This window comes from Natrialba aegyptia DSM 13077 (genome assembly GCF_000337535.1).
GTDB classification, from domain to species: Archaea; Halobacteriota; Halobacteria; order Halobacteriales; family Natrialbaceae; genus Natrialba; species Natrialba aegyptia.
The window spans coordinates 1-55,286 of sequence record NZ_AOIP01000058.1; the positions used below are offsets into that span (position 1 = coordinate 1).

45 protein-coding genes and 5 pseudogenes are annotated in these 55,286 nt (G+C 56.7%); 20 read left to right on the forward strand and 30 right to left on the reverse strand.

Annotated elements, in window-relative coordinates; genetic code table 11:
* The 3 genes from C480_RS19895 to C480_RS19905 form a co-directional block, all read left to right on the forward strand.
* Positions 1 to 364 (forward strand): DUF5110 domain-containing protein (locus C480_RS19895; protein WP_006667453.1); only part of this gene is annotated, 364 nt, incomplete at its 5' end.
* 519 nt (positions 365 to 883) lie between these two features.
* Positions 884 to 1,948, forward strand: coding sequence for a CehA/McbA family metallohydrolase domain-containing protein (locus C480_RS22715; protein WP_083873446.1), 1,065 nt, complete (start codon positions 884 to 886; stop codon positions 1,946 to 1,948).
* A 90-nt stretch (positions 1,949 to 2,038) separates the two neighbouring features.
* Positions 2,039 to 2,812 carry an inositol monophosphatase family protein gene (locus C480_RS19905; RefSeq protein WP_049904089.1) on the forward strand — a complete coding sequence of 258 codons (774 nt, stop codon included), beginning with the start codon at positions 2,039 to 2,041 and terminating at the stop codon, positions 2,810 to 2,812.
* A 21-nt stretch (positions 2,813 to 2,833) separates the two neighbouring features.
* Here C480_RS19905 and C480_RS19910 read toward each other — a convergent pair whose 3' ends face one another.
* From C480_RS19910 to C480_RS19925, 4 genes are all read right to left on the reverse strand, one after another.
* Complete coding sequence (locus C480_RS19910; protein WP_006667456.1) at positions 2,834 to 3,652, reverse strand: inositol monophosphatase family protein; 819 nt, start codon at positions 3,650 to 3,652, stop codon at positions 2,834 to 2,836.
* Positions 3,653 to 3,727: 75 nt separating this feature from the next.
* A complete protein-coding gene (locus C480_RS19915; protein WP_006667457.1) occupies positions 3,728 to 4,543 on the reverse strand; it encodes an energy-coupling factor transporter transmembrane component T family protein in 816 nt (271 codons plus the stop codon).
* Entirely contained in the window at positions 4,543 to 6,255 is a 1,713-nt protein-coding gene (locus tag C480_RS19920) for an ABC transporter ATP-binding protein (protein WP_049904091.1), read from the reverse strand. Before C480_RS19920 ends, C480_RS19915 begins: the two co-directional genes overlap by 1 nt.
* A 12-nt stretch (positions 6,256 to 6,267) precedes the next feature.
* Entirely contained in the window at positions 6,268 to 7,113 is an 846-nt protein-coding gene (locus C480_RS19925; protein ID WP_241433892.1) for a hypothetical protein, read from the reverse strand.
* 219 nt (positions 7,114 to 7,332) lie between these two features.
* On the opposite strand from C480_RS19925, the pseudogene C480_RS19930 reads away from it, so the two are divergent.
* Positions 7,333 to 8,217: pseudogene (locus C480_RS19930) on the forward strand (IS1595 family transposase).
* 231 nt (positions 8,218 to 8,448) lie between these two features.
* Positions 8,449 to 9,162, forward strand: coding sequence for a helix-turn-helix domain-containing protein (locus tag C480_RS19935; RefSeq protein ID WP_006667461.1), 714 nt, complete (start codon positions 8,449 to 8,451; stop codon positions 9,160 to 9,162).
* A gap of 192 nt (positions 9,163 to 9,354) precedes the next feature.
* Here the strand turns inward: C480_RS19935 and C480_RS19940 are convergent, their stop codons facing one another.
* The 8 genes from C480_RS19940 to C480_RS19965 form a co-directional block, all read right to left on the reverse strand.
* Positions 9,355 to 10,869: a sodium:solute symporter family transporter gene (locus C480_RS19940; protein WP_006667462.1), complete on the reverse strand. Its 1,515-nt coding sequence runs from the start codon at positions 10,867 to 10,869 to the stop codon at positions 9,355 to 9,357.
* The gene (locus C480_RS19945; RefSeq protein ID WP_006667463.1) at positions 10,866 to 11,369 is read right to left on the reverse strand and encodes a hypothetical protein; all 504 of its coding nucleotides are present in this window, start codon (positions 11,367 to 11,369) and stop codon (positions 10,866 to 10,868) included. Before C480_RS19945 ends, C480_RS19940 begins: the two co-directional genes overlap by 4 nt.
* 90 nt (positions 11,370 to 11,459) lie before the next feature.
* Positions 11,460 to 12,332: an SDR family NAD(P)-dependent oxidoreductase gene (locus C480_RS19950; protein WP_006667464.1), complete on the reverse strand. Its 873-nt coding sequence runs from the start codon at positions 12,330 to 12,332 to the stop codon at positions 11,460 to 11,462.
* 881 nt (positions 12,333 to 13,213) lie between these two features.
* Positions 13,214 to 13,537, reverse strand: a complete 324-nt coding sequence (locus tag C480_RS23580; protein WP_161607038.1) for an NEW3 domain-containing protein — start codon at positions 13,535 to 13,537, stop codon at positions 13,214 to 13,216.
* 110 nt (positions 13,538 to 13,647) lie between these two features.
* Complete coding sequence (locus C480_RS23350; RefSeq protein WP_394296357.1) at positions 13,648 to 13,734, reverse strand: integrase core domain-containing protein; 87 nt, start codon at positions 13,732 to 13,734, stop codon at positions 13,648 to 13,650.
* 3 nt (positions 13,735 to 13,737) lie between these two features.
* Positions 13,738 to 14,415, reverse strand: a complete 678-nt coding sequence (locus tag C480_RS19955) for an IS6 family transposase (protein ID WP_006667465.1) — start codon at positions 14,413 to 14,415, stop codon at positions 13,738 to 13,740.
* Between the two features lie 134 nt (positions 14,416 to 14,549).
* A complete protein-coding gene (locus tag C480_RS19960) occupies positions 14,550 to 15,845 on the reverse strand; it encodes a glycoside hydrolase family 27 protein (protein WP_241433893.1) in 1,296 nt (431 codons plus the stop codon).
* A 478-nt stretch (positions 15,846 to 16,323) separates the two neighbouring features.
* Complete coding sequence (locus C480_RS19965; protein ID WP_006667467.1) at positions 16,324 to 17,586, reverse strand: AGE family epimerase/isomerase; 1,263 nt, start codon at positions 17,584 to 17,586, stop codon at positions 16,324 to 16,326.
* A 160-nt stretch (positions 17,587 to 17,746) separates the two neighbouring features.
* On the opposite strand from C480_RS19965, the gene C480_RS19970 reads away from it, so the two are divergent.
* Positions 17,747 to 18,856, forward strand: a complete 1,110-nt coding sequence (locus C480_RS19970) for a Gfo/Idh/MocA family protein (protein WP_006667468.1) — start codon at positions 17,747 to 17,749, stop codon at positions 18,854 to 18,856.
* 19 nt (positions 18,857 to 18,875) lie between these two features.
* On the opposite strand, the gene C480_RS19975 is transcribed toward C480_RS19970, so the two are convergent.
* Entirely contained in the window at positions 18,876 to 19,913 is a 1,038-nt protein-coding gene (locus C480_RS19975; protein WP_006667469.1) for an SGNH/GDSL hydrolase family protein, read from the reverse strand.
* 183 nt (positions 19,914 to 20,096) lie between these two features.
* Here C480_RS19975 and C480_RS19980 point away from each other — a divergent pair, with 183 nt between their 5' ends.
* Positions 20,097 to 20,828 carry a sugar phosphate isomerase/epimerase family protein gene (locus C480_RS19980; RefSeq protein ID WP_006667470.1) on the forward strand — a complete coding sequence of 244 codons (732 nt, stop codon included), beginning with the start codon at positions 20,097 to 20,099 and terminating at the stop codon, positions 20,826 to 20,828.
* A gap of 101 nt (positions 20,829 to 20,929) precedes the next feature.
* Here the strand turns inward: C480_RS19980 and C480_RS19985 are convergent, their stop codons facing one another.
* The 6 genes from C480_RS19985 to C480_RS20010 form a co-directional block, all read right to left on the reverse strand.
* On the reverse strand, positions 20,930 to 21,163 hold the full coding sequence (locus C480_RS19985; protein ID WP_006667471.1) for a hypothetical protein: 234 nt from the start codon (positions 21,161 to 21,163) through the stop codon (positions 20,930 to 20,932).
* A gap of 120 nt (positions 21,164 to 21,283) precedes the next feature.
* The gene (locus C480_RS24695; RefSeq protein WP_006667472.1) at positions 21,284 to 22,330 is read right to left on the reverse strand and encodes an ABC transporter ATP-binding protein; all 1,047 of its coding nucleotides are present in this window, start codon (positions 22,328 to 22,330) and stop codon (positions 21,284 to 21,286) included.
* Positions 22,327 to 23,400 carry an ABC transporter ATP-binding protein gene (locus C480_RS24700; RefSeq protein WP_006667473.1) on the reverse strand — a complete coding sequence of 358 codons (1,074 nt, stop codon included), beginning with the start codon at positions 23,398 to 23,400 and terminating at the stop codon, positions 22,327 to 22,329. The genes C480_RS24695 and C480_RS24700 overlap by 4 nt, the downstream gene beginning before the upstream one ends.
* A complete protein-coding gene (locus C480_RS20000; protein ID WP_006667474.1) occupies positions 23,400 to 24,428 on the reverse strand; it encodes an ABC transporter permease in 1,029 nt (342 codons plus the stop codon). Before C480_RS20000 ends, C480_RS24700 begins: the two co-directional genes overlap by 1 nt.
* The gene (locus tag C480_RS20005; RefSeq protein ID WP_006667475.1) at positions 24,415 to 25,413 is read right to left on the reverse strand and encodes an ABC transporter permease; all 999 of its coding nucleotides are present in this window, start codon (positions 25,411 to 25,413) and stop codon (positions 24,415 to 24,417) included. Before C480_RS20005 ends, C480_RS20000 begins: the two co-directional genes overlap by 14 nt.
* Positions 25,414 to 25,481: 68 nt before the next feature.
* Positions 25,482 to 27,242: an ABC transporter substrate-binding protein gene (locus C480_RS20010; protein WP_241433894.1), complete on the reverse strand. Its 1,761-nt coding sequence runs from the start codon at positions 27,240 to 27,242 to the stop codon at positions 25,482 to 25,484.
* 495 nt (positions 27,243 to 27,737) lie between these two features.
* Here C480_RS20010 and C480_RS20015 point away from each other — a divergent pair, with 495 nt between their 5' ends.
* The 4 genes from C480_RS20015 to C480_RS20030 all read left to right on the forward strand — a co-directional run bounded on the left by C480_RS20015 (position 27,738) and on the right by C480_RS20030 (position 33,245).
* On the forward strand, positions 27,738 to 28,811 hold the full coding sequence (locus C480_RS20015; RefSeq protein WP_006667477.1) for a Gfo/Idh/MocA family protein: 1,074 nt from the start codon (positions 27,738 to 27,740) through the stop codon (positions 28,809 to 28,811).
* A gap of 97 nt (positions 28,812 to 28,908) precedes the next feature.
* The gene (locus C480_RS20020) at positions 28,909 to 29,703 is read left to right on the forward strand and encodes an IclR family transcriptional regulator (RefSeq protein WP_006667478.1); all 795 of its coding nucleotides are present in this window, start codon (positions 28,909 to 28,911) and stop codon (positions 29,701 to 29,703) included.
* Positions 29,704 to 30,122: 419 nt separating this feature from the next.
* A complete protein-coding gene (locus C480_RS20025) occupies positions 30,123 to 30,581 on the forward strand; it encodes a universal stress protein (protein ID WP_083873449.1) in 459 nt (152 codons plus the stop codon).
* 144 nt (positions 30,582 to 30,725) lie between these two features.
* On the forward strand, positions 30,726 to 33,245 hold the full coding sequence (locus tag C480_RS20030; protein WP_006667480.1) for a beta-mannosidase: 2,520 nt from the start codon (positions 30,726 to 30,728) through the stop codon (positions 33,243 to 33,245).
* Here C480_RS20030 and C480_RS24115 read toward each other — a convergent pair.
* Together C480_RS24115 and C480_RS24855 are read right to left on the reverse strand one after the other, a co-directional pair.
* The gene (locus C480_RS24115; protein WP_006667481.1) at positions 33,202 to 33,756 is read right to left on the reverse strand and encodes a mannonate dehydratase; all 555 of its coding nucleotides are present in this window, start codon (positions 33,754 to 33,756) and stop codon (positions 33,202 to 33,204) included. The two genes, C480_RS20030 and C480_RS24115, sit on opposite strands and share 44 nt — an antisense overlap.
* A gap of 100 nt (positions 33,757 to 33,856) precedes the next feature.
* Positions 33,857 to 34,054 (reverse strand): annotated as a pseudogene (locus C480_RS24855) (mannonate dehydratase); the annotation flags it as partial.
* Between the two features lie 842 nt (positions 34,055 to 34,896).
* Here C480_RS24855 and C480_RS20040 point away from each other — a divergent pair.
* Complete coding sequence (locus C480_RS20040; protein ID WP_241433895.1) at positions 34,897 to 36,057, forward strand: CBM35 domain-containing protein; 1,161 nt, start codon at positions 34,897 to 34,899, stop codon at positions 36,055 to 36,057.
* 208 nt (positions 36,058 to 36,265) lie between these two features.
* Positions 36,266 to 37,034: pseudogene (locus C480_RS20045) on the forward strand (IS6 family transposase).
* 122 nt (positions 37,035 to 37,156) lie between these two features.
* Here the strand turns inward: C480_RS20045 and C480_RS20050 are convergent.
* Complete coding sequence (locus C480_RS20050; RefSeq protein ID WP_006667485.1) at positions 37,157 to 38,260, reverse strand: tyrosine-type recombinase/integrase; 1,104 nt, start codon at positions 38,258 to 38,260, stop codon at positions 37,157 to 37,159.
* Between the two features lie 381 nt (positions 38,261 to 38,641).
* On the opposite strand from C480_RS20050, the gene C480_RS20055 reads away from it, so the two are divergent.
* From C480_RS20055 to C480_RS20070, 4 genes are all read left to right on the forward strand, one after another.
* Complete coding sequence (locus C480_RS20055; protein ID WP_241433896.1) at positions 38,642 to 40,210, forward strand: ABC transporter substrate-binding protein; 1,569 nt, start codon at positions 38,642 to 38,644, stop codon at positions 40,208 to 40,210.
* Between the two features lie 109 nt (positions 40,211 to 40,319).
* Entirely contained in the window at positions 40,320 to 41,303 is a 984-nt protein-coding gene (locus C480_RS20060) for an ABC transporter permease (protein WP_241433897.1), read from the forward strand.
* Positions 41,304 to 41,495: 192 nt separating this feature from the next.
* A complete protein-coding gene (locus C480_RS20065; RefSeq protein WP_006667488.1) occupies positions 41,496 to 42,209 on the forward strand; it encodes an ABC transporter permease in 714 nt (237 codons plus the stop codon).
* Between the two features lies 1 nt (position 42,210).
* A complete protein-coding gene (locus C480_RS20070; protein ID WP_006667489.1) occupies positions 42,211 to 44,298 on the forward strand; it encodes an ABC transporter ATP-binding protein in 2,088 nt (695 codons plus the stop codon).
* A gap of 23 nt (positions 44,299 to 44,321) precedes the next feature.
* On the opposite strand, the gene C480_RS20075 is transcribed toward C480_RS20070, so the two are convergent.
* The 5 genes and pseudogenes from C480_RS20075 to C480_RS24860 form a co-directional block, all read right to left on the reverse strand.
* Positions 44,322 to 44,723, reverse strand: a complete 402-nt coding sequence (locus C480_RS20075) for an acyl-CoA thioesterase (protein WP_006667490.1) — start codon at positions 44,721 to 44,723, stop codon at positions 44,322 to 44,324.
* Between the two features lie 152 nt (positions 44,724 to 44,875).
* On the reverse strand, positions 44,876 to 45,364 hold the full coding sequence (locus C480_RS20080) for a Zn-ribbon domain-containing OB-fold protein (RefSeq protein ID WP_006667491.1): 489 nt from the start codon (positions 45,362 to 45,364) through the stop codon (positions 44,876 to 44,878).
* On the reverse strand, positions 45,361 to 46,557 hold the full coding sequence (locus C480_RS20085) for a thiolase C-terminal domain-containing protein (protein WP_006667492.1): 1,197 nt from the start codon (positions 46,555 to 46,557) through the stop codon (positions 45,361 to 45,363). The genes C480_RS20080 and C480_RS20085 overlap by 4 nt, the downstream gene beginning before the upstream one ends.
* Complete coding sequence (locus C480_RS20090; protein WP_006667493.1) at positions 46,558 to 48,231, reverse strand: 3-hydroxyacyl-CoA dehydrogenase/enoyl-CoA hydratase family protein; 1,674 nt, start codon at positions 48,229 to 48,231, stop codon at positions 46,558 to 46,560.
* A gap of 116 nt (positions 48,232 to 48,347) precedes the next feature.
* A pseudogene (locus tag C480_RS24860) lies at positions 48,348 to 48,482 on the reverse strand (3-hydroxyacyl-CoA dehydrogenase NAD-binding domain-containing protein); the annotation flags it as partial.
* A gap of 127 nt (positions 48,483 to 48,609) precedes the next feature.
* On the opposite strand from C480_RS24860, the gene C480_RS24035 reads away from it, so the two are divergent.
* Positions 48,610 to 48,798, forward strand: coding sequence for a hypothetical protein (locus C480_RS24035; protein WP_006667495.1), 189 nt, complete (start codon positions 48,610 to 48,612; stop codon positions 48,796 to 48,798).
* Positions 48,799 to 48,849: 51 nt separating this feature from the next.
* Here C480_RS24035 and C480_RS20105 read toward each other — a convergent pair whose 3' ends face one another.
* On the reverse strand, positions 48,850 to 50,304 hold the full coding sequence (locus C480_RS20105; RefSeq protein ID WP_006667496.1) for a YjiH family protein: 1,455 nt from the start codon (positions 50,302 to 50,304) through the stop codon (positions 48,850 to 48,852).
* 703 nt (positions 50,305 to 51,007) lie between these two features.
* Between C480_RS20105 and C480_RS24410 the strand changes: the two are divergent.
* Positions 51,008 to 51,188 (forward strand): annotated as a pseudogene (locus C480_RS24410) (acyl-CoA dehydrogenase family protein); the annotation flags it as partial.
* 85 nt (positions 51,189 to 51,273) lie between these two features.
* On the forward strand, positions 51,274 to 52,923 hold the full coding sequence (locus C480_RS20115) for a long-chain fatty acid--CoA ligase (RefSeq protein WP_006667498.1): 1,650 nt from the start codon (positions 51,274 to 51,276) through the stop codon (positions 52,921 to 52,923).
* Positions 52,924 to 53,153: 230 nt separating this feature from the next.
* Here C480_RS20115 and C480_RS20120 read toward each other — a convergent pair whose 3' ends face one another.
* Positions 53,154 to 53,918 carry an IclR family transcriptional regulator gene (locus C480_RS20120; RefSeq protein ID WP_006667499.1) on the reverse strand — a complete coding sequence of 255 codons (765 nt, stop codon included), beginning with the start codon at positions 53,916 to 53,918 and terminating at the stop codon, positions 53,154 to 53,156.
* Between the two features lie 220 nt (positions 53,919 to 54,138).
* Positions 54,139 to 55,286, reverse strand: a 1,148-nt coding sequence (locus C480_RS20125) for an AMP-binding protein (protein WP_006667500.1), incomplete at its 5' end; no start/stop codon positions are given.

Sequence of the window (55,286 nt, forward strand, 5' to 3'; positions counted from 1 at the left end):
CTTCTACGAGGACGACGGCGAGACTCGCGCCTTCGAAGACGGGGAGTACAACGTCACTCACTTCTCTGTCTCGGAGAACAACGGCGGTGTCGTCACCTTTGAACGTGAACTCGATGTGCAGAACTACGACGATTCGGAACTCTCGTCGTACCTGCTAAACCTCGATCTTTCAGAGGCCCCTCGGAAAGTTCAGGCTGCCTCTACGAAGTATGAGGAGGTCAACGCTGATGAGGTGAAGGATATCCCTGCATCCTTCGCCTATGATGCTGACGCAGACGCAGTGCTGGTCCACATCCCTGTAGATGAAGAACAAGACGTTAAACTGTTCTTCAACGGCGGTGGCAACTCTGGACGCGGTCGGTAAGCGTACTCTGACGAGAATCAGGTCACAATATTTTTATTGCGCTTGTGACGGGGGTTATTTGTTAGTTATAGCGCAGTTTCAAGGATGGTTTTTAGCGTCGGTGAGCGACAGACCGAGTTTGATTGAGTCGTACCGTCTCGTCGGTCTTCGATCGACTGGTTTGCTCAAATTCGAGCAGAGGAAACGCCGCAAACTCCTCGGAGGTCTGTGGACCTGTCGGATATTGCGTTCGAGTTCGCAAGGCATCTTTAGCATACCTGGAATGAACCACCGGTCACTGCTACATACCAGTCGACCAGTACAAGATAATATCTCTATTAGCGCCACTATTTGTCTATGGAGAGAGGGGGTCTTTCAGAACCCGTATTGATTACGTGCTGATTGTGGATCCCTGAGTAACCGTTGAGCAAAAGGCACGTTAAAGCCCATATGAGGGCAATATTTCCAATGATTGTAAAATGACACTATTTTCATATCTTATTTCAGAACATTTTTAACAGCGGTGCCTTCTGGATATCTATGGAAAAATTCCACCCGTATAATGGAGTAGAGTGGGATGATTACGAACAACATCTAACACAGTTGCACACACACGAACCAAGAAACACGATACGCGACGACACGTGCATTCACGAACCGGGTATCGATGCAGAAACGATTCCGATCGATGCTCTCGGGAAAAACAACCTTTCGCCAGCATCCTCGCCGAGAACATTATTGAAGAAATATAGAAATATAGGATATACCGTTTTCTCGCTAACAGAGCACGAATACTATGTAGAACGATCGAAGTACAAAGACGTTTCCTATGAAGAGATGCCTGAGCGGCTCGATCAAACGAGTTGGCCTTGGACGAAGTGGGGTATCGATCCGGCAGAATTGGGTGTAATAACACTCTCAGGTACCGAATTACGGGCATTGCACCACGGTTCGCTTCACGATGTAATTGGACTAGACACGGATATCGGACACGGACAGCAAGCATCAATGACCACACTACTTGATCGTATCGCGGACCAGGATGGATTAGCGATTCTTCCACACCCTTCGAAATATAACGATGCATCCAATTACGGACAATACGTATCGGTATTCGAAGCCGCTGATATCCTCCTTGGACTGGAGATCTTCAATGCGAACGACCGATACCCGAGTCGCGCACTTTGGGATCGATTGCTCATGCACTTCGGACCCGATCGACCGATCTGGGCATTCGCCGGCGATGACTATCACGGCCGTGCCCGACCACGGGACGGCAAACGGTTCAACCGGTCACGGAACGTCTTGCTCTTGCCTACTCATTCAAAGGATGCCGTCCGGGAGGCATTGACTGAGGGCCAGTTTTACGTTCAGCACAACGGGGATCATCACGCGCCGTTCATACACTCAATCGACGTGACAGACGAGGCAATTTCCGTTGACGCCCCCGACGCAGTGGGAATAGAATGGATCGCGGATGGTGAAGTCGTTGCAACCGGAGAAACGGTTCTGAATGATCAACTCGTCGATCGGACGTACGTCCGAGCAGAAGTTCACGGAGACGGGCGGGCCGTTAGCTGTACTCAACCGTTCTATCCAATCTGAGCGAGAACATAGACCGAATAACTGGAGTGGTATATAGGTCCACATAGCACACATAGCAAACGAATAGGCGGTTAACTGGGCACAAACCGTATGGATCGGCATCCACACCTTTGGGCTGCGCTGTTAGCTGCCCGTCGCAGTGCTGAAGCGCTTGCATTTTGGGACGAGCATCACACCAATCGCGTAGCAGGCCAAGAAACGGATAGAACCTGTGATCTAGCCACTGAAAAAGCTATTTTAAACGAACTCGAGCGTCACTTTCCCGAACACAACGTGATTTCAGAGGAAAGCTATCCGGAGTTCGCAACGAAACCGCGATGGATCGTTGATCCGCTGGACGGACGGGTTAACTATCTCAACGGTATTCCTCACTATTCCGTGTCGATCGCGTTCGAGGGTGCGGGGACAGCAGACGTAAGCGTCGTCTATCATATTCCTTCGGATAAGCTATTTACAGCTATCGAGGGACAGGGGGCGTACCTGAACGGTCGCCCTATTTCGGTTTCGGAGACAACCACACTCTCGGATGCATTAGTGGTTACGGGGTTCGATCCAACGACGATCAAGTCACAAAACTTCAACCAGTTCCGTTCACTGCTTGACCAGACTCAAGGGGTAAGGCGGTTCGGATCCGCCGCTGCTGAGCTTGCAATGGTTGCCAACGGGAAGTTCGACATTTTCTTCGAGCGGGTGCTCAGCGTATGGGACACGGCCGCGGGGATACAGATCATTGAGGAGGCTGGCGGGAAAGTCACCCGGATTGAGCAACTGGACAGTAGTAACCGCGAGATGGTCCTTGCGTCGAATCCGCAAATTCATCAGGAAGCTGTCTCACTTATCTCTTCGAGCAATCAGGGTGATTGAGTAGCGTCCCGAAACGGCGATTCAGTTTGTATCGAGGCTCGTCGCTTCGTTTCGATAGAGTTGACGCAGCTCCCCGTGAACGCGTCCGTTCGAGGCGATAATGCTGACTTCCCGCTCCTCGGCCATGAAATTCACCGTCGATCCGTTCCAATCGGTTACCTTGCCACCGGCTTCCTTGACGAGCAAACTTCCCGCAGCAACGTCCCAGGGTGATGTATACTTGTCTAGAAAACACTCGAACGTTCCGTTCGCAACAAATGAAAGATCGCACGCACCGGCTCCGAGTTGGCGAAGTCCCTGCGATCGCTCGGGGGGAAAGAGGTGCTGATACAACCGACGTAGCCGGCTGTCATGGACGATCGGCGGCGAAATTCCGAATAGCACAGTACTCTCCGGAAGTGAGTCAACCGACGACACGGATATTCGTCGTCCGTTCCGTCGAGTTCCACCACCCGCGACCGCCGTGTACGTATCCTCGCGTTGGGGATGGACAACGACACCGACGATCGGTTCTCCCTTGTCCAGCAACGCGATTGACACGCAATAATGTTCGAAACCGGTAACGTAATTTGCGGTCCCATCGAGCGGATCGACGACCCACGTGAATCGCGCGGATCCATCTCGCTCAGCCTCTTCGCTAATAATCGCGTGCTCCGGGTGGGCCTCCATGATAATCGAACGAATCGTTTGCTCGGCACGGAGGTCAACCTCCGTTACTAGCGTCCCCTCCTGTTTCTGCGTAATGTCGTAGGTGGACTGAAAGTTCGCTCGGAGTAGCGTACTTGCCTCCGTCGCTGCTGTCTTCGCTGTCGTTAGGAATTCGTCGAATGCAGTTCTCATGTATTATGTTCGATTTCTGGTGTCTGCGTTCCGATTCTACTGGAAGCAATTGAATTGACAAAATATGACGAACGACTACACGAACGGAAGAATAATACCTACAATGACGATCAATGAGCCACCCATGAAGAGAACGTCAAACTGGCCGACGCGAAGGTCACCTAACTGCAACTCACGGCTTTTATCGTTCTCTAACGAATGAGAGAATCCTCTCGTTTCGAGTGCTTCGACCGTCACGCGACTTCGTTTTGCAACGTCGAAGATCATCGGATAGAACGCCCTAATCGAGAGTCGGATCAGGTACACGTAATATCGCCATTTGAAACGCCCGGGAGATTCCGGTGCACGGCTTCGAAGCCGGTAGACGTTCACCGTCTCGTGGTACTCCTCGATGAGAACAGGCAACATCCGGTATCCGTAACTGATCGCGAACGTGAACTGGCGTGGAATACCAATGCTCATGAATGCGCGGCTGATGTTCTTCGGAGACATCCCGGAGAACACGGCAATTGACGTCACCGAGATGATCGTCAGTTTCGTCGTGTATGGGACCAGCGCCATCGCACTCTGTACGAAACTCCCGCCCATCAGCACTGTTACGAACGCATACAAGAGTACGTTCGTGATGACGCCGAACGCAAGTAGCGCGATGAGGTACTTGCTGACCCGGGACACTACCGCGAGGACGGAAACAAATGTGAGCAGTCCACCGAGAATCCGCATATCGTAAAACAACCATGGAATGACGAGGAATGCGGCGTACCACGTGAGTAGCACGCGAGGATCGAGCCGATTGAAGATCGTTCCCTCGTTGTCGTACGCAGTGCGGAGCAAATCCTGCTTCAACGACTCGATCGACAGTGCATTACGGAACTCTTCTTGGTAGCTCATTAGTTGACCCCCTTGAGTTCCGGTGAGCGCCTGGAGAGTCTATCGGCCAACTCAGAGACGGTCATCGCAGGCGGTGAGATATCGAGATCGTCGCTCAGTCGAACGACTTGCGGTGCCCGCAGATTACACCGTTCGAGAAGGTCGAGGTTGGGAAATACATCTCTCAGCGTCCCGTCCGTTTCGACGGCACCATCGTTCAAAACGATCACCCGCGTCGCCCATTCGGCGACCAGTTCGAGGTCGTGTGTGGCAATGATAACCGTCTCTACGCGGTTTTCAGCGCGGTTTATCGTCTGTTCGACTTCACGGCGACTTGCTAGATCGAGACTCCCGGTCGGTTCGTCGAACAACACGATCGATGGATCTGTCGCTAGCCCGATCCCGAGCGATGCGCGACGCTGTTCGCCAACACTCAGTAATCGGCCGTCACGGTCCTGTAGCTGTTCGAGATCCAGAAACTCGATCACCTCATCAACCCGTTCCTCGACGTCCGCTGCGTCACGTTCTCGTAAATAATAGGAAATGTCTCCTCGGACCGAGTCCTGAATGAACATGTCCTCCGGATTCTGATCGACGTAGGTGATGTCTGCTGCCAGTTTTTCCGGAAGGACATCCTCGGTGTCGGTTTCGTTGATAGTTATGCGCCCAGCATTGGGCTTCTCGATACCGGTAATCAACCGTAACAACGTCGATTTCCCGGCACCATTCGCACCGACGAGAGCGATCCGTTCGTCTGGAAAGAGGTCCAACGAAAAGTCTTCGAGTACTTGCACATCTCCATCGCGAAGCGTCGTATACCCGTGATCGACGTGCCGGAAAGAGATGATTGGCTCATCTCTCGATTGCTCTCGAGCAATTTCGTGGTCGTCTATTTGACCTGTTTCGTGCTCGAACGATCGGTACCGATTGATCGCATCGGCGTATGTCGTCGGTAAACTCCCTCCCTTCTCGATCTTTCGGGCAACTTGAGTTACTTGGGGTGGTTGAATACGGTGCTCTCGTAGCTCTTCGATTCGATTGAGTCCCTCGTGAGTCGGTCGCTTCCATTTGACGGTGCCGTCAGCAACCAGTGCGACGGTATCGCAGTACTCGGCGATGAATTCGGTATGGTGCTCGATCGTCACGATCGTTATTCCGTTCTCGTTTAGCGTCTGTAACCGTTCGTACGTTTTGTGTGCACGAACGGGATCAAGTTGTGCTGCCGGTTCGTCGACAACGAGGATGTCCGGATCCATCGTCAATGCTGCACCGAGGGCAACCAGGTGCTGCTGACCACCGCTCAACTCCCATATGAACCGGCCATCGACCGTTTCGATGTCTAACTGAGAGAGCGTGTTGAGTGCCCGTTCGCGGTAATCGTCTTGCCCGTAATTGACCGGTCCGAATGTCATTTCGTCGTAGACGGTCGGCGTTACGAGCTGATTTTCGAACTCCTGAAACACGTAGCCGACATCACGGGAGAGGTCTGCAACGGACGCATCACGGGTATTCTGCCCGGCGACACGTACTCGACCGTCGAAATCGCCCTCGAAGAAGTTCGGAACGAGTCCATTGAACGTTTTACACAGCGTTGTCTTCCCGCTCCCGTTTCCTCCCAGGATAGCGATAAACTCGCCACGCTCGATACGCAAATCCGCATTCTCTAATATCGGATCGTCAACCCCTGGATATCGGAAGGTGACATCCGACACGTCGATAGCTGTATTTGCCATTTTCACACCTGTTTACGTGGAATGTTTTGCACGCTGCCAGAGGACGACCGCGACGAGAGCGGCCACAATGATTGGGGCCGCAATAAACGTCTCACCGTACGCGTCTAGGAATTCAGGTTCCCACACGATGTTCAGCCCGAAGCCGGATTCCTCAGCCGCCGCGAATCCGAACGCAAGGGGGAACGCAATCAGTACTGACAGCGCTGCCTTCCACGAGAAGCCACGTAACATGGACGCACCCCGCGTCCCATTGTATGGTTCCATCCCCATCAGCGGCTCAATCTTTCCGTGGAGTTTTGGATAGAGATAGAGTGCCGGAATAACCCCAAAGATGATTCCCGTAATCACCATCTGCGTGATAAAGTCGACACCCTCGAGAACGAGTATGCTCTCGGGGAGTCCCGGCACTGCTTCTAGTTCTTCAACGCCGATGTACACCTTTCCGATATCGACGAACATGGCGATGAACTCGTTGAGACCCTCAGCAATGAGAACGACTGCAGCGAGTTGACGGCGGTTTTTCGGGTCTTGGAACAGCAGTGCCGCGAAAAAGAAACATGTCGAAACGAGAAGCAAATCTTCCATTACTCCGAGCCCGTTGAAGTCGCCCAACAGAATGTCTTCGAAGACAACTTCCCCCATCGGAACCGCCAGTGCAGCCCAGAAGGTTCGAAACAGCAACACCAGCACGATCGGTATAAAGATGAAATCACCAACACCTAGTTCCAACGGTCCGACGTCGAATTCGGGTAATACCTCTGTTATTGCGTATTGTAGTCCACTGAGGGACATGACGAAAATGAACACCGTCATATCCCGTTGACCAAAGCTGAACCAGCTCGTATTCTCTGTAGCCATCTCCGACATACAGATCGGTCGTTGGCTGATATCGGTTTGAAGTTTGCTATTATCTATATATCTTGAGATAGAGATACATAGATCTCTAAATAGGATGGGGGTCTTTCGACGTGGCAGTCAATCCGTAAACGCTCTTCTGTAGGAGATTGTTGATACTGCTCAGCTGTCACTGTGGAATCGAAGAGAGCAAGGACACCGCATCAGCGGTGTCCGTTAGGCATGATTCCGCTAGATATGTTTGGGTCGGAATCGGTCGCAGCGGACCTGTTACAGCAGGTTCGCTGGCGTAACGGTGTTACTTGCCCTCGCTGCCGTTCTTGACCGTCAGGTCAGAACGGCAGCTATGGGTACTTTCAGCGCTATCTATGTAAGAATTGTGACCGCACGTCCAACGATAAGACCGGCACGATTTTTGCCCATTCGAAGGTTGTGCTCAGGAAGTGGCTGTTCTCGATTTATGCGTTTCTCCGGTTTAACACGAGTTTTCGCCAACTTCAGCTAGAGATCGATGGTCAGTACAAAACGATCTCCCAGCGCGTCGAGCGCTTCACAAAGGCGCTCGACGCACCGTCACTTGACCTCGTCAGGCCGGTCGAAATCGACGAGGTCTACGTTTCTGCAGGGTTGAAAGGCCGCGAGCGCGACCAAGAGTCGCGCTTGCGTGGCCTGTCCACGCGTGGGCGAGGATTGTACGACCAAGACAAACCGCCAGTGTTCACGATCGTCGATCGTGGTACCGGCAATCGGTACGCGATCCCAGCGAAATCCGTCGATGAATCGACGATTCGGCTCCTTCTCGCGGTTTGCGAGAAGGAGCCACTAACCATCTACACGGACGGATTTTGTGCCTACGATCCGCTGGCCGAGGACGACGCATTCGACCGCGAATACGTCGTCCATGGCGACGGCGAATACGCCGACGAAGACGTTCACGTCAACACCTGCGAGAGCCACGGATCGCTGCTGCGACCGTGGCTCTCGCCTCATCGAGGCATCTCAAAAGACAGGCTCACACAGTATCTCTGAGTGTTCCAACTTCGACGAAAGTTACTACGGAAACCAGGGAGAGAAGCTCTCAAAAACGCTGTCAAAGCTACGCTGTGAAATCAACAAAGTGCTACACAAGAGCGCCGTTGAAAAACTGTAGAGTACGTTGATTAGTTAGCCTGATTAATTAGGCTGATTAGTTAACCTAACTCGTACGTCCGACTGGTCGAATCGGCCACCGACAAGTACTGCTCGCGAGCGCAATCGAGTGAGTAGGTCGGATAGTTCACAAAACGCTATACGACTGGAATACAAGAGTTCTGCAAGATGAATGCGCTAAAGCTTGACATGGTCCAGTACGATTGTCCGTACATTCGGACCACTCGAGAACACGATGTCGCCTTTCACACCCAACACTGGGATTTCAACCAGGCGGATCGGACGCTCGAGACACGGTTGCTCGTGGTCGGGGAGAGCCCGGAAGAGTTACACGGCGCACTCGAGACGCTCAACGGCTACGAGATGCTTCGGGGGTACGAACTCCTGTCTCGGAAACAGAATACGGCGCTCGTCCGCTCGCGGATCGGTGAAACTGACGCCATGCAAACGATCCGTGAGAACGCCGGTTACGTGACCGGCCCGTTCGTGATTCGAAATGGCAGTGAGATCTGGAACGTCGGCTTCGATAGATCGAAGTCGGCAGAAGACGCGCTCTCAGAACTCGATGCTTCGAACGAGTTCACGATCAAGGGTAACGATTCGATCCACATCGATGACTTCTTCGATATCCTTCAGAACGTCGAATCCGTCGGTTCGATGCTTCGGGCGCTCCAGAATCTGACGGACAGGGAGCGCGATACGCTCGAGGCTGCAGTCGAGAAGGGCTATTTTTCGACGCCGCGGGGAGCGACCCTAGACGACGTGGCTGGGGAGTTCGACATCTCGAAGATGGGTGCCTCGAAGAACCTTCGTCGGAGCCAACGAAAGGTCCTCCGCCGGGTTGTTCGCGTGATGAACGACGTCGAAGCCCAAATGGAGTTAGAGGACGAACGATGGGATTAAAGGGTGACGTGTCGACCGCTCAGGAGCAGTAGAAACCCGTAGATGCTCCGAGGAGTGATCGGATCGTTCCCATCGAACTCTTCATGCAGAAGTCAGCGGGGCCCGCCTATATTTTCAAGAAGAGAACGATCAGGTTGATCACCATCATCGCGACGAAGCCAACGAGCCAGAGTTCCATATCTCTCACCTCCGTTAGAGTTTGAAGATCGGTTTAACGTGTTCTGGGACGTTCTCGCCGCTGGCCCCTTCGGTCAGATACGAGACGAAGATCGTCACGGCGATCGAAACGGAGATTGCGATGAAGTAAAAGTCCATCCCGATCGGGAACGCGTACCCGAGCTGTGTCGCAGCCAGCAGCGTGACGTTGAGGAAGAGCGACGCGGCAAGTCCAGCAGTGACTCCCTCTCTACTCGCGCCTTTCCAGAGCAGCCCGACGACCACAGCAGGGATCGTCCCGCTAACGAACGTGCCCCAGCCGAATGTTCCGAGGATCGCGACAAGGTGGCCGCCGTACAGGCCGAAGATCACCGAACCGATGCCGACGACGAGGACCGCCGACCGTCCCAACCACGTTTCCCGCTGTTCGGAAACCTCCCAGCTCATCGCCCGCACGAAGTCACGGGCGATCGCGCCGGAGGCGACCGAGAGGAAAAACGCCGCGGTGGACATGATCGCAGCGACCAGCCCCGCGTAAATGACCATCTGTAAGACAATGTGCAACCGATCGACGAACTCGAAGGCGGCCATGTCGGGGTCTGTGAGCGGTTCGACGCTTCCGGACGCAACCAGGTAAAGTGCAACGAAGCCGATGAGCAACCAGAGGATGCTCCCCACAGCATAGGTGACACCGCTGACGAGGCCGACGGTTCGCAGCCCCTTCGGATCGTCGATCGAGAACATTCGTTGGAGGACCTGTGGCTGTCCCATGACGCCGATACTGAAGACGACCGGCCAGATTAACAGCAGGCCAGGTGCAGACTCTTCAGCGAGTCCCCAGCCGTCAAGCATCTGGGGAGCAAACGCCTTCGTCACATCTGCGCCGGTGAGTTCGCCGGCCTCGACGACAGTCATCGTCGTGTTTTCCATCCCGCCGGCGATCTGGAAGAACCCGACGACGACGCCGACGACGCCCACGAGCATCACCGCGCCCGTGTACGCGCCCGCAAGCTGGGCCGACGCCATGCCACCGACGGCAACGTAGACGATGATCAGGCCGAACACGAGCCAGACGGCGGTTTCCATCGGGATACCGAGGATCACCGAGAGGACGTAGCCGCCGCCAGCGACCTGCGAGGCGAGGTACGCCCAACACGCGATAAAGAGAATCACTGCGAGTATCCCGCGGATCGCGCCGCTGTTGAATCGCTCGTCGGCGATGTCCCCGAGCGTGCCGATGTCGGCGATATCGGCCATCCCGCGGACGCGCTTCCCGACGATCCAGTAGGCCATTGCGAACCCGAGGCCGCTGGCGAAGGTCATCCACAGCGAGGACGTCCCCATCTGGTAGACGAGCCCCGGACCGCCGATAAATCCGAAGGCGCTCATAACCCCGGACATACTCGCCAGGGTGATGACCGCCGCACCGAACATCTTCGTCGCGCCATAAAACTCGTCGGAGGAGTCGATCAGGCGCTTGCTGTAGAGACCGACGGCGAACACCGAGAGGATAAACAACGCGACGAAGCCGGGGACGAGCAAATCGATCATCGATTACGCACCTCCACAGCCTCGTCGGCTTCCCGTCTCTCGCTCTCCGCGTTCACCCGTTCGACTTCCTCGAGGAACCGGTCCCACTCCCCTTCCGGCAGGAAGTGTTTGCGAAAGTAAATCCCGTAGCCGAGGGTGATCGTCATGAACCCACCGACCCAGTAGAGCCAGTAGACGGCGGCGAAGGACGGATGCATGCCGGTGACCAGAAACGCCGGTGAGCCGCCTGCGAACGCGTTCGAGTAGTACTCGGTCAGGACGAACGCCGATAGCTGGAGGACAGTCCATATTCCGAGGGGATAGACGAGCAACTTCGTCGAAATCGTCCCGTTTGAACTCGCGCCGATGATGAACCACGGATGAAAGAGAAACACCGAGACCAGCAGGGCGACGAACCAATAGCCGGCCAGCCCGAGTCCGAGCACGGCAGCCCATAGAACGCCGCTTGCGAGCATCAGTTCCGAGGTTACTCCCTCCACGTTGAACTCGCCGTCTAACATGCGCTTGCCCCCTCAACGGTCGACCCGCAGCTTCGATTCTCCCGTTCCACTTCGCACCGTGATAGCCGAGTTGTATAGTCCATGTGTGCATCACTCGTACGTGTTCACGAAACCGCCGTCCCAGAGCAAGTCACCGCCGTTAAGGTGTTTGCCGTGGCGTGAGAGCCCGAAAGCGAACAGGTTGCCCGCCTCGACCGGTTCCATCATCTCGGCGGCCCGCGCCTGCCCGAGCATCACGTCCTCGACGACCTCTCGCTCGGTAATCCCGCGTTCTTCGGCCGTATCCACAATCTGGTCCAGTACGAGCGGTGTCTTGACGTAGCCCGTGCTGACCGTGAACGCGCGGATATCTCCGTCACCTTCAGCCGCAGTCGACCTAGTAAGTCCTCGAAGGCCGAATTTCATCGTGTTGTAGGCGACCTTATCGCGGGTCACGTAGTGACCGTGGACAGACGCCATGTTGGCGATGGCACCGACGCTATCTTCGGCCTCGCGGATGTGTGGAAGCGCCAGTTTCGTGAGATACATCGGTGCACGGAGCATCACCTGGTAGAGCGAGTCGAACGTCTCCATCGGGAACGACGCGATCGGCGAGATGTGCTGTATGCCAGCGATATTCGCGACGTACCGAAGCTGTCCCGCATCGGCGGCCGTCTCGACGAGTGCCTCGATCTCGGTATCGTCAGTCAGATCACAGGCGACCGTCTCGAGGTCGCCCTCGACTGCGAGGCCGTCCGCTTTTTCGGCCGTCTCGTGGAGACCACTCTCGTCAACATCGGTTGCGATCGTCGTCAAGCCATTTGCCGCCAAGACGAGCGCCGTCGCACGACCGATCCCCGACGCTGCGCCAGTCACAATCGCCACGTTTTCGCTGGTAAACCGCGGATCGTCGATGCGATGGATTAAATCGGCGGTAAGCTCGGGTGGTTCGATACTATTGTGAGTGTCGGATTCCCCGCTCATGTGGCTAGAAAGACGGTCGGTATCGGGTTCAAACTGAAGGTTGATATGTAATCATCGCCGCCGGCTTGCGGTTTTGATGGCTATCGGGCGTACCCGTCGATAAACAGTCAATCGTCAGCGAAAACACCAACGTAAGCCCCCGACCAGTACCAGTAATACCGATATTACGACGAACGAGTACACTGAAAGCTTCTCGTTGTCGATGCATTCGAAACTGGAACACCGGATCTCGAATCGTACGTTTTGCGTAAGCTGTCGTCTCCCTAGAGGATGCTAACATAAATTGCACGGTTGCTCGAGTGAGTGATAAAGTGTTGGGCTCGTTGAAGTCTTGCTGAATCAAACAAGAACTGGTGAATACTACCCATCCAGCTCAGAATGGGTTCTGGATGTAGAGCTCAAATACAGTACAACGGGTTTCATCGATATTGTTGGATGTGTCGCTGGGGACTGTCTCGGCAAGGTCGAGATAGGGCTCAACCCCATAATATAAGCATCCGAGAGGAATGCTGATCATATTCCCACTGTGAAATTAATTGACTCATAATATCTCATGGATGAAAATACAGGGGTCTGGCGAATCACTAGGCTGCGGCAACCTTCGGTGAGGAACTACGCCGGTCAAAATGTTACTCTGGAAAATTCCGACTATAACCTCGACGGATTCGGTGATAATGAGGCGGTTGATCGTTTTCACAATGACATCCAAACTCGACGCAGCATGGTGATTCACCAGTGCCGAATGCAAGGGTCTTGACAAAGAGGACTTGATAAAATTCGGTGCGTTTCCCAACATGATAACTAACTTCTTGCTAGTTATACTTCAGGTGATATGAACTAGTCTGTTGGTTACTACAAGCTTGATCGATTCACATAGTCACTTATGATTGATATTCGATGTTTACAGTGAATGATTCCTCAATAGACATTCTATCTGCGTATTCTGCGGTGACCCCAAGTTCGTATTCCTGGGGCATTACATCTCTTGGAGGACGGACCATCCACTCAGTTTTGGCATCGTTTTGAGAATCAGATGCACCCAAACCTGCTGGCCCGGCTGCAATATCGTTGAATGTTGTTGAGGTAGATTCGGATTTCCATTCATCCGGCAAATTAAAGACAATACGTACATTATTGACAGCTATCGGTGAATAATTAGTGAATCGAACTGTTTGGGAGAGAGACTCACCTGGCGCAACGGTCACCTCATCCGCACTAAGTGACAATATTGAGAGTGGTTTGTTATTATCCGAGCTGCCACCACTGACACGGAATACTGCGAGACCATGTGGTGGAACCGTTGCACCGGCACTGTCTAGTTCTGCACCTCCTCGATCGGCGTCTTTCCGTCGAGAGCTTGATGCGGTCTCTGGCGATTGTAGTAGTGCATGAATTNCGGCACTGTCTAGTTCTGCACCTCCTCGATCGGCGTCTTTCCGTCGAGAGCTTGATGCGGTCTCTGGCGATTGTAGTAGTGCATGAATTGTTCAAACCATTCGCGTGCGCTCGACCGACTGCCCACCCACGAGTTGTGGAAGCGGTCGATCCGCATTTTGAGAGTGTGAAACCACTTTTCGATGAGGTTTCGCTCGGTGTAGTTGACCCGACCGCTCAATCCTAACCGAGCAAGGGCAGTCCGATACCCGAACTGATCGACGAGAAATACGGTGTCGGAGAGATCGTATTTCTCGTCGAGTCGATGCAGAAACGCAGCTGCCGGATCGGTGCCATGCCGACCAAACAACGCGACATCGAGAATCAGCTTCGTCTCGGTGTCTATTGCAGCATATAGCCAAGACCACTCGCCGTTGATTTTGACAGCGGTCTCGTCAACCGCGACCCTTGACGGCTTCGCCGTCGGCGGGTCGCACCCGCTGTCAGCCAGCCGATGTACCCAATTCCAGACCGCTCCATGTGAGCGTTCAACGCCTAATTCAGCTAAAATCGTTGTTGTCTCTCGAAGCGAACAACCTGTTTCGTGGAGGCGGACGGCGAACGCCCTGACGGGCGTCGCCGTCCGCTCGTTCTCCCAAGATTCTTCTAAATCCGCCGCATAGCTCTCGTTGAGCAGGTCTGCGAGCATCTTTGGACAAGAAACTCAACGACCTGCTCACTTCTCAAACTGACTCAACTAGACAGTGCCNTAGCTCTCGTTGAGCAGGTCTGCGAGCATCTTTGGACAAGAAACTCAACGACCTGCTCACTTCTCAAACTGACTCAACTAGACAGTGCCGTTGCACCAATTAGACCCGCAGTCTGCCAGTTAGTGCCGTTCCAGAGATTGCGAGCAACGTAGCATGACGCTTCATCAAGTCCGACCTCTTGAGCACTGGTCGTGATTGTTGTTCTCCTGTCACTACGATTCAATAATCCTACTGCTCGATCACCGTTTGCGAGTTTTTTCGCCCAGACTGAGCGCGACAGACCATCCTGACCAGTGGTCCGTTGAATTCGGATGGCTTGATTACCTGCTGGATCTTGGTTGATTTCGATCAGTTCATAATTAGTTAGGATATTGCGAGTTTCCTCAGACATATTTCGAATGTCATTACCAGCTATGAGCGGCGCAGCCATCATCGCCCACATGCCAAAGTGTGTTCGGTCCTCCGCTTCGGTTAGGTTTGGATACTCTGGAAGATCTACGCCGACCACAAGCATATCTGGATCATTCCAGTGACCGGGACCAGCGTACTCAGCAAGCGGTTCGTTCTGATCAATGATGTCGATAATGCCGTTTCCCCATAGATTCTCCTTGGCGCTCCAGAGCGGTTTAATATCACCAGTTGTTCGCCAAAGGTTGCCACCTGCCTCTGGGGCCCACATCCAAGGATCGTTATCTCCCCATTCACAGATACTGAGAAGGATATCCCGATCGGTGGCTTCAAGCGCCTTGTGCATTCGCGTATAGCGCTCAATCGCCGATAGACCATAATGTTCTCCGCAATTATCGTATTTAAGGTAATCAACTCCCCAGTCAGCGAACGACTGTGCATCCTTTTCTTCGTAACCGAGGCTGCCGGGAAGACCTTCACAGGTTGTCGTCCCTGCTGACTGATAGATCCCGAGCTTTAGTCCCCTCTTGTGAACGTAATCAGCCACAGCATCGATTCCATTCGGAAATGTCTCAGGATCCGGCTGAAGATTACCATTCACGTCGCGTTCGGATGCCATCCAGCAATCGTCAATACATATATACTCGTAGCCCACTTCTTTCATCCCATTTTCAACCATCGCATCAGCGGTGTCTTTGATCAATCCCGCATCAATATCACAGTAGAACGTGTTCCAACTGTTCCATCCCATCGGGGGAGTATCCACCAAGGTCCTGTCTGAACTCTCGCTTTGATTGGTGTTGTCAGCGGCTGTAGCCATTGAACTCGCGAAAAAACTACTCGCTCCAGTTGCTGCTGCCCCTTTCATCGTGGACCGTCGTGTTATCGGTGGTAGAATTGAGTTATTGTCATCAACTTGCTTTACTCTATTGTTAGCATCCTCTATGTCTTCCTCGTTCATGCTTTCATCACTTCATTTGAGTGTTTGTAACCACTCGAAATCACCAATAACATCTAATTACTTAAGACTAGGGTAAGGATTCATACAATAATTCGTTGATGTGGGAACTGCTTAGTCAGCATCTCTTCGGTCGGTGTTTGGTGCTAACACTTGATTCAGTCGATCGTGCTTGTACTAACATCTGACGGGGGCAAAGGAGATGAAATAGACGCCAGAATGATGAGGAATCACTCTATTGGATCTCGTGGTTTTCATCGAGCCGTTGGAAGAATGCTATCCTCCTAATGCGTTCGGATTCTGATGGGTTGCACGAGAGTCACACTCTCATCAACACCGCGAAGCCTGTCTCGTGGCTACTGAACAAGCTGATTTCGATCAGGGAGCTCCGATCTCGTTACAATCGCGGCACATGCCCACGTTTTCTCGTAATCGACTTCGACCTGTTTCCTGCAACTGAAACTCACAATCGACTCTTCCTTCAGAGGCGTTTTAGTGTCGCAATACACTCGAGCAGCGCACGGCCGTTGTGGTACGCCGCCTTGTAGACTGCGCCTTTGCGGCCGACAGGATCGAGATCGTCGTCAACGCCAGAATGCCACTCGCCATCTTTGCGGTCGATCTGATACTCATCAAGGAACTCCCATGTGTCGGCAAAGACATCGAGATACCGATCATCGCCAGTACACTCGTAGGTTCGTAGGGCACTAGTCATGCACTCGGCCTGCACCCACCAGGCTTTGACGCGAAAGCTCGCTGGTTCGTCAAAGCCACCGTAGAAGTAGAATCCACCGCGATCCTCGTCATATCCGTATTCGAGCGAGTAGTCCCATAGCGTCTCGAAGAACTCGCGGTACAGGTTCTGTGGGAGACCGAGCGCGGAAGTAGCCTCCATGACGAGCCAGACGTTCTCTAGATCATGTCCATACGAAACGACCTGGAACTCCTCATCGTCGAGTTTCGGGGACCAATCTGGATCGTACTTGTCCGTACAGAAACCGCGCTTCTTCCGGTAGACCGTGTTGGTGAGGATGTCGAGCAGTTCGTGCAAGCGATCGCGCCCGCGACTAGTGTCGAACGCCTCATAATAGGTCGTAAATGCCTCCATGAGGTGGAGGTGCGTGTTCATCAGTTTCAGCGTTGGATCGAGGACGCTGTCGCCCGACTCTTTGGGTGACCAGTCCGGTTCGATGTTTTCGAGGTACGTTTGACCCTCCGTAATAGGCTCCCAGTGGGGCGTGAAGTACTCAACATACCCTCCGTGTTCGTCGTCTTTGGCGTGTTCGTCCATCAGATCGACGAGTTCATGTGCGTACTCCGCCGCCTCGTCGCTCCCGGTTGCGCGGTAGTATTCGGAGAGCGCGTAGAGGCCGAACGACTGTCCGTACAAGTGTTTGTTTGGTTTGGTCGTCGTTCCGTCGCGTTGGACTTCCCATACGAAGCCGCCATCGGCTTCGTCCCACATCTCATCGATCAGAAACGCAAATCCGTGGTCGGCGATTTCGTGATACTCGTCGCCGTACCCTTCGCGGGCGAGCCGCGCTGTCAACCAGACCATGCGTGCCTGTGTGACAACTTGCTTGTTGCTGTTTCCTGCGAATTCACCGTCCTCATCGTAACTAGTTATAAAACCCCCGTGTTCCTCGTCGATGCTGCGAGGAAACCAAAAATCGAGGACGTTGTTCGTCAGCGTTTGCTCAAGTGATGAGAGATACTCGTCTTTAAGGGTGGCCACGTCTGGCATTACGGATAGACCATTGTCTACGTGGTGGATAATAATACCGGTAGCGGATTACCCTGCTAAACGGATGATAACCGGTCGGTGATCCGTTCGCCGAGACTCAAAACGCGAAACAGGAGGGAAATACATATACTATGGGGTGTTCCACCAATGAGTGACGTACATGAGTAGTTACACAGTCGCAGTTATCGGAACGGGTCCCGACCCGAACAACCCGACCGTGGATGGGTTTGCGATGGGCTATCGACACGGCGAAGCGTTCGAATCCGACACCCGTTGTGAACTCGTTGGTTGCGCGGACATCGTCGAAGAGAACCGTCTCGCGTTCGCCGACACGTTCGGATTGCCGGCCGAGAACGCCTTCGAGGAGTATGAAGAGATGCTTTCGGCGCTCAAACCGGATATCGTGAGCGTCGCAGTTCCGCCGGCGATACACAGAGACATCGTCGTGGAATGTGCCAAAAGCGGCGTCGTCGACGCTATCCACTGTGAAAAGCCCATGGCGAACGTGTGGGCGGACGCCCGACAGATGGCTCAAGAGTGTTGGCGTCACGACGTACAGCTGACGCTGAACCGCCAGCGTCGGTTCGGACGACTATTCACCGAAGCCAAACGGCTGCTCGACGACGGAAAGATCGGTTCACTCCGGAGAATCGAGATCGGATGGGGCGACTTCTTCGATACCGGCGCTCACACGGTCGACCTCGCCGGAATGTATAACGACGACCGGGCTGCCGAATGGGTACTCGCCGGACTCGATTACCGTGAGGAGGATCTTCGGTTTGGTGCGCACCAGGAAAATCAGATGTGGGCGCAGTGGCGGTACGAGAACGGCGTCTACGGTGTCGTCTCGACCGGTGAAGGCGGTGATTTCATCGACGCCGCGATGGTACTCCGAGGGACAGGAGGCACTATCCGCATCGACAAGACGGACGGGCCAATGCTTGAACTCGACTATAATGGGGATCGACGAGCGGTTGACGTGAACGGTGAGACAATGCACGCAACGAACGACGAAGCCGACGACCGCTACGGATCACAGTTTCACGACCGAGCGGTCAACGCAGTCGTCGACGGGGTAGAGAGCGGGGAAGAACCGTGTATCAGCGCGCGAACCGGCCTGACTACGGCTGAGATACTGTTTGCAGGCTACGAATCCGTCCGCCGCCGTGGCCGCGTCGATCTTCCGCTTGACGTTACGGACAATCCACTGGAGTCCATGGTCAATTCTGGTGCCCTCTCTCTGTCATCACCAGCAGTCGATGATAACTAGGTGACTGGCTACTATTCGGTCAGGGGGTTCGCGGTTCTCGGCTCCCTGACGCTGTTGCTAATTTCGCTGCGATTCCGCTCGCGATCGACCTCATCCCGGCGTCACCGGGGTGAAGCAGATCGGTGGTCAGTCCAGTTACGTCCGCAACGTCTGGACCGTCAATCAGCATCACGTTGTTGGGGGCTCTCTCGACCGTTTGTCGAACGACTGCTCGAAAATCTTCAGCCCGCTTAGTGTCGGTGTCTCGGAGTGCATCGACGTGATAGGGAAAGAGGGTGACACAGGCGATCGGACGACCGGACGTCGCCGCCGCAATGGTATTCACGAACTCCGTCACACGTTTCCTGAACTGCTCGACCGTGAAACCTCTATTCACCATGTTGATAGATAGTGCTAGCGTGGCAATGTCCCAGTCGTCACGATCTGCAACGTGTTCGGCAATTGCTGGTTCACAGAACGCTGATCCGGCGACGCCGAGATTCAACGCGTCGACATTCAGTTCGCGCGCAACTTGCGAGACGTACGTAAGGTGACAGCCTGTCGCCGATGCACCCTCGGTGATTGACGTGCCGTACGCTAGATACTGGAGCGACGGTAGTTCGGTCTCGTCCGGCGGTCGACATGGACCCGAGATGTCGTGGACTGCGACCGGCGCCCATGCGTCGAACCGAAGTCGACACACGCGAGGACCGAACGCGCCCATCACAGCAACGTCCGACTCAAGATGATCGATGTTGTCTGGCATCGAAAGTTCAAGCGTCCTGGGAACCGGACCGAGTTCATACGCCTCGGACCCTTGAAACGCACCCCAGAACGGGCGAACGACGGTTTCGGATGCCGCTGAAAGTGTGACCGACACCGTTGCTTCACTATCCACAGGGACGAATCGGAGTTCACACCCTGCTGGATGGCGGTACCGATCGCGTGCCGTGATGTTGACGTCAGCGGTGACCGACTCCGACACGCGGTAAAGCTGACGTCCGTCGTCCGTCCAGTTAGCAGTCGTCGTGGCTGTGACGTTGTGGAGGCTGACGGATGGATACTCGTCATCGATCATATGGGTAGGCATCCGATTAGGTGGTTATTTAGATAATTCTAGCGGACGCGTTTTTTGCTCAGGGAAACGCTGTATCGGAATTCCCTCGTACGGGAGTTCACAATAGCGGCACCTCGGGGATGGAAAGGGCAACCTTTGACTATTGGTGCACACTTACAGTGCTATCATCGGTATCCAAGGAGTATGACATCGATCGGATTCCAGCTGTATAGCTTACACGCAGTCGATGAGTCGCTCCCGACCGTAATCGAACGCGTCGGCGAAACGGGGTTCGAAGGCGTCGAGTTCGCTGGTCTCGACGATGCTGATGTCACGTCGGTGGATGCTGCGCTGGATCAAAGTGAGGTAGCCCCAGCAGGCGCTCATGTTGGTCTCAACGAAATCGAAGCTGACGCAGAAGGCATCGCTGAGACGTATCGTGATCTCGGCTGTGAGTCCGTCGCCGTCCCGTGGCTCGATCCAGAGCACTTCGCCTCTCGAGAGGCCGTCACGGAAACGGCCGGACGACTCGCGGATGCCGCCACGTTACTGGCGAACTACGGACTTGATCTACACTATCACAATCATGATCAGGAGTTCATCGACCTAGACGGCGGTCCCGCGCTGGAGTACCTGCTCGATACGACGGACGATGTGGGTCTTCAACTGGATCTTGGGTGGGCCGGCGCAGCGGGCTACGAGCCACTTTCGTTCCTCGAAACACATGCCGATCGGATCGATCTCGTACATCTGAAAGATTACGACGCCGCTGCGGGCGAGACGGTCGAGGTCGGTGAGGGTGACTTGGACATCGAGGCAACCGTGGAGTTGGTTAGAGATCAGGACTTCGAGTGGCTCGTCTACGAGGCCGAAGAACGGCCTGGTTCCTATGAAACGCTCGACCATGCCGCGGACATCGTTACCGAATACTGGTAGTGTCGAGACGGAAACCACCTTCTCGAGAGACGCCTGTTAACAGTAACCACAAAGCGACTTGCTGGATCGAACAGCCGTAACGATCTTTGTCTCAGTTCAGTTTAATGAGATCTCCCGTGGCGGATACTCATCCAGAACACAGCACTAACTATCGACCCGAAGCCCAGTACAATTGCGAGGTTAATCACCGCGAGCGTGTACGACTCGGTGCCACGCTCGCCGAATAGAAGCGTGATAACCGTAAGCACCAGCATGAATACGAGGAATAGCCAGAGCATCCCTAATTGCGTCTGGTAGTCACGGACGAGCGCCCAAAACGATCCCTTCCAAGACATGTGAGTTACCTGCGTCCGTTACCTGAATAAGCTTTTTCACCGTGTCCTGGTCATTCGATGAACGGATACTCACACCCAGACAGACAGCGTAATAGCGAGGAAAGAGGGGACAGTTCGAAATTAGTCAGTGAGTTCGGGGCTGTCCCAGTACTCGTGGTTCTCGTCTTCGCGGAAACAGGCGACCGTCTGCTCCCCGTGTTGGTAGTCGGATGGAGTTTCCTGACGGCAGGCCTCGGTTGCTTTCGGACAGCGCGTGTGGAACCGACAGCCGCTTGGTGGATCCACCGGATCGGGGACGTCGATCTTCCGCATGGGTGGCTCGCCAGTTCCGCGCAGTGCTAGGTCGGGCGTCGCCCAGCGTAATACGTTCGTGTAGGGGTGTTGTGGGTCGTTGATCATGTCCTCGGCAGGCCCGACCTCGACGAGTTCACCGAGATACATCACGCCGATTTTCCCGCCGCCGTGTCCGGAGAAATACCGTGCGTTCGAAAGGTCGTGTGAGATGAAAATGTAGGAGGTATCGAACTCGTCTTGCAGATCGAGCATGAGGTCCATCATTTCGACCCGCAGGGAGACATCCAGGGCGCTGATCGCCTCGTCAGCGAGGATAACGTCGGGGTTCATCAACAGTGCGCGACACAGCGCGACACGCTGTTGTTCGCCGCCCGATAGCTGGTGTGGGTATCGCTCCGCGAAGTCTTGGGGAGGATTCATTCCAACGCGCTCTAACAGAGAATAGATTCGGCTTCGCTTCTCCGAACGGCTGAGTTCGGGATTGACCTGACGCAACGGCTCGGAGAGGATCGAAACGATCCGTCGATTGGGGTTGAGCGATGCGCCGGGATCCTGGTGGATGATCTGGAGCGACGTGCGGATATCTTCCCACTCCGTCTCGGTTGTTGCGGTGCCGTCGCGAACGGCCCAGATATCCTCGCCTCGGTACGTTACCGATCCGCCGGTAGGCCGCTGGAGTCCAATTGCCGTCTTTCCGAGCGTCGTCTTTCCACAGCCACTCTCTCCGACGAGCGAGACGATATCGTTCTCTTCGATATCGAGCGAGACGCCGTCGACCGCATGGACCGTCTCAGGTTCGTCGAAATTCAGCAGATTCTCGTTGGTGAAGTGTACCTCGATGTCTTCGAGGGAGATGAGCGGATTGTCGCTCATTCATCTACACCTCCCGTAGTGTCACCAGGCGAGTTCTCGTGGAGGAGCGGGACTTCGTCGTACGATGCTTGCCAGTGGTAGCAAGCCGAGCCGTGATCTGTTTCAACCTCGTGATAATCCGGCACCTCGGTCCGACACTCCTCGGTCGCGAGCGGACACCGTGGGTGGTACGCACAACCGGTGGGCATGTTGATCGGAGCGGGGCTCTGGCCGTCGATTGGCTGCATTTCCGATAGCGGTGCATCGAGATTCGGCGTCGAGTTGAGAAGCGCACGCGTGTACGGGTGAGCTGCGTTCTCGACGATGTCTCGCGTGTCTCCTATTTCAACGAGCCGAAACGCGTACATGATTGCCATTCGGTCTGCCAATGCAGCAACGAGCGGCAAGTCGTGTGTAATGAATACCATCGTCAGGTTGTACTTCTCCTGTAAGTCCGAGAGCAATAGCAGAATGGACCGCTGCATCAGGAGATCGAGCGCCGCCGTCGGTTCGTCCATCACCAGCACGTCGGGGTCAAGGACTAGGCTGAGCGCGATCAGGGCGCGCTGTTGCATGCCACCGGAGAGTTCGTGGGGATAGGAGTCGAGAATGCGGTCGGGTTCGAGATACAGATCTTCAAGCAGTTCCTCGGCCCGTCCGAGACCCTTCTTGATATCGGCGTCGTGGGCACGTAGCGTTTCCTCGAAGTGCGTTCGGAGGTCCAGCGTCGGGTTGAACGAGTTCATCGCTCCCTGGAATACCATCGAGATGTCTTCCCAGCGCAGCGAGCGACGGTCGGCTTTCTCGAGTTCCAGAATGTTGATCGGTGCCTTCCCGTCGGGACGATACGTTATTTCTCCTGTTAGGTGTCCGGGGGAGGGGACCGCATCGAGCAATGAGGAAGCGAGCATCGATTTTCCGGAGCCGCTTTCACCGACGACGCCCAGTATCTCACCGCGTTCGAGTTCGAGGGATACGTGATCGAGGACGTACGACCTGCCCTCGTCGTAGGTCACGGCCGCGTTGCGGATCTCGATGATCGGATCGTCGGCGCTGTACACCCGTCTGTCGGTCGTCTGGTCGATCGCCATCAGGTCATCACCTCGGTGGGCGCAGCAGTGTCTTCGTCGTCCGTCTCCGATCCTGACTCTCCGGCGAGGCGGGTCCGAACGCGCGGATTGAAGACTCGATCCATCCCCTGCGCGAGCAGGATGAGACCGAGTGCAAGAAACATAATCGCAATCATCGGCACGACCAGCTGGTACATCGTGCCGCCGCCGCTGAGCGCACCAGCCTGACTGTAGGCGTTATCCAGTTGAATCCCCCAGTTCGCCACTGACGTCGGGAGGATACCCAGGTAGTACAGCCCGACGGACGCGAAGACGACGTACCGTGCGGCGTTAGCGAAGTTGACGAGCACGTACGGCATCATGTTCGGAATGATGTCCTTGAGCAGGATCCGTGGCGTACTCACGTTCATCGTCCGCGACGCTTCGACGTAGGAGTGTTCCCGGATCGCTAGCACCTGCGAACGAATGGAGCGAGCAAGCCCCGCCCAGTAGTTGATCGTGATGAGGATACCGATCACGGCGGCACGCTCCGGAGACACCACGACCGCCAGTACCATGATGAGCGGGAGTCCGGGGATCGACATCATCACGTCGGAGAACGTCGTCAGGACGCGATCCGTCGTCCCTCCTTTGTAGCCGGCAACCGTCCCGATCAGGACGGCGAGCCCGGTCGCGAAGATACCGCCGGACAGAATCATGATAAGCATCTCGGGTGTCGCATGAATCACCATCGCGAGAACGTCCTGCCCGGACCCCGTCGTACCGAGCGGGGCCTCCAGGGTCTCGAACGGTCGCAGGCTACGTGGCGATTGATTCGTACTCGGTTCGCGATAGAGCCACGCGCCGATGGTGCCGATGAAGACGTAGATACCCATGATGATCGCGCCGATTCGCGTCCGCCGGTCTTCCCACGCGACCAGTCCCGGTTTGTAGATGAACTCGCGATAGAACTCGCGGAGTCGATCCGCCGTTGTAACCTCGACTTCGGACTGGGCGGCGCCGAACGAGAACTCTCGTTCCGATCCGGTATCGGATTCAGTATGCTTCATTGGAATCACCCGATTTGACTCGGGGATCGATGAGCCCGTATGTCAAGTCAGCTATATACACCGACAGTACGAGTGCTGTCGTGATGACGAGGAAGATTCCCATCATGAGCGGATAATCTCGGTTGATGAGCGCTTCGAACATATAGTATCCGATCCCGGTGTAGGTGAATATCTCTTCGAGGATCACTGATCCACCGAGATTGAATCCGATAAGCGTCAGGAAACCGGTGTACATCGGCAAAATAGCGTTCCGTCCGACATAGCGTGTCGCGATCCGGCGATCCGAGAGCCCTCGCAGTCGTGCGACCCTCACGAAATCCTCGCCGAGAACCTGAATGCTGTTACCGCGCATTGCGAGCGTCTGCAGGCCAACCTGAGTGATCACGACCGATGCGATTGGGAGCGCCGCATGGTATAACGCGTCCTGGATGAATAGGAACGATAACTCGGGAGAGATGCCCGGACTCGTCCGGTATCGGGCCGGGAATACGCCAAACTTGTAGGAGAACACGACCACGAAGAGGATTCCGAGCACGTAGAAGGGAACTGATGACAACAAGATCGAGAGACCGCTCGAGGCCGTATCGAACGTGGATCCCTCCTTGTACGCGATGAGTGCACCCCAGACAACGGCGATAGCGAACAGGATTATCGTCGCCGTCACCATGACGAAGACCGTCCACGGAAGCGCATCAATGATGATATCAGAGACCGGCTCTCTGAAGTAAAACGACTCCCCCAGATTTCCGGACAGGAGCGACGACATGTACTCGTAATACTCGACGTAGATCGGTTGACTTTCCTGTTGTCGTGATTGAATAATCGCGTCGATTCGTGACGGATCGACTCCCTGTCGGACTAATCGCGCCCGAAGCATTTCTAGGGGGCCGCCGGGGATCGCCCGAATCAACCCGAACGTGAGCGTCACAGTCACCCACAAGGTGAGGACTGCACGCCCGGTTCGTTTAATATAATAGTTGTTCATGGAGTGGTTTGTGTAGTTCTGTGTTATAGGTTTTTTGATGATGTGTCTACGTGCGTTGTGCTGCGGCGTTATCCGGTATACTGCAGTTCTCCCTGCCGGATGAGCCACAGATGTGGCCACCGAACCTGTGAGACATCAGCACCTTGTTCAGGAACGGACCACTCATCGGTGGCGAGAAACGCCTGCTCTTGTTTTTCCATAACGGGGATTACGGGCAGATCCACGTTGGTCACCCACGCCTGTTCGATCGAGATCTCGCGAGTTATCTCCTCATCAGATGTATCGGACAGTTCCCGTAGTCGATCACTCGGATTGATCGTCATCGATCCCGAGCCGGTTCGGGATGGAACGGTAACGTCGCCGTTGGTCCCACCCCGGTTTTCATTAGCGGGCGTATAGTTGTACGTGAACCCGCGATAGTGTTCTACGAGTTGGTGATGAAGGGAAAAGTACGGGAAGGACGCACGTCCGCCGCCCGGAAGCCACCCGCCAGCCGAGAGAACGAAGTCTCCGTTTGGCCACACCGTCCCGTTTAGCGCACTGAAGTTCCGTGAGTCGATCTCGGACTCGAACCCGAAGTCGTTGAGTTGATCGACGACGGTCTCCGTTGCAGTGACCCAGTCGGACCACCCGGACGGAACAACGATAGGTAGTTCAACGACGGCCCCGCTACTGTCGACCCATGTATCGCCGTCTTTCGAATATCCCGCATCTCCAAGGAGCTGGTCTGCCTCGTCGGTCTGTCGTTCGTTCACGCCGTAGTCCTCGAACGAGTCGTAGGCGTCGCCGAGCCAGCGCTCCTGATCGTCGGCGGGAATTCCAACGGGCAGCGGCGGCGCCTTCTTCAACGTCTCACCGACGTTCTTGACAATGGTCTCCCGATCTAGCACGTGCGCGATCGCCCGGCGAACTGCCCTGTCTCCGGCGTGTTCGTGATCGTGTTGCGGGACTAGTCCGTACCCGACGTTCCCCGGAATCGTCTCCATCTGGATATGGTCGGGAAAATCGCTCACGACGTTCGGCGGCGCAAACACCATCACCGAGTCGAGTTCGTTCGCGTTGATCGACTGGTGGACGGCCGTATTACCGTCGAGGTAGCGAAACGCTATCCGGTCGAAGTTGATATTGTCCGCATCGGGATGGTCCTCCCGTTTTTCGAGGAGGATCTGTTGATTGCTCCGCTCTGCGATCGTGAACGGCCCGTTGGCAATGACATCCTGATAGGCATATCCCTGGATGTCGCTTTGGGCCTGCTCAGGATCGTCTTCGAACTGGTCGACGTACTCCCCGAATTCGCTCTCCTTCAGGGTCATAAACCGCTGTCCGAGCGTCTCGAACTCGACGATCTGCGGATTAACATCGCCGCTGAGATTGAGCACGACGGTTCGGTCGTCCGTCGCCTCGATACTGTCTGTGAACTCGTCAATCGGCCCCCCGCTCAGCATCGCGATGCGTAGCTGCGTCGCGACGTCTTCGGCCGTAACATCGTCCCCGTCCTCCCAGGTAACACCGTCACGGACGGTCATCTCGAACGTCTCGTCGACGAGTTCCCAATTCTGGATGAGATACGGAACGAACTCGCCCTTTGCAAAGTTGTAGTTCGCAAATCGATCGAAGAGGAGGTAGTGTGAGTACTGCGAATAGCTCGTTGGATTATTCGGATTGTACTGAATCTTCGTCGGCACCTGGTTCGTGTAGCTAATATGGGTGCCATCAGTCGCATTGCCGCCCATACAGCCCGCAAACGCAACTGCACCCGACGCGCCGGCAACTTCGAGGAATGCCCGGCGATCGATGTGGCTGTGATAATTACGATTATTGTCCGCCATTGTCCATCATGTGAGTGTAAGTCAGGGGTTATAAAGCCTGGCATATCATCCGTTATTTATACATATTGAGAACACGGAACAGCTATTCGATGTTTGAACGCGCGCTGACTACGGTGATCAAGGCCACGATAGCGGTTCGGTGGACAGAGAGCGGGCAACATTCGGTTGCCCGCAGCCAGGCTGTTTCTATCAATTCGAACAGTGGTTTTGTTTCACAGTGTCAAACGCTTCGTCGATAGACCGCATCAGACAATGCCGCAAAACCTGTGTACTATGATAGCTCATCTACTCTCCCCCTCTGATCGGTCTACTGGTTGTCTCGCATCGAGTACTGTCGATGTCGTCGATGTTTGACCAAGTGAAACGTCTGATGACGTCAGACGATTGGTTTACAGTCGTATGCCCGTCAGAAATCGGGAATATGACAGAGGAGCAACGATGAGAGAAATCCAGCAACCACAATTGATTTACCGACTGAGTGTGGGTGGATATAACATGGAATCCACGGCACTGACGGTCGGCATCGTCGGACTCGGAGCACACGGGACGAATCATGTGGAGCGACTCAGAGAACTCGGACACAAAGTGTACGGAGTAGATGCCAACACGACAGCGCGGCGGGAATTTCGGGAACGGTACAACGCAACAACCTTCGAAAGTCTCGACGAACTATATGCGCAAGATTTAGATGCCGTCATTATCTCGACACCGAACAAGTTCCACGAAACGGCGGCGGTCGATGCACTTGAAGCAGATCACAATGTTCTTCTCGAGAAGCCACTTGCACACACGTTAGCAAGCGCAGAGCGTATCGCCGACGCGGCGAACCGAACCAGTAATGTCTGCATGGTCGGCTTTCACCACCGCTACCGGAACGCATGTCAGGTTGTCAAATCGTACGTCGAAGACGGATATCTGGGCGAGATTACGCACATTGACGCCCAGTTCATTCGACGGCGCGGTGTTCCTGGGCGGGGTACGTGGTACACATCACAAGACATCGCTGGCGGTGGTGCATTAATCGATGTCGGCGCACACGTCCTCGACTTGCTTTTCTTCTGGACAGACTGGCCGACGATCACCGACGCAATGGCAGCGTCACGGTCGGACTTCGGCCAGCACGATGACTACACGTACCTGCACATGTGGGGCGAAGACGACCGCGGCAAGATGTACGATGTCGAAGACTCCGTAACAGCGTTCTGTGAGTTCGACTCCGGTATGACCGCGAATATCCAAGTCGCGTGGGCAGCAAATATGGCCTCAACGCACAGTTATCGGCTTCGGGGTACAGAAGCGGGCATGACAATCGATATTACGAACACGCTCCAGGAAGTCGAACCGGATATCGATCAGCGAAACGACCTCCAACTGTACGAAGCGCGATCTGGACGCCGTAACCATTTCGTCAACAGCGAAATTATCGTCTCGTCAAACGATCCGTACCGGGACGAGTTGGAGACGTTTCTTGATGCGGTCCAATCCGGCAAGCGGCCGAAGATGACGAACGTAGAACAGGCGCTCGATGTGCAGCGTGCCATCGACCGGATCTATCGAGCGAGTCAGTAACGTTCTGTACTCGTTACCCTACCGCCGATTTCACATCGGATCCGCTCCTAATCTACAGGTGCGCATGTTTAACTATCCGTAGATATTGGTAGCGAGTATGCCAGAGGAAACCCCAGGGGGTCGCGGAAAGACGATCCAGTCTGTCGAGTCAGCACTGGCTGTCGTCGAAGTCATTCGCCGAAAGGAACGGGCGGGTGTCACGGAGATAGCGAACGAACTCGATCGCTCCAAAAGTACGGTCCATCACTACGTGACGACGCTGGTCAAACAAGATTATCTCGAGAAAGTCGACGGGGAGTATCAGCTTAGTCTGCGGTTTCTCACGCTCGGCGGTCAGGTCCGCGAGCGCGAGCAACTGTATCATCTCGGAAAGGATGATGTCGATAAACTCGCACAGGAAACCGGCGAACAGGCGCGCCTCATCGTCGAACGTAACGGGTCCGGCATTACGCTCTATCAAGCGACTGGCAACCACGTTACGGAACCGATAACGCACGTGGGTAGTATCGAGGCACTCTACTGTACTGCGGCCGGCAAAGTATTCCTCGCTGAACTCTCGGAGGAGGAACTTGATTCGTACCTCGATTCGGTCTCCATCACTCCGTACACCGAAAACACGATCACTGACGCCGACAAGCTACGAGAGGAACTTGACAAAATCCAAGACCGAGGAGTGGCGTTTGACGATGAGGAACGATATGAGGGATATCGATGCGTAGCCTCCGCTATCAGCACCGAAGAAAGAGAACTGTTCGGCGCGCTCAGCGTCTCCGCACCGATCGACCGAATGGACGAAGAACGGTTTCGTACTGACATACCGAATCAACTCCAGAACGTCGCTGGTGTCGTCGAAATCAACACTACGTATTCGGAGTGGACGGACGTTCTCTAAGGCCGTCGGAGTCCCGTTTAAGGAACTGGGCGTTACAAAAGTACAATTGTAATCTCACTCCCGCTGAGTACGTGTGAGTACAACCCCACCTACTGCACCGTGTCTCGTTCGAGTCAGATCCCAACATCCATCGAACAACCGCGATGGCAAGACCAATTTGTTTGATGATCGTGAACAAAGAACGAGGTGAAAAGTAACTCGTGGCAGTTCCGTCTGGACCGGCCACGGTTCAAGTAGTTCATCAAAGCTTCTCAGAACCAATTTGCGTGTATCAGTGACCCTTCGAGCTGTTCACCAATCGGATAGTAGAGATGATCCATTTTTGTTTCCGTCTATCAAACAATTGCGCTGTTGCCTTCGATCACAGCCTCTCCGGTCGCGACAGTAGATTCTTGTAGAATAAGTCCGTGGGTCCGCGTATGCAACGTGGACTAGTCATTGCAGACGATACCGAGATGGGGCACAAACTACTTGCCGAAGCAGCTGCGACTGCTCGCGGTAGCGATTGTGGATTGGTCGTCTTGTCCGTTATTCGCCCGGAGTCATTTGCAGCGGACGTCGAAACTCTCGAAGCGATCGGCGACATTGAAGACACCCACTACGATGAGAGCAACGTCCTCGATGCTGAGCGGCGTTCCGTTCAGTCAATAGTCGCCGATAGTATTGACGACGCGGACTTGGAAATTACGTACCGGGTCAGTGTCGCGTCGGAAGACGAACACGTCGAGACAGTCCTCCAAACCACCCGGAAAACCGGATGCGACCACCTGTTCACGTGCGGGAACCAGCGCTCCCCAACCGGTAAAGCAATCTTCGGAGATCGGACACAGCAACTCCTTCTCGAGTTCCCCGGCCCTGTGACAGTGGCCCTTGACTAACCGACTAGATCAGTACCGTCTCGTCGGATACGTGTGCCATAGAAACTTACTCCCGCTTCTCCCATCGATTATTCACGAGAAAAGCGCCGTGAACCCATTATAGGGACCGATAGCGTTATTATGCTCTGCTGATACAGTCAGGGTATGCGGGTAGAGTCGCTCAACGGTAGTTGGAAGTTCCGTCAGTCGAAGACCGATCGCTGGTTCGATGCATCGGTTCCCGGCGGAGTCTACACGGACCTCTTCAATGCAGGTGAAATCCCAGATCCGTACTACGCTGACAACGAACTCGACCTTCAGTGGGTTGGGAAATCCGACTGGGTCTATCGGCGCACTGTGACACTGGACGATGACTTCCTCGACGAGGATCGTATACGCTTGCGCTGTGCAGGCCTCGACACCGTCGCGACGGTACGTATCAACGGTGAGATCGTGGGTGAAGCCGCTAACATGCACCGCAAATACGAGTTCGATGTCGACGACGTCCTCACTCCAGGAGAGAATCAGATAGCGATCGCGTTCGATTCGCCTATCGAGTACAGCACTCGCCGCTCGACGAACCACGAATACCGGGTCCCAACACTTCGGTATCCGATCGACCAGCCGGGGCGAAACTTCATCCGGAAAGCCCAGTGCCACTACGGCTGGGACTGGGGGCCGTGTCTTCCGACGGTCGGTATCTGGCGAGATATTGAACTCTTGGCGTACTCCGAACCGCGAATCGAGTACACGAAGACCGCACAAGATCACGATGTCGAGGGAGTTGACCTCAACGTGACCGTCGGTCTCGATGCCCCGTCCGACGACAAAGTGATTCTCACTGCCGAGGTTGCAGGTGCGGCGACACGCGAAGTCGTCGATGTACCCGAGGGGCACACCGAGGTACCGATCTCTTTCAACGTTCCCGACCCCGATCTCTGGTGGCCGAACGGGTACGGCGACCAGCCGCTATACGATCTCACCGTCGCTATCGACGCAGACCCCGAACTGGTACCGGAGGACATGGACACGATGACAGCCGACGGCGGTGTAACGACGGACGCCCCCTCACATGAAACCACTACCCGCCTCGGATTCCGAGAGCTTGAACTCGTTCGCGAACCGGATCGGGAGGGTGGCGGCGAGTCGTTCCAGTTCGAGGTCAACGGAGTACCGGTGTTCGCAAAGGGAGCCAACTGGATTCCGTCCGACGCACTGTATGGGCGGGTCACGCGCGATCGATACGATTCGTTACTGGACAGCGCCGCCGACGCCAACATGAATATGATTCGCGTCTGGGGCGGCGGGTACTACGAGCGCGACGGTTTCTACGAGGCCTGTGACGAACGCGGACTACTCGTCTGGCAGGACTTCATGTTCGCCTGTGCACTGTATCCCAGCGACGAAACGTATCTGGAGTCCGTCGAGGCAGAAGTCCGGTATCAGGTTCGTCGGTTAGCGGACCATCCGTCGATCGCGCTCTGGTGTGGAAACAACGAGGTCGAAATGGGCCTCGAAAGCTGGTTCGATGATGCCGACGAACTGGAACAGTTAAAGCGGAACTACGAGACGCTGTTTTACGACGTGATTGGCGATGCCGTCACCGAGGAGGACGCGACCCGAACGTACTGGCCGGGATCGCCGTCGAGTGGGACCGGGATGCAAGATCCCTATCAGACGGATAAAGGCGATATCCATTACTGGAATGTCTGGCACGATGGCGCGGACTTCGACGAGTACGAAACGGTCGAACCGCGGTTCGTCTCGGAGTTCGGATACCAGTCGTTCCCCTCGGTTGACGCTCTCTCAGCCGTGCTCCCGGACGAGGAGCTTAACCCGACCGCGCCGTTGATGGAGCATCACCAGCGAAACGAGGACGGCAATCGAACGATACTCCAACGAATGGCCTCATCGTTCCGTATCCCGTTTAGTTTTGAGGACTTCGTCTACCTCAGTCAGGTGCAGCAAGCTCTCGCAATGAAAGTTGCTATCGAACACTGGCGGCGACTAAAGCCAAATTGCATGGGCACGTTGTACTGGCAGTTGAACGACCTCTGGCCCTGCGCGTCGTGGTCGTCCATCGAATACGGCGGCGATTGGAAGGCGCTCCAGCATATCAGCCGTCGCATCTACGCGCCGGTCCTCCTCTCGACAACCACGACCACGAGTGACGATGGTGTCGAAATCTGGCTTACGAACGACGAACGCGATCCCCTCACCGGGACAGTCACCATCGAGGCCTCTTCTTTCGACGGAGAACTCGTTGGCAAGGTCGACGAGAGCGTCTCTGTCGAAGGGCTCGGAAGCGATTGCGTGGCAACTATCGATGCAGATCAGTTGATCGACGGTATTCCTCGAGAAGAAGCGTTCCTCAGTGTCACATTCGACGGGAGTGACGAGACATATCCAGCGTTCGAGTTCTTTGAGGAGTACAAGCAACTTGACCTTCCAGAACCGAACCTCGCCACCTCCATCAACGAGAACGAGGTGACGATTGAGACGGACGCTGCCGCGCTGTTCGTCACGCTTGACGTTCCGATCGCCGGCCGATTCTCAGACAACTACTTCCACCTGCGGCCCAATGAGGAGCGAACGGTCGCGTTCGACGCGACGGAGTCATCCGACGATCTTGAACAGAGACTCACCCAAACTCTGTCGTTGACCCATCTCCGAAAAACGTACTAATGAACAGCACCTTGGGGACGAGCCCGAACCAAGTCCACCCCGGTGGAACCTTCGACGACCGAAGCGAGTCGTTCTCGATCGGCCCAACGTAGACGACTGCTGTCCGATAACGGTCGTACAATCGTCCCGATTCATCGAACCCAATGTCACGGTACGCCTCGATCGCGGCAGCCATGTCAGTTGGCCCGTCGTCGTGCCAAGTCTCGGTGAAGTTGTCGGGAGTGCCTGCAACATCGCGGAAGTGGACGAAGTTGATTCGGTCAGTAAACCGGCGGATTGTCGCCGGCACGTCGACATCCATCGCCGAGAAGTTGCCGTGGCAGAACGTGATACCGTTGTACTGCGAGTCGGAAATATCGAGAACGCACTCGTACGCCCCCGGAGAGTTGATAATGCGCGGCATCCCGCGACTGTCTCTGGTGAGGGAATCGTCGGGGTGCAGTCCAAGTTTGATGCCCGCTTCCTCGGCGACCGGAACGACACGCTCGAGGAAGTAGTCCAGATTTGCCAAGCGTTCGTCGGCCGTCGTCGAGCGTGCTGTGGCAGGCAGGTCTGTACGAGGTGGTGAGTGAATTACCTCTGCTTGGCGCCGTGACGGAGGTCCGAACCCACCGTAGTCCTGCCATCCAGTCGTAATACACGACATCGATATCGAGTTCACCGAGATTCCGCAGCAATTGGCAAAACTCGTCGATTTCGTCGTCTCGACCGTCCTTCGCAAGGCGCGTAGTATCGATTAGCGGGAGGCTTCTCTCGAACGCGGCGGGTTCGATCCCGTGGTCACGAGACTTGTTGACGATGCGGAGCAGTTCGTCGTCTTCTGACGATCACCGACCGTCGCCGAGTTCGAGCGAGTGATACACGGCGTGGTCGACTCGATTTGCTTTGCTTGGCTCTGGTGAATCGCCATAGGGCGTTGGGTTGGGCCTACATTGCGGCACTGCGACAGAGTCTAATCGTTTCGCCAGCAGAGATTCGGTGGAAATTGAAGCCAGAATCATCCAAGAGTAGCGCATCGAGCCACTGATATAGAGTCGAAAGTCGCCGGCGTCTAGCGATTCACCATAGCCCTTTGCTTTCTCCCATCGTTCATCGGGTGTCGGTCGGAGAACGAGAGCGAGTTGCACACGAAATCTCCGGCAGAAATGCGTTTGGCTGCTAGCTGAGTTCGTGTGCTGATCGTGGCCGCCGTCCTCGGGACTGGCCTTCTGTTCCGCTTTGCCACTATCCGTTTTTCGATGGCTCGGAACCATATTGTCCCATGGTATGAACTCGCACAACTCTACCCCAGCAGGATGTTCGTCGGTCGATTTTCGGTCCGTGTGTTTCTGTTAGTGGCTCTACACCGTAATAGCGTGTCAACTGGATAGATGGATTTTGCGAAAGTACCGACAGCGGCTGGCTTTGGGACTCCTCAGAAACTGAGTTTAACACAAAGATTCAATATTATTGTTCTTCCATTACTGGTCGGAGTCTGGAAATGTACAAACGACGTGACGTACTCAAGTCCTCTGCGATAGGGACTACGATGGGTATTGGCGTACTGGCGAGTAGTTCGACGACAACTGCGACTGGAGCGTCGTTCGGCGACGGTGTTAATCTCCAACCCGCCTACTACTGCAGCGGCGAGCAGGATCTGGGATGGGATCTAATGAACGAATATCCTGATATCGAAACCGTCCGCATCGAAATCGAACCGCCGACTGGCGGTGAGACAAGCGCGACTCTCTCAGACATTCGGCGGTGGATCGATGAGGCGAACGCCAATGGATACCAGGTCATCGCGACCTATCACCACTGGCCGTCAAACGGATCTGGGGACCCACAGGACTTGCAAGATGCAGCGAACTGGTGGGTGGAAAATTACGACTACCTTTCGCAGAACTCCTCATTCACGATCAATCTCCACAACGAGTGGGGGACACACGAGGTATCAGTATCTGAGTACGGCAGTGCGTACGATAGCGCGCTCAGTAAACTGCGCGACAGCAACTACGACGGAACCGTGATCTGTGACGTACCCGGATACGGGCAGGAACCACAGATTGCTGCTGACAGCGTCGGTTACATCGGTGACGACAACATTGCGTTCTCTGTTCACGTGTACGCGAAGGCATGGAACGAGTACGCGGGAGAGCCGCTGAAGGAATCTCACCTCGACTATCTGAACTCGAACCAACCCTATCCGTGTCTGGTCGGAGAGTTCGGCCCGCTTGGACCGGACGACCGGACGGATTGGTCAGCAGTCGTCGATCACGCGAAGGAACTGGGCTGGCCAGTACTCGGTTGGGCTTGGAACGGTGACGGCGAATCCGACCCCATGAACATGATCTCGCCGTTCTGGGGCGACGATTGCAGTGCAACATCCTACTCAAAGACTTCGTATTTTGATACCGTGTACAATAAGCTGAGCGGCGGGGGCTCTGGTGACGGAGGAGGGGAGACAACGACTCAGTACCTGAACGCCGAGTATTATTCGCTCGATGGCGTTTCGACGGCAACGAGTCGGACGGACTACTGGGGCGACGCATACGTTACGGGCTTTGACAGTTCAGGCGACTCCGTCACGGTGAACTTCGATGCGGTGACCAGCGGCGAACGAACCGTCAAAATTCGGTACGCTGCTCCCTATGACGACAAGGAGTGCAATCTGTACATTAACAGCCAGTCCGTTGGACAAGCGCTGCTCCCGTACTCGACCTCGTTTCAACAGACGGACGCAGGAACATACCAGTTCGTCGAGGGGTACAACGAGATCACGATAGAGAAAGGGTGGGGGTACTACGATATCGACGCAATCATCGTCAAGTGAAAACAGAACTCGTTGAGTATCCGAATAACACGACGTGGAGAGATCGTAGGCTTTTGATTTCAAAAGAAACGGTCTCAGCTATCGAACTAGGGAAAATCTTGCCGAGTAGTATTTTGCTTGTGATTGCCGGTCGGGCCTAGAACACGAATTAGAGGCACTGCCTAGTTGAGCCAGTTTGAGACGTGAGCAGGTCGTACTGTTGAGTTGGTTGATGCTCGCAGACCTGCGCAGCGAGAGCTATGAGATGGATTTAGAAGAATCTTGGGAGAACGAGCGGACGGCGACGCCTGGCAGGGCGTTCGCCGTCCGCCTCCATCAGATCGGTTGTTCGCTTCGGGAGACAACAACGATTCTCGCTGAATTAGACGTTGAACGCTATCACGGAGCGGTCTGGAACTGGGTTCATCGGCTGGCTGACAGCGGACGCGACCCGCCGACGGCATTGTCGTCGCGGGTCGCTGTCGACGAAACTGCTGTCAAGATCAACGGCGAGTGGTCTTGGCTATACGCTGCAATAGACATTGAGACAAAGGTGATTCTTGCCGTTGCATTGTTTAGTCGACATGGCACTGATCCGGCGGCTGCGTTTCTGCAGAAACTTCGCGAGAAACACGACCTCTCCGAGACTGAGTTTCTCGTCGATCAATTTGGCTATCGGACTGCCCTCGCTCGAGTCGGACTGAGNACTTCGCGAGAAACACGACCTCTCCGAGACTGAGTTTCTCGTCGATCAATTTGGCTATCGGACTGCCCTCGCTCGAGTCGGACTGAGCGGTCGGGTCAACTACACCGACCGAAACCTCATCGAAAAGTGGTTTCACACCCTCAAAATGCGTATCGACCGCTTCCATAATTCATGGGTGGGCAGTCGGGCGAGCGTCCGCGAGTGGCTTGAACAGTTCGTGCATTACTACAACCACCAAAGACCGCATCAAGCTCTCGATGGAAACGTGCCAGTCGAGGAGGTGCAGAACTAGACAGTGCCGACCACAAGAACACCTCTCTGAACTGGTAAAAGCTCCTGCGGTCACTTCGCACGTGTAGTAATCAGTAGATTCACGCGAATAAGCCTCTAAAGAAGAGGATTTCAACAGAGCCATTATTCTGTGTCAAACACTTCCGTATTGTCTGCAGCTAGCTCACTCGCTTCGATATGCGAATACATTTCAGAAGTCGTCTGCGGGTCAGCGTGACGCAACGTCCGTTGTGCTGCAGCGGCCCCGCGCTCACGATAGAGTTTCTCGCCGACGCCACGGCGAGCACCGTGCAGCGTGAGATAGTCACCATCCTCCAGATCTAAGCCTGGCACCGCCACCTCTTTCGAAAGACGTTTCAACAATGTTCGAGCACCCGAGGTACTCATCGGCGGCGGTTGGATGCTTTTCTCGAGCATGAAATCCCACGTGTCGCCATCTGGTTTGTCGTATCCCGCGTCCTCAATCCGACTGTACAATGACGGCGGATGACGAGAGGGGAACACGGGCCACGAATCGGTCGGCGGATCGACAAGTGTTCGAAGTCGTCGCAACGGTTGGATAGTCTGGCCCGGGAGCCCAACCTCTTCGTGCGGGTTCTGGCTCTTACCAAGAACCGTGATGACACTGTTTTCGAGATCCACGTCGCCCCATCGAAGCCCGTTCCGGCGCTCGTCGCGATAGTCTGCGAAAACTTCGGAACCCCGAACGCCGGTGTAGGCGAGGACATGGACGATAGCTCGATTCCGTACTGGCTCGAACGGGTCAGTGTTGTCAGCCTCAATCGCCTCGCGTGCACGCTTATCGGTGAACTCGGTAATTGCCTGTCGTTGCTCGGGCGACCAGAACTGTTGGTCCCCGCTATTGGTTCGCGAGTTCGGCAGCAGTTTCGTTGCTTTCCGTTTCTCTGCGGGATTTTCGACACGGTATTCGACTTCCACAGCCCACGAGAGGAAAGCCGAGATGTAGTTGTAGTAGGTGCGAGCTGTCGACGCAGCGATCCCGTTGTCGCTGCGGGCCCGGCGTTTGAGAGACGAGGCGTAATGGCGCATTGTCAGTGCCGTAATATCTGTGATCGTCGTCACGTTTCGGTCCGCACACCAATCGATCCACATTTCGAGGATGTACTCGAGATTCTGGCTGTAGTTCCCTTGTTTCTCCGTAATGAACTCGTCCGTGGCGTCTTCGAGCGGAATTTTCTCATCTGAACTGTAATTGCTATCTGCCATCGACGTAGCTTCGTAGAGGGCATCAAGGTTCAAAATACTACCGCACATTATTGGTCTAATGTGCAGTGTACCTCCCCAATCCATGATATCGAAGATACAACCCATGAGGAGACAGATACCGGGCATCTCACGCTAACTAGATTGGAGATAAATCACATTACGCGATATAGAATCTGCTGGCCGGAGACTATGATGCAAAGCAGAGTCCGGTAACGAGTTCACAGCGGATCACGGGTCTACTAATAATCTAGCTCACTACAGCCGATTCTCCCCGAGTTGGCGATAAGACATCCAAACCTGGAGACGCCAACCGGCACTCGAGGTCCGGGTTTTCGACGGTTGCACCATAACTAGGAATAATATGGGGAGTAATCAGCCGGTATGGATTCGACCCTCAGACGACGACGGTTGCTGCAAGCGCTGAGCGGAGGCGTTGCAGCGAGTGTGGCCGGTTGCACCGGCCAAGCTGACAGCGGCGCACTCGAGATGACGGTTCCACGGAGCATCACGAATATCAGTCCGATCCAAACGCCATCGAAATACGCGAACTTCGTTCCGATCCGAATGCTGTACTCGCAACTCTCTCGGATCACTTACGACATGGAACGCGAGGACGATCTCGCAACGGGGTGGGAGGAGCAAAACGACGACCTCACCCGCTGGGTAGTCACCATTCGCGATGACGCTACGTTCCACTACAGCGGTGAGTCCGTTACTGCCGAAGATGTCGTTCACACGTACAGGACGATCGTCGAAGGCGGCTATCCGGGGACGGGCAATCTCGGTGGGATAGTCGACATCAACCGCATCGACGAGTTCACCGTCGAGTTCGAACTCGATCGTTCGAACCCAGACTTTCCTCGCTATCAAGCGCTTGCTTGGGCGTCAATCGTTCCGAAAGAAATCCTCGAGGGAGACCTCAAGTCGCTCCAAACCGAAGCGTACGGTAGCGGACCATTCGTTCTGGACTCGTTCCCCGGCAACGACGAGATTACGCTGCGTCGAAATCCGGAGTTTTATCTGACGGACGAGGACGGAAACGCGCTCCCCTACGCGGACGAACTCGTGCTCAGTCATGTTCCAGATGCCGGGACGGAAGTCACGCGCCTCCAAAACCGAGAGATCGACGTGATACACCGAACGGATACCGCGCAGTTCGCTCGCCTCGAGTCGATCTCCCACGTCGAACCACAGCGTGTGACCGCGGGTAACTTCGTCGCGTTCGTCATGAACACCGACCACGAACCGTGGGACGATGTCCGGGTGCGGCAGGCGATGAAACACGCGGTAAACAGGGAGGAGTTCGTCGAAAGCGTCCTTCAAGGATACGGGACGATCGGGCAGGACTCGGTACTCGCACCGCTGTTTCCGTTCTACGCGGAACTTCCGGATCGATCGCAGGATCTCGAGCGAGCGCGGGAACTCCTCGCCGAAGCGGGCTATCCGGACGGATTCCACCTAACCGAAGACTTCGGTATCACGTTTTACACGCCGACGGAGCCTCCGGAACAGCTGAACGCGGCGCTTCTGTTTCAGGAACAGTTCGGCGAAATCGGCGTCGAAATGGAACTCGAGCAGGTGAGTTACGATATCTTCGAGACGGAGATCTGGGGAGAGAAACCGACGTATTCGGTCCACTACGGGACGTATCTGAACGAAGACCACCTGTTGAGTAACTTGATCTGGTCGGAAGGATCCTGGTGGGACGAGAACAGGTGGGAAAACGAAGAAAAGGACGAATTGATCGAACGGGCCCGACGAACGACGGACGAGGATGAGCGAAGCGAATTGTACGAACGAGTACAGGAACTCATGTACGAAGCGGGCCCGTACGTAATTCCGTTCCACATGGAGAACCTCGGAGCGAACGCGGCGCGGATCGAGGGCTGGGAGCGCCACCCGATGTTAGGACACGACCACCTGGAGAGAGTACGCTCAACCGACCGATGATCCGTGTAACTCGCCCGCGACGCGGCCCGCTCGGACGAAGCGACGGTCGCAGCGCACTCGATCGAAACGCGATCGGTTCCAAGCGTCTCAAAGACGGACGGACCAACGGATGGCAACAAGGATGAACTCGTTTCACCGGTATCTCCTCAAGCGATTGGTATACGTGCTCCTCAACCTGGTCGGGCTGTCGGTGGTTGTGTTCTGTATAACGGTGGTACTTCCGGGGAACGCAGCCGAAACGATTCTCGGACGATATGCGACGCCGGAGAACGTTGCCACCCTCGAGCGCGAGCTCGGGCTTCATCGTCCGCATCACGTTCAATACCTCGACTGGGTCGCCGGATTCGTGACGGGTGATTGGGGGACGAGTTTTCGGCACAACCGGCCGGTGTTCGATCTCGTCGTAACGCGGGGTATTCGATCGGCGTATCTCGCCGTGATCTCCCTGGTCGCAATCGTCGCGGTTTCGATTCCGGCTGGGATTATCGCTGCAGTCTATTCCGAGAGCACTCTCGATGCCGGAATTACCGGACTTGCGTACGTTGGAATCAGCGTTCCCGAGTTCGTCACGGGGACCGGGTTGCTCGTCTTGTTTGCCGGCCCGGTGTGGAGCGTCTTCCCCGCCGGGGGATACACGCCGCTTTCAGCGGGCGGACCCGTTGAATGGGCCTCTCATCTCGTGTTGCCGGTGATAACGCTGACGTTCCTCTCCATCGCACACCTGGTCCGATTGACGCGGACCGAGATGATCGAGACGCTTCAGTCCGAGTACGTTCGGACCGCTCGACTGAAGGGGCTCGACGAACGGACGGTCGTTCTGAAACACGCGGTGAGGAACGGACTGTTACCGACCGTTACCCTGCTAGCGATGAACGTTGGGTATCTGGTTGGCGGTGTCGTCGTCGTCGAAGAGGTGTTTGCGTATCCGGGATTGGGGCGCTTGCTCGTCGGGGCGGTTCTCCACCGTGATATACCCGTGCTGCAGGCGACCGTTCTCCTGGTGGCAGGTATCTACATGTTCGCCAATCTCGGGGCCGACCTGCTCTACACCTATTTTGATCCGCGCATCAGCTACGGCAGCTCAGCGAGGTGACCGGTGATGGGGAGCCAACATACTGGAAGACGGAGTACGGCCGAAAACGCGCTTCGCGACCGGTTGAAGAACGGTTTGTGCGAGGTATTCGCAAATCGGCGGTGTGCGATCGGAATAGCGATACTTGCACCGATCGTCTTCACAACGGTTCTTGCGCCGGTTATCGCACCGCATAACCCGACTGAAACCCACATGGGTGCGCAGTTTGCCGCTCCGGGCGGCGAGTTCCTCCTCGGAACGGATCATCTCGGACGGGATCTGCTCTCTCGGGTACTGTACGGCGGCCGATCGAGCCTCGTGCTCGGATTCGCTGCGGCGGGGGTATCGATGCTCGTCGGCGTCCCGCTCGGACTCGCGTCCGGGTATCTCGGCGGCCGCATCGACGAGGGTGTCATGCGGCTACTGGATATGTTGCTGAGTATTCCGTCACTCTTGCTCGCGCTACTGATCGTCGCGTTGTTGGGGTCGAGCCTTCTCAATGCGGTTCTTGCGATTGCCGTCGTGTACACGCCGCGGATCGCTCGCGTCGTCCGAAGCAGTACGCTCGCGGTGAAACAGGAAGAGTTCATCAAAGCTGCGGAGGCGCGCGGCGAATCGCGGGTGTACATCTGCTTCGGAGAGATCTTGCCGAATATCCTCTCACCGATTATCGTCGAGGGATCGATCCGGATCGGGTTCGCGATTCTGATCGGTGCGTCCCTTTCGTTTCTCGGATTGGGAACGCAACCGCCGACGCCGGACTGGGGGTACATGATCTCGATCGCCCGTGATCACCTCTGGAGTACGACCTGGTACTGGTTGTGGCCGAGTCTCTGGCTCGGCCTTACCGTCTTCGGCTGTAACCTCCTCGGAGACGGCTTGCAAGACGTTCTCGACCCACAATCACACGTGTCAAAACGACCGTAATATGTCAAAACGAAACCACTCAGTTGTTCGAGACGAAGAAGAGAGCCTCATCGAAGTCGAATCGCTCACCGTAACGTACGACACGCCGGACGGTGACGTACATGCGCTCCGTGATATATCGCTGTCGCTGGACCGGGGAGAAACGCTCGGCATAGCCGGAGAGAGCGGAAGCGGAAAGAGCACGCTCGCGCTCGCGCTTCTCGACTATCTCGATGAAAACGGCCGGATTACGAGCGGATCCATACGGTACGACGGACGGCGAATCCACGACCTCTCGGCGGATGAACTGCGAGCGTTACGCGGAAACCGCCTTGCACACGTCCCGCAGGATCCGAACACAGCGTTGAATCCCGCATTACGTGTCGGTGAGCAGATCACCGAGACCATCCGAGAGCACACGGATAAGACGACACGAGCGGCCCAAGAGAGGCTGTACGAGTTGCTGGAGACGGTTCAAATAGGCGACGCCGCATACACTGCTGATCAATACCCACACGAACTCTCCGGCGGCATGCAACAGCGGGTCCTCATCGCGATGGCGCTCTCGTGCGATCCGGATCTGCTGATCCTCGACGAACCGACGACCGGGCTAGATGTCACGACGCAGGCGACCGTTCTCGATCTCGTTCGAGACCTTAACGAATCGTTCAACACGACGATCGTGCTCATCACACACGATCTTAGCGTCATCGCGAACACGTGTGAGAGGGCGATGATCCTCTACGCCGGCGAGGTCATGGAAACTGGGTCCGTTTCACAAGTGTTCAATTCCCCTACACATCCCTACACGCAGGGGCTTCTCGCGGCCGTTCCACGCATCCGAGACGAGCGAACGATGAACTCGGTTCCGGGACGAACACCGGCCCTTGCGGAAATCCCCGAGGGGTGTGTGTTCGCGGATCGATGTGCGTTCTCCACTGCCGACTGCCGAACCGCGCCGATAGACATGACCGCCGTCGATGCCGACGGTGAGGCACCGCATCGGACGCGGTGTTGCCACTGGGAAGACGCAGTTTCGGATCCGATCGAACCCGAAACGGTATCGGAACGGACCCGCGGGGAGACGTCGTCGGACGAAAGCCCACTGCTCAACGCATCGAACGTGACCAAGTACTTCGATACGCCCACGTTTCTCGATCGAATCAGCGGTGGCAATCCGCCGGTCAAAGCCGTCGATGGAGTCGATCTATCCGTGCAGAGAGGGGAAACGCTGGCGCTCGTCGGCGAAAGCGGTTGTGGAAAGAGCACGCTCGGTGCCTGTCTGGTGGACGTACTAGAGCGGACGAGCGGAGAGATTACGTTCAACGGGGACCGCCTTGCCGATTTGCGCGGTTCCGCTCGCGACGAGTTCCGCTCGAACGCACAAATTGTCTTCCAGAATCCCCACTCGAGTCTCAACCCGCGAAAGCGGATCGGCGATCAGTTACACCGAGCCGTAACAACGCTCACCGATCTCGATCGGACGGCACGGCGCGACCGAGTCGAGGAACTGCTCGACCACGTCGGCCTCGATAGCACTCACGCGGCACGCTATCCGCACGAACTCTCCGGCGGCGAAAAACAACGCGTCGCGATCGCGCGGGCGTTCGCCGGAAACCCTGCGTTCGTCGTTCTCGACGAACCGGTCAGCGCGCTCGACGTGAGCGTGCAAGCGAACATCCTCGACTTACTCGACAGGCTCCGCGAGGAATACGATACCTCGTATCTGTTTATCAGCCACGATCTACGCGTCGTCAAACACAGTAGCGATCGGGTAGCCGTCATGTACCTCGGGCAAATCGTCGAAGTCGGCTCACGAGAATCCGTCTTCAACCCGCCGTATCACCCGTATACAAGGGCGCTCCTCTCGGCAAATCCGGATTTGGATCCGGAAACAGACGCGGAACGAATCCAACTCGACGGGGATGTCCCAAGCGCCCGCGATCCACCGACCGGCTGTCCGTTCCACACCCGTTGCCCCCAGTATATCGGCGAAAAATGTGACCGACAGGAACCGGAACTGACGCCCGTCGAAACGGCGGACGGCGACACGCATCACATCGCGTGTCACTTGAGCGCCGACGAACTCGAGGACGGCTTGGAGTTGTAAGCGTCTCGCCGACGACCGACGATCTACCGGGCGGCGGTCTCGAGTGCGCGCCTGAACTCGTCGGGGACGGGGATGCTACTGGCTCCGTTCACGGGAACGCAGACGCGGTGTTCGGTACCCTCGAATACGGTCGTTCCGTCGTGGATGGCCCGGTAGTGAAAGCGAATGCTCGAGTCACCGTCGGTTGTCTCGAGTCGAATCTCGACCTCGTCGCCGCCGCTGACCTGTCCCGTGAAATCGAAGTCCATCGAGACGAGCGGGATGCCGATCTCGTGGACGTCTATGAGGTCCCACAGCGGCCAGCCGATCGACTCTAAGAACAGTTCGGAAGTCTCGTGAATCGCCTCGATCAGCCGCGGATAGTGAGCGATACCGAACGGGTCCGTATCCGAGAAGCGGACGGTCCAGGTGCGCGTGAAACTCATTGCCAACAGTCGGTTGGCAGTATTGCAGCCGGTATAACGATAGTGATAGTGGCAGCGGTGCTCGATGAGCGATCGGGACCGACCGCGAAGAACGAATCGGACGTGACGGTGATCGCGAGTCGTCGACAACTTTTTCGATATGAACCGCTATGTTACTGCGGCTCGAACCGGTAGAAGACGCGATCTTCGTCGGTCGGCCCGTCGATGTCGACGATCTTCAGCGAGACCGAGTCGCCGATCTCGAGATCGGAGTAGGCCGCGTCGTCGATGCGACCCGAGAGCCGGACGGGACCCAGGTCGACGACGCCGACGACGTACGGCACCTCGTGCTCACGCAATCCGAGCGGAAGCCCGCCGCGGACCGCCGAGAAGGCAAAGAGTTCACCGTCGTGCGGAAGGTCGACGTACTCGAGGGCGTCGCCGGTACACTCGGGACAGACGATCCGCGGCGGGAAGTGGATTGCCTCGCAGTCGGTACACCGCGTCGTCGTGAGCTGTCCCGCTCGAAGATTGTCGTAGAACTCGTGGATCTGGGTCTGGTCCGCCGTCTGCAGGTCGTAGAAGTCGAGCAGTCGGGGGAACTCGATCTCCGAGGGGACCGAGACCTGTTCTCGCTCGTCGTCGGTCGAAGTATCAGTCATTGTGGATCACGGTCGAGGACCATCACGCTGTGAACCGAGCCGCTGCCGCTGAGATTGTGGATGAGACCGGTCGCTGCGTCGTCTACCTGCCGGTCGTTCGTCACGTCGCCCTGGAACTGCTGGGTGATCTCGAGGGCCTGCGAGACGCCCGTTGCGCCGAGCGGATGGCCGCAGCCGAGGAGTCCGCCGCGCGGGTTGACCGCAACGTCGCCGTCGAGGTGACTGCGGCCGTCCTCGATGAACTGGCCGCCCTCGCCGCGCTCGGCGAAGCCGAGTTCTTCGTACTCGATGATCTCGCTGATCGAGAAGCAGTCGTGGACCTCCGCCACGTCGATTTCGGCCAGCGGGTCGTCGATGCCGGCCTGGTCGTACGCGTTCTGCGATGCCTCGCGAGCCTGTGGCCAGCCGCTGAACGACGGCAGGTTGTTGATCGAGTTCCCCGCCATCGTGGACTGGCCGCTGCCGGTGATCCAGGCTGCAGTGTCGGTCACTTCGCGGGCTTTTTCCTCGCTCATCAGGATCGCGCCGGCCGCACCGTCCGTGATACCGCTGCAGTCATAGAGGTGCAACGGCGGCGCGATCTCCGGCGAGTCGGTCACCTCGTCAGGGTCGACCGTCGACTGGAACTGGGCGAAGTCCGTCCGGGAGGCGTTCGTCTTGTTCTTCGCGGCGACCAGCGAGAGTTGCTCGCGGGTCGTCCCGAACTCGTGCATGTGACGCTGGGCGTACCACGCGAAAAACGGCGGCGCGGCCAGCCCGTTGACGCCGTCGAACTCGCGGTCTAAGACGTTCGCCATCGACGACTGCACCTCGGGCATGTGCTCGCGCCCGAGGTTCATCTTCTCGACGCCGAGCACCAGCGCGACGTCGAGTTGGCCGGCCGCGATCGCCAGCCACGCATATCGCAGCGCGGCCTGCCCGCTCGCACACGCGAGTTCAGTTCGAGCGATCATTTCGGTAACCTCGATCCCGAGGAGTTCGGCGACCAGCGGCGCGACGTGGGTCTGGTTGGCAAAGCGTTCGGGCTGGACCGCGCCGACGAACAGCCCCTCGACGTCGTCGGGGCCGACGCCGGGAACCGCGTCGAACGTCGCCTTGCCGCCCTCCTGTGCGAGGTCTTTCCAGGTTGCGTCTCGTTCGCCCCAGGTTGTCTGCCCGCCGCCGACGATGGCAACGTTTCGGGTCGCAGTCATTTACTCACCCTCGAACTCGGGGTCGCGGTTCTCTCGGAACGCCGTGACGCCCTCGTACATGTCGTCGGTCGTCGACAGCAGCGCGAACGATTGTTTCTCCATGGCGAGTGCCGCGTCGAGACCGGCTTCCTGCCCCTCGTTGATGACCCGTTTTGCGGCCTTGAGTGCGATCGGCGGGCCCGACACCAGATCGTCGACGATGTCACCGACGACGGTTTCGAACTCGGCTTCGGGAACGGCGTGATTGATCACGCCCCACTCCTCGGCCCGTTCGGCATCGATCTGGAGCCCGCGGAAGATCAACTCCTTCGTTCGTGCCTCGCCGACGAGTCGCACGAGGCGCTGGGTCGCACCGCCGCCGGGGATCAGCCCCAGCGTCGTCTCGGGCGTTCCGATCGTCGATCCCTCGGTCGCCACGCGGATGTCGCAGGCCAACGCCAGTTCGATGCCGGCCCCCAGACAGAAGCCGTCGATTTTCGCGACCGTCGGCCGGTCGAACTCGGAGACCGTCCGGAAGACCTCGTCGACGTCCATGATGTCGGTCGGGTCGCCCGCGGTAAAGCCGGTGATGTCTGCACCCGAGCTAAACGCCTTGTCGCCCGCGCCGGTAAAGACGACGCAGGAAACGTCGTCGGTGTCGACCTCGGTGAGGAGGCGGTCGATTTCCGTGAACACGTCCTCGGACATCGAGTTCATCCGCTCCTGGCGGTCGATGGTGACCTCGAGAACGCCGTCGTCGTCGATGTCCCAGTCGAGGTAATGATACGGGGGATCGACGCGGTAGTCGTAGAAGCCCTTTCCGGCGTCTTCGCCGGTGAATCCGTCTTCGACGAGTTCGACGAGATAGCTGGCCGGTTCGTAGCGATCGGCACCGTGGGTCTCGTGCAGCGTTTCGAGTTTTTCGAGGACCGTATCGAGTCCGAGTCGGTCGCCCCGGCGGCAGACGCCTTCGGGGAAGTTCCCGCCGAGTCGGAGGCCGGTGTCGATCGCTTCGGGCGTGGCAACGTCGGTGCCGATGAGCCAGGCGGCCTTGTTGATCATCACGGCTTCGGTGCGGAGGGTGTCGAAGTCGGTGATATCCTCGGGGTCGTAGTCGACGCCGTCACCGTTTTCGTAGTCGTAAAACCCCTTCCCGCTTTTCTTCCCGAGGGACTCGTTCTCGACTTTCTCCGAGATAACCGGCGGGACGGGCTGATCCGAGGCGTCCCGGAAGTGGTAGGCGATGTCGATGCCGCCGAAGTCGTTGAGTTCGAACGGGCCCATGGGATAGCCCCGTTCGTAGACCATCGTCGCGTCGGCTGCCCGAACCGTCGTTTCGTCGTTCGACAGCATCCAGGCCGGTTCCTCCATGAACGGAACGAGGACGGTGTTGACGACGAAGCCGTGGACGTCCTTGCGGACGTAGATCGGCGTTTTGTCGATCGACTCGGCCCACTCGTAGGCGAGTTCGGCCGTCTCGTCGGTCGTCGCTTCGCCGTAGGTGACCTCGATGAGGTCCATCTTCACCGGCGGATTGAAAAAGTGGAGTCCGACGACCTGTTCGGGTCGGTTCGTCGCCGACGCGATGGCAGAGATCGAGAGGCTGGAGGTGTTCGACGCCAGAATCGCGTGTTCGGGCGCGAGTTCATCGACCGTCGAGAACGTGTCCTCTTTGATGTCGAGTCGCTCCGGCACGGCCTCGATAACGACTGTCTCTTATACACATCTCTGATGGCNATGTGTATAAGAGACAGCTCGTCGAGTTGTCCCTTCTCCGCGAGCTTTTCGACGCTCCACTCGATGTTGTCGTACCCGTCTTCGACGAGTTCTGGTTCGATGTCACGGATCGTGACGTCGTAGCCGCCGAGGGCGGCGACTTCGGCGATACCGTGACCCATGCTACCGGCTCCAAGAACCGCTACTCGTTGGACTGTCTCGCACGTCATCACGGCCTACTCTGTCATACTTCCACATAGGTCTTTGGACGGCGGATGGACGAGAGCGCCAACGGTGACGATCGACTGGTCCAACACAGTCGAACGGTTTACTAGCAGCAGTCGTTTACGCGTGGGCATGGCTGGCACGACAGCGCCGATAACGTCGGTGAAGCGGGCCTTCGACGTGATCGACGCGCTCTGGAAACTCGACGGTGCGGGGCCGACTGAACTCGCACGGACGATGGACATACGCCTATTTAATCCTTGGAGTGATTCCTGGATGTCCTGTACTTCCGTCATCCCGTGCATCCACATCGCGAGATAGCGTTCCGGATGAGCTGTGGGACGAAACGACGCAGTGATCAAGGGACACCGGTTAGAGCAGTCCCAAGAGCGTAACACCGTGAGTCAGCGCCGCGCTGATGGGGATCAGGACGAGCGTTCGGACGGCGAAAATCGCAGCGATATCCCGAAAGCGAACCGGGATATCCGTGAACATATCCATCATCATCGGCCCGGATGCGGCGAGAAAGAGAATCTGGCCGCTGACGACGAGAATCACGAAGAACTGCGCTGCAGACGCGAGGCCGGTGGCCGTAAGCGCTCCCACGTACATGTCGGCAAAGCCGATGATGAGCGCGGAAGCGACGACGTCCGCATTCGGGATTCCGAACGCGGCGATGATCGGCTCCAGTGGAACGGCGATGACCTGAAAGAGGGACGTGTTGTGGTAGAGGACGAGAACGGTCGTTCCGATGGCGACGACGGTCCCGGTCATCGTCGCCGTCAGCACGATTCCGTCGACGAGACCCTTCCAGGCGGCCCGCGGTGAGGACGTTCCTCTCGACTCGTCGATCGCCTCGCTGATGGCGAGACGGATGTAGTCGGCGGCCGATCCCGTCAGATTCGGTTCGACGACCGGTTCCGAGACGTACTCCTTTGGAACGCGTGACAGCGGCGGCAATCGGATCGTCACAACCGCTGCTGCGACGATTGCGATCAGGTAGGCGAGCAGGATGACGGGGAAGATGTGAAGCATGTCGAACGCGGCCGCGAAGACCCCGATCGTCCCGATACTGCCAGTCCCGAAACAAGAACAGATGATGAATACCTCTCGTTTGTTGTAGCCACCGCGGTCGAAGACCTTCCGAGTAACGTAGAACCCGATCGCAAAGGATCCCGCCCAGGAGGCGGCACCATCGAGCGCGGATCGTCCCGGAAGCCGGAAGAGCGGTTTCATGACCGGACGGGCGAGCGTGCCGACGAACTCCAGTGCGCCACACTCGATGAGCAGATTGACGAAAATCGATCCGAGCGGGATAATAATGACGACACTCAACATCAACGTCTCCCAGACGACGCCCGAGACCGCGGGGTCGAGGATCAACGCCGGCCCGCTCTCGAAGACGAACCCGGTTGCAACCACTGCACCAACGATCCGGAGTATCCAGAACGCGGTATTCGTCTCCCAGAGATCGAGGTTCAGTCGAGACGCAGTTTCAGTATCGATATCGATGAGACCGCGATGATACGTTTCCGTCACCGTCGTGAGGACGGCTGCGCCGACGACCATGAGCCAGGCCATTCCCAGCACGTACCGCGCGAGATTGGCTTCGATCAGGCCGACGAAAATGTCGAACGGCACCGTGATCGTGTTCTCCCACGGAACCGGCAGCACGAAAAACGCGACTCCGACAACGAAGATAGTCACAAACCGAAGAAACGGAACCGTCTCCGTTTCGGTCAGTGACTCGTCGTCGATCGTTTGATCGTCCGCCTCGGTCTCCTCCCAGACATCCGTATCGCTACGCCACGCGTCTTGGCGAAACATATCATGGTATGAGATACCAATACTGTATAAATGTATCGGTGATATTGTCCGCAAGAGCGCGAGCGAACGGCAACGCGTTCGACAATCGTGATCCAACACTAGTGGACCACCGTCCAACCGAAGTCGGACATCGCCCAGAATTACACACATACGCCTGTAAATTATTGGCGATATAGCGAGACGAGTTCAGTCCGTGCACGGTGGCGACCACACTGGTGAACTCGCATTCTCTTGCAGTCGGACGGGCAAAATAGCCACACGCAGTGCCGAGGAGAGACCAACGACAGCTGGGTGGGTGCGTCCGACAATAGTAGACGAGAGGGTGCTGTGGCGGGGAGATGGATTGTCGTGGGGAGTGCTCGAGTGGTGCCGGGATGTCGGCGGCGTCAGGTCGGCGGTGATCGGCACACGGACGGTGGCTGAAGAGTGCGTTCGACGCGGTGCAAAACCGCGGATAGTCGCGTGAGCGGTCCACGTATCCTGAACGCAAGCGATGGGGACGGGTGAAAGGCAGCCTCGCTGTCGCCCCGGGAGAGTGTCACGAGAACCCATATACTTAGGTACCAGGAGTCTTACTGTCGAGTATGGACGTTACGGTCCCATTCGAGCAGCGGGCAATGCTCGAAGAAATCCGCCGATTCGGTGAAAACGAAATCGGCCCGGTCGCCGACGAGTTCGATCGAGCGGAGGAATACCGGCAGCGATCATGGACGAGGCCGCCGAAATTGGGTTGCTCGGCTCGCGCTTCCCGGTCGAATACGGCGGGGCCGGCGACGTGGACGATTTCGATGCCCAACGCTTCTACCGGGACAAAGATCACCCAGCTCTACGAGGGGACAACCGAGGTGCAAAAGAACGTGATCGCGCGCGAACCACTCTCGTAATGACAGGTAGTCCGACTCCGGCAACACAGACCGCCATAACCAACGTACGTTCACCAGAATTCAACCGACTACAGGATCAACGATGATGGATTACGACCTGACATTGACGAAAACGCTTACCCGAGCGACCGACCAGTTCGGCCACAAAGAAATCGTTACCAAACTCGACGACGGCGGGTATCACCGCTACACCTACACCGACGCCTACGAACGGATCTGCCAGTTAGCACACGCACTCGACGAGTACGGACTCGAACGGGGAAGTCGCGTTTCCGTTATGGCAGCGAACCACTACCGCCATTACGAGCTGTACTACGGCCCCTCCTGCAGCGGCCGGAGCATCCACATGACGAACCACCGGCTTCCCGAGGAGCACCTGGTCACGATCATCAACGAAGCCGAGGACCGGCTGCTGTTCGTCGATCCCGCGTTCATCGAGACGATCGAATCCATCGAAACTGAACTCGAGACCGTCGAGCGGTACGTGGTGCTCGACGATACCGTGCCCGACACGACGCTCTCGCCGGTTACGGACTACGAGTCGTTCATCGACGGACATCCGACCGAATACGAGTGGCCGGACCTCGACGAGGAAACGGAGTGTGGCATCTGTTATACTTCCGGCACGACGGGCTTGCCGAAGGGCGCGAGTTACTCCCATCGGGGGCTGTACCTGCTCAGTATGTCCTACGGCGCGAAAGACAGCTTCGGGATCTGCGAGGAAGATGTGATCCTCCCCGTAGTGCCGATGTTTCACGTCAACGGCTGGTCACTCCCCTACAGCGGGACGCTGTACGGGTCGTCGTTCGTCCTCCCGGGCGCGCACACCGACCTCGAGAGCATCGAGGAACTGATCCGCGAGGAGTCGGTCACGATCGCCGCGGCCGTTCCTACCATCTGGACCGAGATGGCGTCGTACATCGACGACAACCCGACGGCGGATATCGGCACGCTCGACCGCATCCTCACCGGCGGGAGTTCGCCGCCGCCGGCAATTATGCGCCGCTTCGACGAGGAGTTCGACGCGCCGATCATTCAGGGCTACGGGATGACCGAAGCCTCCCCGCACCTGGTCAACACGCTCGTGACGACGGAAGTGCAGGACCTCCCGGAGGAGGAGCAGTACGATCTCCGCACGAAACCGGGACAGCCGACGCCCGGGGCCGAACTCAGACTCCGCGACGAGGACGGCGATCCCGTCCCGCACGACGGCGAGTCGACGGGCGAGATTCAAGCCCGCAGTCCGTGGGTCATCGACGAATATTACGCCCGCCCGGAGGCGACCCGGGAGTCGTTTACCGACGACGGCTGGTTCAAGACGGGCGACATCGGGACGATCGACGAGTACGGCTACCTCGACGTCGTCGATCGAGTCGACGACATCATCAAGAGCGGCGGCGAGTGGATCTCCTCGGTCGAACTCGAGAACGAACTGATGGCCCACGGCGATGTCGTCGAAGCGTCCGTCGTCAGCGTCGACCACGAACGGTGGCAGGAACGGCCGGTCGCGTACGTCGTCGTCGGCGACGGCGTGACCGAAGACGCCCTCCGAAATCATCTCCGCGGTCGGTTCCCGAAGTGGTGGCTCCCGGATCTATTCGTCTTCACCGACGAGATCCCGCGCACGTCGACGGGAAAGTACGACAAGCAGTCCCTTCGGACGGCGTTCCAGCACGAACACGGGTCACTACCGATCGAGTCAAGCGGTGAGCCATCACGGTCACACGAAGACTGATCTCCCGTCTCCGCCGATGCATACTGTGACTGGTAGAGATCGTTATGGAAGGTTCCATTTCGGCGAGACGATTCGATCCCTGGACGCGATCGTGTAACTATGACGTATCTCGTTTGCAATGCGATATGGAAACTATGCAATTCGATGCAGGAACGGGAGAACTCGAAACACTAACGTCGACCACAATTGGGGGCTTACTGGTCCCACGATGGTGCCGATCGGCGAGTCGATCAGTGGCCGTACCGATACTTGATCGTGATCGAATCGACCGTCTCCTGAAGTTTCTGTATGAGCGTTCGCCGGTACTCCTCGTTTTTGACCCGTTCCGTCGGCGTCACGATTCCGACGGCACCCGCGACCTGCTCGTCGATGCTGATCGGGATTCCGACGAGCCCCATCCCGACGACCTGCTGGTTCCAATCGACGGCGTACCCGGCATCGCGAATATCCGCCAGCTCCGACCGAAGAACGCTCTCGTCCGTGATCGTCTGCTCCGTCACCGGCTCCAGCCCCTGCGTTTCGATGATCTCGTCGACCCGCTCGTCCGGAAGCTGTGCGAGGATCGCTTTCCCCGTCGCGTTCGTATGGAGCGGGGTCGTCATCCCCGAATACAGTCCCAATTCGAGCGACCGATCGCCACGTTCCGTGTGGAGTATCACCGTCTCGTCGTGCTGTTCGACGACGAGCGTCACCAGTTCGTCGGTCTCCGCGGCGAGTTCACCGAGTAATTGCTCGGAGACGCGAAAGAGACTGTTTCGGTGTTTGATCCGCGAGCCGGTCATCAGAAAGCGGTAGCTCAGGGAGTATTCACCGCCGTCGTTCACGACGTAGCCGGTTTCCGCCAGGGTGCGCAGATAGACGTGGGCGGTGCTCTTCGGAATCGACATTCGGGTTGCGATTTCAGATGGCCCCGCGCGCTTTACCTCCCAGAGAACGGTGATGATATCGAACGCCCGCAGCACCGATGTCATCGTCGATGTTCCGTCTGTTGTCATGGTACCATCGAACACGAATGGCGAGTTAAGTCGTTCGATTATAGTGGACGACGAGACCACCCATCGCCGAAACGAACGCCTCGAATAGCTACTGACCCGACAAATGTACCGGGTCAGTGGGCAGTTCGCGAGACGCGGGAAAAAGAAGGCGATAGAGTTGCCGACTGCCGGCACTCGAAACCCAGTTCGTCTACCAATAGTGGACGAAGTCCGGCCACGATTAGCGACGCTCTCCGTCGATCGGTAGCGATCCGTATTCCGCGGCGAACTCCTCGCGAAGCACCTTCTTGTCGAGTTTGCCGGTCGAGGTCTTCGGGATCGATTCGACGACGAAGAACTCGTCCGGCAGCCACCACTTCGGGAATCGATCGCGGAGGTGCTCCCGAAGCGCATCCTTGTCGATCGATTCCCCCAGTACGACGTACGCGATGGGCCGCTCGTTCCACGTTTCGTGGTCGACGCCGAGTACCGTCGCCTCGTCGACGCCGTCGTGGGCCGTCAGTTCGTTCTCGAGTTCGACCGAGGAGATCCACTCGCCGCCGCTTTTGATGACATCGTCGAGGCGGTCGACGACCTCGAGATAGCCGAACTCGTCGATGACGCCGACGTCACCGGTCTTGAACCAGCCGTCGTCGGTAAACGAGTCGTCGGTTTCCGCTGGGCGATTGTAGTACTCGTCGATGAGCCACGGCGCACGGGCCTGTATTTCGCCCGTCGACTCGCCGTCGTGAGGAACCGGGTCGCCGTTTAGATCGCGGAGTCGGATGCGACAGCCGGGGGCAGGGAGCCCGGGTTTCAGTTGCTGTTGGTACTGCTCGCGTTCGGAGAGTTCCTGCACTTCGGTCGTCGTCATGGTATTGACGAGGTGGGGCGCGGCTTCGGTCATCCCGTACCCCTGCTTGATCGGCGCATCGATCTCTTTGTCAAACGTCTCCATGAGCCACTCAGGAGGAGACGTGCCGCCGATGAGCACGCGATCGAGACTCTCGAGGTTGAACTCGTCGTCCGCATCGGTCCCACCGGCTGTATCGTAGTAGTCGGCCATTTCTAGCCACACCGTCGTGACCGCCGCGGTGACGGTCACGTTCTCGCGGTCGATGAGGCCGGCAATCTGTTTGGTCCCGGTCTTTGAACCGGGGAGCACGAGCTTCGAACCGCACATCGTCGCCGTGTAGGGGAGACCCCAGCCGTTGACGTGGTACATCGGCACGACCGGCATCACGACATCGCGCTCGCTAATGGCGAAGACGTCGACGTGGCTGTGGGTCACCGTGTGGAGGTACAGATCGCGGTGGGAGTAGGCCGCGCCCTTCGGAAGTCCGGTCGTGCCGGAGGTGTAGCAGATTCCCGCCTCCTGGTTCTCGTCGA

Bases quoted from the DNA above. Each gene is read 5' to 3' on its own strand.
- C480_RS19945 (WP_006667463.1), bottom strand. From the start codon at position 11,369: ATGTTAGACGGCGAGTTCAACGTGGAGGGAGTAACCTCGGAACTGATG.
- C480_RS19975 (WP_006667469.1), bottom strand. From the start codon at position 19,913: ATGATCGATGACGAGTATCCATCCGTCAGCCTCCACAACGTCACAGCC.
- C480_RS20030 (WP_006667480.1), top strand. From the start codon at position 30,726: ATGCGGGTAGAGTCGCTCAACGGTAGTTGGAAGTTCCGTCAGTCGAAG.
- C480_RS20075 (WP_006667490.1), bottom strand. From the start codon at position 44,723: ATGAGTTTCACGCGCACCTGGACCGTCCGCTTCTCGGATACGGACCCG.
- C480_RS20065 (WP_006667488.1), top strand. From the start codon at position 41,496: ATGGGTGCGCAGTTTGCCGCTCCGGGCGGCGAGTTCCTCCTCGGAACG.
- C480_RS19920 (WP_049904091.1), bottom strand. From the start codon at position 6,255: ATGGCAAATACAGCTATCGACGTGTCGGATGTCACCTTCCGATATCCA.
- C480_RS19965 (WP_006667467.1), bottom strand. From the start codon at position 17,586: ATGCCAGACGTGGCCACCCTTAAAGACGAGTATCTCTCATCACTTGAG.
- C480_RS20105 (WP_006667496.1), bottom strand. From the start codon at position 50,304: ATGTTTCGCCAAGACGCGTGGCGTAGCGATACGGATGTCTGGGAGGAG.
- C480_RS19925 (WP_241433892.1), bottom strand. From the start codon at position 7,113: ATGGCTACAGAGAATACGAGCTGGTTCAGCTTTGGTCAACGGGATATG.
- C480_RS20020 (WP_006667478.1), top strand. From the start codon at position 28,909: ATGCCAGAGGAAACCCCAGGGGGTCGCGGAAAGACGATCCAGTCTGTC.
- C480_RS20050 (WP_006667485.1), bottom strand. From the start codon at position 38,260: ATGGCAGATAGCAATTACAGTTCAGATGAGAAAATTCCGCTCGAAGAC.
- C480_RS20060 (WP_241433897.1), top strand. From the start codon at position 40,320: ATGGCAACAAGGATGAACTCGTTTCACCGGTATCTCCTCAAGCGATTG.
- C480_RS19935 (WP_006667461.1), top strand. From the start codon at position 8,449: ATGGTCCAGTACGATTGTCCGTACATTCGGACCACTCGAGAACACGAT.
- C480_RS24695 (WP_006667472.1), bottom strand. From the start codon at position 22,330: ATGAGCGACAATCCGCTCATCTCCCTCGAAGACATCGAGGTACACTTC.
- C480_RS19905 (WP_049904089.1), top strand. From the start codon at position 2,039: ATGGATCGGCATCCACACCTTTGGGCTGCGCTGTTAGCTGCCCGTCGC.
- C480_RS19980 (WP_006667470.1), top strand. From the start codon at position 20,097: ATGACATCGATCGGATTCCAGCTGTATAGCTTACACGCAGTCGATGAG.
- C480_RS19910 (WP_006667456.1), bottom strand. From the start codon at position 3,652: ATGAGAACTGCATTCGACGAATTCCTAACGACAGCGAAGACAGCAGCG.
- C480_RS20115 (WP_006667498.1), top strand. From the start codon at position 51,274: ATGGATTACGACCTGACATTGACGAAAACGCTTACCCGAGCGACCGAC.
- C480_RS19940 (WP_006667462.1), bottom strand. From the start codon at position 10,869: ATGATCGATTTGCTCGTCCCCGGCTTCGTCGCGTTGTTTATCCTCTCG.
- C480_RS20055 (WP_241433896.1), top strand. From the start codon at position 38,642: ATGGATTCGACCCTCAGACGACGACGGTTGCTGCAAGCGCTGAGCGGA.
- C480_RS19970 (WP_006667468.1), top strand. From the start codon at position 17,747: ATGAGTAGTTACACAGTCGCAGTTATCGGAACGGGTCCCGACCCGAAC.
- C480_RS19960 (WP_241433893.1), bottom strand. From the start codon at position 15,845: ATGAACGAGGAAGACATAGAGGATGCTAACAATAGAGTAAAGCAAGTT.
- C480_RS22715 (WP_083873446.1), top strand. From the start codon at position 884: ATGGAAAAATTCCACCCGTATAATGGAGTAGAGTGGGATGATTACGAA.
- C480_RS19955 (WP_006667465.1), bottom strand. From the start codon at position 14,415: ATGCTCGCAGACCTGCTCAACGAGAGCTATGCGGCGGATTTAGAAGAA.
- C480_RS20005 (WP_006667475.1), bottom strand. From the start codon at position 25,413: ATGAACAACTATTATATTAAACGAACCGGGCGTGCAGTCCTCACCTTG.
- C480_RS20010 (WP_241433894.1), bottom strand. From the start codon at position 27,242: ATGGCGGACAATAATCGTAATTATCACAGCCACATCGATCGCCGGGCA.
- C480_RS19915 (WP_006667457.1), bottom strand. From the start codon at position 4,543: ATGAGCTACCAAGAAGAGTTCCGTAATGCACTGTCGATCGAGTCGTTG.
- C480_RS20025 (WP_083873449.1), top strand. From the start codon at position 30,123: ATGCAACGTGGACTAGTCATTGCAGACGATACCGAGATGGGGCACAAA.
- C480_RS20085 (WP_006667492.1), bottom strand. From the start codon at position 46,557: ATGACTGCGACCCGAAACGTTGCCATCGTCGGCGGCGGGCAGACAACC.
- C480_RS20080 (WP_006667491.1), bottom strand. From the start codon at position 45,364: ATGACTGATACTTCGACCGACGACGAGCGAGAACAGGTCTCGGTCCCC.
- C480_RS20015 (WP_006667477.1), top strand. From the start codon at position 27,738: ATGGAATCCACGGCACTGACGGTCGGCATCGTCGGACTCGGAGCACAC.
- C480_RS20120 (WP_006667499.1), bottom strand. From the start codon at position 53,918: ATGACAACAGACGGAACATCGACGATGACATCGGTGCTGCGGGCGTTC.
- C480_RS19985 (WP_006667471.1), bottom strand. From the start codon at position 21,163: ATGTCTTGGAAGGGATCGTTTTGGGCGCTCGTCCGTGACTACCAGACG.
- C480_RS24700 (WP_006667473.1), bottom strand. From the start codon at position 23,400: ATGGCGATCGACCAGACGACCGACAGACGGGTGTACAGCGCCGACGAT.
- C480_RS20040 (WP_241433895.1), top strand. From the start codon at position 34,897: ATGAACGAATATCCTGATATCGAAACCGTCCGCATCGAAATCGAACCG.
- C480_RS20000 (WP_006667474.1), bottom strand. From the start codon at position 24,428: ATGAAGCATACTGAATCCGATACCGGATCGGAACGAGAGTTCTCGTTC.
- C480_RS20070 (WP_006667489.1), top strand. From the start codon at position 42,211: ATGTCAAAACGAAACCACTCAGTTGTTCGAGACGAAGAAGAGAGCCTC.
- C480_RS19950 (WP_006667464.1), bottom strand. From the start codon at position 12,332: ATGAGCGGGGAATCCGACACTCACAATAGTATCGAACCACCCGAGCTT.
- C480_RS24035 (WP_006667495.1), top strand. From the start codon at position 48,610: ATGGCTGGCACGACAGCGCCGATAACGTCGGTGAAGCGGGCCTTCGAC.